At 39.2% G+C, this 57671-nt stretch carries 49 protein-coding genes, 1 tRNA gene, 3 pseudogenes and 1 other annotated feature (1 of these 54 running past the window's edge); of the genes and pseudogenes, 25 read left to right on the plus strand and 28 right to left on the minus strand.

The genetic code is table 11. The annotated features are described in order from the left end of the window. Window positions 1-175: 175 nt before the first annotated feature. From sodC to topA, 4 genes and pseudogenes are all read right to left on the minus strand, one after another. Window positions 176-700 (minus strand): superoxide dismutase family protein, encoded by a 525-nt coding sequence (gene sodC / locus PSF67_RS09015; RefSeq protein WP_166264933.1) that lies wholly within the window; start codon window positions 698-700, stop codon window positions 176-178. A gap of 220 nt (window positions 701-920) precedes the next feature. After that, window positions 921-1401: pseudogene (locus tag PSF67_RS09020) on the minus strand (type II toxin-antitoxin system death-on-curing family toxin). Window positions 1402-1406: 5 nt separating this feature from the next. Continuing rightward, on the minus strand, window positions 1407-1586 hold the full coding sequence (locus PSF67_RS09025) for a hypothetical protein (protein ID WP_272676801.1): 180 nt from the start codon (window positions 1584-1586) through the stop codon (window positions 1407-1409). Window positions 1587-1760: 174 nt separating this feature from the next. Continuing rightward, window positions 1761-4367 carry a type I DNA topoisomerase gene (topA, locus tag PSF67_RS09030; RefSeq protein WP_210844260.1) on the minus strand — a complete coding sequence of 869 codons (2607 nt, stop codon included), beginning with the start codon at window positions 4365-4367 and terminating at the stop codon, window positions 1761-1763. A gap of 290 nt (window positions 4368-4657) precedes the next feature. On the opposite strand from topA, the gene PSF67_RS09035 reads away from it, so the two are divergent. Further along, entirely contained in the window at window positions 4658-4915 is a 258-nt protein-coding gene (locus PSF67_RS09035) for a DUF2498 family protein (RefSeq protein WP_102138622.1), read from the plus strand. A gap of 96 nt (window positions 4916-5011) precedes the next feature. Here the strand turns inward: PSF67_RS09035 and sohB are convergent, their stop codons facing one another. Then, window positions 5012-6058: a protease SohB gene (gene sohB / locus PSF67_RS09040; RefSeq protein WP_102138623.1), complete on the minus strand. Its 1047-nt coding sequence runs from the start codon at window positions 6056-6058 to the stop codon at window positions 5012-5014. A gap of 179 nt (window positions 6059-6237) precedes the next feature. Between sohB and PSF67_RS09045 the strand changes: the two genes are divergently transcribed. From PSF67_RS09045 to PSF67_RS09065, 5 genes are all read left to right on the plus strand, one after another. Next, window positions 6238-7002 (plus strand): YciK family oxidoreductase, encoded by a 765-nt coding sequence (locus PSF67_RS09045; protein WP_272676802.1) that lies wholly within the window; start codon window positions 6238-6240, stop codon window positions 7000-7002. A 5-nt stretch (window positions 7003-7007) separates the two neighbouring features. After that, window positions 7008-7598, plus strand: a complete 591-nt coding sequence (cobO, locus tag PSF67_RS09050; RefSeq protein ID WP_102138625.1) for a cob(I)yrinic acid a,c-diamide adenosyltransferase — start codon at window positions 7008-7010, stop codon at window positions 7596-7598. A gap of 488 nt (window positions 7599-8086) precedes the next feature. Beyond that, window positions 8087-8260 carry a hypothetical protein gene (locus PSF67_RS09055; RefSeq protein WP_272676803.1) on the plus strand — a complete coding sequence of 58 codons (174 nt, stop codon included), beginning with the start codon at window positions 8087-8089 and terminating at the stop codon, window positions 8258-8260. Beyond that, window positions 8235-8708, plus strand: coding sequence for a two-partner secretion domain-containing protein (locus PSF67_RS09060; RefSeq protein WP_272676804.1), 474 nt, complete (start codon window positions 8235-8237; stop codon window positions 8706-8708). The genes PSF67_RS09055 and PSF67_RS09060 overlap by 26 nt, the downstream gene beginning before the upstream one ends. Further along, on the plus strand, window positions 8698-9123 hold the full coding sequence (locus PSF67_RS09065) for a hypothetical protein (protein WP_272676805.1): 426 nt from the start codon (window positions 8698-8700) through the stop codon (window positions 9121-9123). The genes PSF67_RS09060 and PSF67_RS09065 overlap by 11 nt, the downstream gene beginning before the upstream one ends. A gap of 59 nt (window positions 9124-9182) precedes the next feature. Here the strand turns inward: PSF67_RS09065 and aphA are convergent, their stop codons facing one another. The 4 genes from aphA to rnm form a co-directional block, all read right to left on the minus strand. Next, window positions 9183-9896, minus strand: coding sequence for an acid phosphatase AphA (gene aphA / locus PSF67_RS09070; protein WP_102138627.1), 714 nt, complete (start codon window positions 9894-9896; stop codon window positions 9183-9185). Between the two features lie 399 nt (window positions 9897-10295). Next, on the minus strand, window positions 10296-11213 hold the full coding sequence (gene rluB / locus PSF67_RS09075) for a 23S rRNA pseudouridine(2605) synthase RluB (protein ID WP_168222841.1): 918 nt from the start codon (window positions 11211-11213) through the stop codon (window positions 10296-10298). Window positions 11214-11413: 200 nt separating this feature from the next. Further along, entirely contained in the window at window positions 11414-12034 is a 621-nt protein-coding gene (locus tag PSF67_RS09080) for an L-threonylcarbamoyladenylate synthase (protein WP_036957701.1), read from the minus strand. Window positions 12035-12183: 149 nt separating this feature from the next. Beyond that, window positions 12184-13056, minus strand: coding sequence for an RNase RNM (gene rnm / locus PSF67_RS09085; RefSeq protein ID WP_166265040.1), 873 nt, complete (start codon window positions 13054-13056; stop codon window positions 12184-12186). A gap of 163 nt (window positions 13057-13219) precedes the next feature. Next, window positions 13220-13321 (plus strand) — a sequence feature (Trp leader region). Window positions 13322-13347: 26 nt separating this feature from the next. Between rnm and PSF67_RS09090 the strand changes: the two genes are divergently transcribed. The 7 genes and pseudogenes from PSF67_RS09090 to PSF67_RS09120 all read left to right on the plus strand — a co-directional run bounded on the left by PSF67_RS09090 (window position 13348) and on the right by PSF67_RS09120 (window position 22827). Then, window positions 13348-14922, plus strand: a complete 1575-nt coding sequence (locus tag PSF67_RS09090) for an anthranilate synthase component 1 (RefSeq protein ID WP_272676806.1) — start codon at window positions 13348-13350, stop codon at window positions 14920-14922. Further along, a pseudogene (trpD, locus tag PSF67_RS09095) lies at window positions 14922-16556 on the plus strand (bifunctional anthranilate synthase glutamate amidotransferase component TrpG/anthranilate phosphoribosyltransferase TrpD). Before PSF67_RS09090 ends, trpD begins: the two are co-directional and overlap by 1 nt. 1 nt (window position 16557) lies before the next feature. Then, on the plus strand, window positions 16558-17934 hold the full coding sequence (gene trpCF, locus PSF67_RS09100) for a bifunctional indole-3-glycerol-phosphate synthase TrpC/phosphoribosylanthranilate isomerase TrpF (protein ID WP_272676807.1): 1377 nt from the start codon (window positions 16558-16560) through the stop codon (window positions 17932-17934). A 62-nt stretch (window positions 17935-17996) separates the two neighbouring features. Next, window positions 17997-19187: a tryptophan synthase subunit beta gene (trpB, locus tag PSF67_RS09105; protein ID WP_195697159.1), complete on the plus strand. Its 1191-nt coding sequence runs from the start codon at window positions 17997-17999 to the stop codon at window positions 19185-19187. Then, window positions 19187-19993 (plus strand): tryptophan synthase subunit alpha, encoded by an 807-nt coding sequence (trpA, locus tag PSF67_RS09110; protein ID WP_181489773.1) that lies wholly within the window; start codon window positions 19187-19189, stop codon window positions 19991-19993. The genes trpB and trpA overlap by 1 nt, the downstream gene beginning before the upstream one ends. Before the next feature lie 500 nt (window positions 19994-20493). Then, window positions 20494-21210, plus strand: coding sequence for a two-partner secretion domain-containing protein (locus PSF67_RS09115; RefSeq protein ID WP_272676808.1), 717 nt, complete (start codon window positions 20494-20496; stop codon window positions 21208-21210). A 199-nt stretch (window positions 21211-21409) separates the two neighbouring features. Beyond that, window positions 21410-22827 (plus strand): annotated as a pseudogene (locus tag PSF67_RS09120) (ShlB/FhaC/HecB family hemolysin secretion/activation protein). Between the two features lie 344 nt (window positions 22828-23171). Here PSF67_RS09120 and ompW read toward each other — a convergent pair. Then, window positions 23172-23810, minus strand: coding sequence for an outer membrane protein OmpW (gene ompW / locus PSF67_RS09125; RefSeq protein WP_195697161.1), 639 nt, complete (start codon window positions 23808-23810; stop codon window positions 23172-23174). 404 nt (window positions 23811-24214) lie between these two features. Between ompW and PSF67_RS09130 the strand changes: the two genes are divergently transcribed. Continuing rightward, the gene (locus PSF67_RS09130) at window positions 24215-24967 is read left to right on the plus strand and encodes a YciC family protein (protein WP_102138636.1); all 753 of its coding nucleotides are present in this window, start codon (window positions 24215-24217) and stop codon (window positions 24965-24967) included. 55 nt (window positions 24968-25022) lie between these two features. On the opposite strand, the gene PSF67_RS09135 is transcribed toward PSF67_RS09130, so the two are convergent. After that, window positions 25023-26825, minus strand: coding sequence for a SulP family inorganic anion transporter (locus PSF67_RS09135; protein WP_166264900.1), 1803 nt, complete (start codon window positions 26823-26825; stop codon window positions 25023-25025). 225 nt (window positions 26826-27050) lie between these two features. On the opposite strand from PSF67_RS09135, the gene PSF67_RS09140 reads away from it, so the two are divergent. After that, on the plus strand, window positions 27051-27608 hold the full coding sequence (locus PSF67_RS09140) for a septation protein A (RefSeq protein WP_102138638.1): 558 nt from the start codon (window positions 27051-27053) through the stop codon (window positions 27606-27608). 58 nt (window positions 27609-27666) lie between these two features. Here PSF67_RS09140 and PSF67_RS09145 read toward each other — a convergent pair whose 3' ends face one another. Continuing rightward, a complete protein-coding gene (locus PSF67_RS09145) occupies window positions 27667-27864 on the minus strand; it encodes a YqaE/Pmp3 family membrane protein (RefSeq protein ID WP_004911118.1) in 198 nt (65 codons plus the stop codon). 289 nt (window positions 27865-28153) lie between these two features. Between PSF67_RS09145 and yciA the strand changes: the two genes are divergently transcribed. Beyond that, entirely contained in the window at window positions 28154-28588 is a 435-nt protein-coding gene (gene yciA / locus PSF67_RS09150; RefSeq protein ID WP_102138639.1) for an acyl-CoA thioester hydrolase YciA, read from the plus strand. An 82-nt stretch (window positions 28589-28670) separates the two neighbouring features. Here yciA and PSF67_RS09155 read toward each other — a convergent pair whose 3' ends face one another. After that, window positions 28671-29390 (minus strand): TonB family protein, encoded by a 720-nt coding sequence (locus PSF67_RS09155; RefSeq protein WP_272676809.1) that lies wholly within the window; start codon window positions 29388-29390, stop codon window positions 28671-28673. Window positions 29391-29516: 126 nt separating this feature from the next. After that, window positions 29517-29690 (minus strand): YciY family protein, encoded by a 174-nt coding sequence (locus PSF67_RS09160; protein ID WP_004254127.1) that lies wholly within the window; start codon window positions 29688-29690, stop codon window positions 29517-29519. 286 nt (window positions 29691-29976) lie between these two features. Between PSF67_RS09160 and cls the strand changes: the two genes are divergently transcribed. Next, complete coding sequence (gene cls / locus PSF67_RS09165; protein WP_102138641.1) at window positions 29977-31437, plus strand: cardiolipin synthase; 1461 nt, start codon at window positions 29977-29979, stop codon at window positions 31435-31437. Window positions 31438-31459: 22 nt separating this feature from the next. Beyond that, window positions 31460-31792 carry an HI1450 family dsDNA-mimic protein gene (locus PSF67_RS09170; protein WP_272676810.1) on the plus strand — a complete coding sequence of 111 codons (333 nt, stop codon included), beginning with the start codon at window positions 31460-31462 and terminating at the stop codon, window positions 31790-31792. Between the two features lie 76 nt (window positions 31793-31868). Here the strand turns inward: PSF67_RS09170 and oppF are convergent, their stop codons facing one another. The 7 genes from oppF to PSF67_RS09205 form a co-directional block, all read right to left on the minus strand. After that, complete coding sequence (oppF, locus tag PSF67_RS09175) at window positions 31869-32870, minus strand: murein tripeptide/oligopeptide ABC transporter ATP binding protein OppF (RefSeq protein ID WP_102138643.1); 1002 nt, start codon at window positions 32868-32870, stop codon at window positions 31869-31871. After that, a complete protein-coding gene (locus PSF67_RS09180; protein ID WP_102138644.1) occupies window positions 32867-33856 on the minus strand; it encodes an ABC transporter ATP-binding protein in 990 nt (329 codons plus the stop codon). The genes oppF and PSF67_RS09180 overlap by 4 nt, the downstream gene beginning before the upstream one ends. Window positions 33857-33866: 10 nt before the next feature. After that, window positions 33867-34775 (minus strand): oligopeptide ABC transporter permease OppC, encoded by a 909-nt coding sequence (gene oppC, locus PSF67_RS09185; protein ID WP_004911132.1) that lies wholly within the window; start codon window positions 34773-34775, stop codon window positions 33867-33869. A 14-nt stretch (window positions 34776-34789) separates the two neighbouring features. Beyond that, window positions 34790-35710, minus strand: coding sequence for an oligopeptide ABC transporter permease OppB (oppB, locus tag PSF67_RS09190; RefSeq protein ID WP_102138645.1), 921 nt, complete (start codon window positions 35708-35710; stop codon window positions 34790-34792). 71 nt (window positions 35711-35781) lie between these two features. Next, window positions 35782-37422 carry an oligopeptide ABC transporter substrate-binding protein OppA gene (gene oppA / locus PSF67_RS09195; protein WP_272676811.1) on the minus strand — a complete coding sequence of 547 codons (1641 nt, stop codon included), beginning with the start codon at window positions 37420-37422 and terminating at the stop codon, window positions 35782-35784. 93 nt (window positions 37423-37515) lie between these two features. After that, entirely contained in the window at window positions 37516-39117 is a 1602-nt protein-coding gene (locus PSF67_RS09200) for an ABC transporter substrate-binding protein (protein ID WP_272676812.1), read from the minus strand. A gap of 530 nt (window positions 39118-39647) precedes the next feature. Then, on the minus strand, window positions 39648-40292 hold the full coding sequence (locus PSF67_RS09205; RefSeq protein ID WP_004254112.1) for a YchE family NAAT transporter: 645 nt from the start codon (window positions 40290-40292) through the stop codon (window positions 39648-39650). 484 nt (window positions 40293-40776) lie between these two features. Here PSF67_RS09205 and adhE point away from each other — a divergent pair, with 484 nt between their 5' ends. Further along, window positions 40777-43446: a bifunctional acetaldehyde-CoA/alcohol dehydrogenase gene (gene adhE, locus PSF67_RS09210; protein ID WP_272676813.1), complete on the plus strand. Its 2670-nt coding sequence runs from the start codon at window positions 40777-40779 to the stop codon at window positions 43444-43446. A 233-nt stretch (window positions 43447-43679) separates the two neighbouring features. Here adhE and PSF67_RS09215 read toward each other — a convergent pair whose 3' ends face one another. Then, the gene (locus PSF67_RS09215; RefSeq protein WP_102138649.1) at window positions 43680-44309 is read right to left on the minus strand and encodes a thymidine kinase; all 630 of its coding nucleotides are present in this window, start codon (window positions 44307-44309) and stop codon (window positions 43680-43682) included. Window positions 44310-44839: 530 nt separating this feature from the next. Between PSF67_RS09215 and hns the strand changes: the two genes are divergently transcribed. Beyond that, window positions 44840-45250: a histone-like nucleoid-structuring protein H-NS gene (gene hns, locus PSF67_RS09220; protein WP_004254106.1), complete on the plus strand. Its 411-nt coding sequence runs from the start codon at window positions 44840-44842 to the stop codon at window positions 45248-45250. A gap of 467 nt (window positions 45251-45717) precedes the next feature. On the opposite strand, the gene galU is transcribed toward hns, so the two are convergent. Together galU and rssB are read right to left on the minus strand one after the other, a co-directional pair. Then, entirely contained in the window at window positions 45718-46638 is a 921-nt protein-coding gene (gene galU, locus PSF67_RS09225) for a UTP--glucose-1-phosphate uridylyltransferase GalU (protein WP_102138650.1), read from the minus strand. 159 nt (window positions 46639-46797) lie between these two features. After that, on the minus strand, window positions 46798-47808 hold the full coding sequence (gene rssB, locus PSF67_RS09230; protein ID WP_102138651.1) for a two-component system response regulator RssB: 1011 nt from the start codon (window positions 47806-47808) through the stop codon (window positions 46798-46800). A 125-nt stretch (window positions 47809-47933) separates the two neighbouring features. Between rssB and PSF67_RS09235 the strand changes: the two genes are divergently transcribed. The 3 genes from PSF67_RS09235 to PSF67_RS09245 all read left to right on the plus strand — a co-directional run bounded on the left by PSF67_RS09235 (window position 47934) and on the right by PSF67_RS09245 (window position 49605). Continuing rightward, window positions 47934-48413, plus strand: a complete 480-nt coding sequence (locus tag PSF67_RS09235; protein WP_102138652.1) for a YchJ family protein — start codon at window positions 47934-47936, stop codon at window positions 48411-48413. Between the two features lie 99 nt (window positions 48414-48512). Next, the gene (gene purU / locus PSF67_RS09240; protein ID WP_102138653.1) at window positions 48513-49361 is read left to right on the plus strand and encodes a formyltetrahydrofolate deformylase; all 849 of its coding nucleotides are present in this window, start codon (window positions 48513-48515) and stop codon (window positions 49359-49361) included. A 159-nt stretch (window positions 49362-49520) separates the two neighbouring features. Beyond that, window positions 49521-49605: transfer RNA gene (locus PSF67_RS09245), tRNA-Tyr, on the plus strand. 1 nt (window position 49606) lies between these two features. Here PSF67_RS09245 and PSF67_RS09250 read toward each other — a convergent pair. Continuing rightward, complete coding sequence (locus PSF67_RS09250; RefSeq protein WP_166264881.1) at window positions 49607-50482, minus strand: LysR family transcriptional regulator; 876 nt, start codon at window positions 50480-50482, stop codon at window positions 49607-49609. Between the two features lie 565 nt (window positions 50483-51047). Here PSF67_RS09250 and xthA point away from each other — a divergent pair. Continuing rightward, window positions 51048-51860 (plus strand): exodeoxyribonuclease III, encoded by an 813-nt coding sequence (xthA, locus tag PSF67_RS09255; protein WP_102138655.1) that lies wholly within the window; start codon window positions 51048-51050, stop codon window positions 51858-51860. Window positions 51861-51925: 65 nt separating this feature from the next. On the opposite strand, the gene PSF67_RS09260 is transcribed toward xthA, so the two are convergent. Genes PSF67_RS09260 through PSF67_RS09270 form a run of 3 tightly spaced genes read right to left on the minus strand, consistent with a single transcriptional unit; the run spans window position 51926 to window position 55461 of the window. Next, window positions 51926-53851, minus strand: a complete 1926-nt coding sequence (locus PSF67_RS09260; protein ID WP_272676814.1) for a DNA topoisomerase III — start codon at window positions 53849-53851, stop codon at window positions 51926-51928. Window positions 53852-53854: 3 nt separating this feature from the next. Then, window positions 53855-54898 (minus strand): selenide, water dikinase SelD, encoded by a 1044-nt coding sequence (gene selD, locus PSF67_RS09265; protein ID WP_272676815.1) that lies wholly within the window; start codon window positions 54896-54898, stop codon window positions 53855-53857. A gap of 11 nt (window positions 54899-54909) precedes the next feature. Continuing rightward, window positions 54910-55461 (minus strand): NAD(P)H nitroreductase, encoded by a 552-nt coding sequence (locus PSF67_RS09270; RefSeq protein ID WP_166264875.1) that lies wholly within the window; start codon window positions 55459-55461, stop codon window positions 54910-54912. Between the two features lie 451 nt (window positions 55462-55912). On the opposite strand from PSF67_RS09270, the gene sppA reads away from it, so the two are divergent. Next, window positions 55913-57671, plus strand: the 5' portion of a protein-coding gene (gene sppA, locus PSF67_RS09275; RefSeq protein ID WP_102138659.1) for a signal peptide peptidase SppA. 98 nt of this gene lie beyond the right edge of the window; only the first 1759 of its 1857 coding nucleotides appear in the window; the start codon lies at window positions 55913-55915; its stop codon lies beyond the right edge, outside the window.

The raw sequence follows: 57671 nt of genomic DNA on the forward strand, positions 1-57671 counted from the left end.
CCCCAGCCAATAGCACTATGACTTGAAATATTACTCAAATAAACGTTTTAATACGCTAAATAGTTCAAGTTGTGGCTAGGCAGCAAGCGGCGCTAAGCCCTAGGAGCATACATAAGTATGTGACTAGGGTTAGCAAGTGCAGCTAACAACGCCACAGCTTGAAATATGACGCGTATTATTTGATGACGCCGCAGGCCATTCTAGCCCCACCACCGCCTAACGCTTCTGGATTATCAGAATAGTTATCACCACCCACATGCACCATCAATGCACGATCTTGAACATCTTTGAGTGATTTTAAACGTGGTGCTAATACCGCATAATCAGCATTACCTTGGCTATCAGCAACAAGGCCAGGTAAATCGCCTAAATGCCCAGTATTATCATAAGGGCCTTTATGGACACCTGTTTTAGCTGTGTCTAGATGACCACCTGCTTTTAATGCTGGAACTGATTTACCGTCTTTTTCTCCGGGTTCACAGCTTGGGTTTTCATGAATATGAAACCCATGAATGCCAGCTTGCAGGCCCGTTAATTTGGGCGTGAACAGTAATCCATATTCCGTTTCTGAGATAACAACCTCACCTATTGTTTTACCATCACCTGTTGGGGTCGCTTCTTTTAATACAACAGTAGATTGAGCAGCGTATGCTGTCCCCGCTGTCAATAATGCAGCCAGTAAACACATTTTTAACTTCATTTTGCCTCCGGTGTATAACTTTTATCTATCATTCCATCGACTTACCTAAACACCTTAACAAGGTAAGAACTATTACTGTCAATTGATAACCACAACGACTTTATCTTAAGTTAACACAAATTAGTTATCACTTTGGTGCTACATTTGAGTTTAGTTAAAAATTGGAGGCTATATCACAATGAACGATAAGAAATGAAAGAAATGATGGTATAACAGTGAGTTACTCACCGGCAGGTATTGATATGAAATAGACAAGTTCGTTGGGGTGACACAGTTGCCTTGAATCAAACTCTCTAGACCAATAGCATAGCCAATTCTCAAGATCATTAAGTGAAAAATATTTCATCGCTAAACCCGAAGCCATGTTTACAATATCATCTTCTGGTGCGGTTAATTCATAACCATTTAATAATAGAAAAATATAACCCGCCATCATTGCTGCCCGTTTATTCGCATTTGCAAAAGAATGATTTTGGATAAGGCTTTCAATTAATACAGAAGTAAAACAAACATATCATCAGTTTGCTGATAGTACCTAACTTGGCTGGGTCTAGACAGGGAGGAATTGAGATTATTAAAATTGAGGACTTCTATAGGTTCATTAGGAGTTTGTAATTCTATCAATACCCTATTAATATTTACCAAATCATCAACAGATAAATATTAATACCTTCAACAAACTCCCCTTGGACGTGTATCACTCTCACTATACCTTAGCACGTTTTTCCATTGCTTTTTCATAGCGAGCGAAACCAAAATTAAAAGCATTTTTAACTTGGACTTCATGTGAACATTGCTCGCTAATTGCTGGTTTAGGTGCAGCAATTTTATTTTTGTCACGAGCAGGTATCAATGAGCGATTAGGCTTTTGTAATGCGTGCCCCATTTTATAACCTCTACTAAATCAATTCACTATAAAAAAAGATAATACTATCTGAACATAAAGTAAGGTAACTCATACTAAGTCAACTTATTTCATTACAGTGTATTTTACTATTTAACAAAAAAGCCAATCAAATTAAATTGATTGGCTTTTTTTCTTGAAAACAAAAGAGAACAATTATTTCTCTTTCACTTCCCATTTACCGTCAACGTAAAACGCACTCCACCCCGTTGCTTTGCCATTTTTTTCTGAAGAAACATATTGTTGCTTCGTTTTACGGCTAAAACGGACGACTGTTGGGTTACCTTCGCCATCTTCAGCTGGTGCTTCCGCCAAATAAGCAAGTTTTTCAGGTAAACGGTCTTTAAAGCGTTGTAATTCTGCAACTAATGGTGCACGTGTTTCTCGTGATTTAGGGAATGTATTTGCCGCAAGGAAAACCCCAGCAGCTCCATCACGTAACACAAAATACGCATCGGACTTTTCACATGGAAGTTCCGGTAATGGAACCGGATCTTCTTTCGGTGGTGCGACTTCACCACTTCGTAAAATTTTACGCGTATTTTTACACTCTTCGTTGGTACACCCCATGTACTTACCAAAACGCCCCATTTTCAGGTGCATTTCCGAACCGCACTTGTCACATTCAATGACTGGGCCATCGTAACCCTTAATACGGAATTCGCCTTCTTCGATTTCATAGCCTTCACATGCCGGGTTATTACCACAGACATGTAATTTACGGCCATTATCAATCAAATAGCTGTCCATCGCGGTGCCACATTTTGGACAACGACGTTTTGCTCTTAACGCATTAGTTTCCGCATCATCCCCTTCAAGCACATTTAAGACTTCATCTTCAGGGATAAGGTTGATTGTTTTTTTACAACGTTCTTTTGGTGGTAAAGCGTAACCAGAACAACCTAAAAATACCCCGGTTGACGCGGTACGAATACCCATATGGCGTTCACAATCAGGGCAAATGATTGAAGTGATCACCATTGGATTGGTGCGCATTCCACCTTCTTCCGGTTCTTTTTCAGCAACGTTTAGCTGCTTACTGAAGTCAGAGAAGAATTCATCTAACACCGCTTTCCATTCGGCATCATGATTAGCAACGTGGTCAAGCTGGTCTTCCATACGCGCAGTAAAATCGTAGTTCATCAGGTCGTTAAAGTTTTCCTCTAATCGATCGGTTACGATTTCACCCATTTTCTCTGCATAGAAACGACGATTTTCAACTTTGACATAACCTCTATCTTGGATCGTCGAAATAATCGCTGCATACGTTGAAGGACGACCAATACCGCGTTTTTCTAGCTCTTTAACCAAAGATGCTTCACTAAAACGTGCTGGTGGCTTGGTAAAGTGCTGGCTAGGCAATAACTCAGTTAATGACAATTCCACACCAACTTGTATTGGCGGTAATGTTTTATCTTCATCATTTTTACGCAATGCAGGCATGACTTTCGTCCAACCATCAAAGCGCAGAGTACGCCCTTTGGCTTTTAGTTCAAAATCCCCTGCTTTGACCGTTAAGGTTGTTGAATCATATTTCGCAGGTGTCATTTGACACGCCACAAATTGATTCCAAATCAATTGATACAACCTTTTCGCGTCGTTCTCCATGTCTTTTAGTGATTCAGGTAAAACATCGACACTCGAAGGACGAATGGCTTCGTGCGCCTCTTGCGAATTATCTTTACTACTATAAACATTCGCCTCTTTTGGCAGGTATTTCGCGCCAAAATTATCATTAATATAACCACGAACCATGTCGAGTGCATCTTGGCTCAAGTTTGTTGAGTCAGTACGCATATAGGTGATGTACCCAGCTTCATAAAGGCGCTGAGCCATCATCATGGTTTTTTTCACGCCAAAACCTAAACGGGTACTGGCGGCTTGTTGTAGCGTTGACGTGATATACGGTGCGCTCGGCTTGCTTGACGTCGGCCTATCTTCACGGTCAACAACCGAAAAACGCGCTTTCTCAAGGAGCTTAACCGCTGCTTCTGTTTGCGCTTTATTGACCGGTTTAAATGCCTTACCACCTTGTGAAGTAACTTCCATACGCAAGTTAGCGACATCTTTATCCGCTAAATCGGCATGCAGTTCCCAATATTCTTCAGGAACGAAGGCTTTAATTTCCCTTTCACGTTCAACAATGAGTTTCACTGCAACGGATTGGACACGACCAGCAGATAAGCCTCGAGCCACTTTTTTCCACAACAGTGGAGAAACCATGTAACCCACAACTCGGTCCATAAAACGACGCGCTTGTTGTGCGTTAACTCTATCTATGTTTAATTCCCCAGGACTATCAAATGCCTGAGTGATCGCATTCTTCGTAATTTCATTAAATACAACTCGACTAAAACGAGTATCATCTCCACCTATCACTTCGCGTAAATGCCACGCAATGGCTTCCCCTTCGCGGTCCAAGTCCGTTGCGAGGTAGATGTGATCAGCATCCTCCGCCAGTGATTTAAGTTCAGAAACTACTTTTTCTTTACCAGGTAGAATTTGATAATTCGCTTTCCAACCCTGGTAAGGGTCAATCCCCATACGCTTAACTAATGCGTCACGCGGATCTTTTTTTACTTTCTTTGTTTTGTCGGTAGATGAGCCTGTACTCTTTTGTGAGCCGGTTTGTGAACCAGAGCCGCTTTTCGGCAGATCACGAATGTGGCCAACGCTGCTTTTTACAACGTAGCCACTGCCAAGATACTTATTAATCGTTTTGGCCTTTGCCGGGGACTCCACTATAACAAGAGCTTTACCCATATTTACCTTTACCTAAATATCAATAATGGCGCATTTCTACATTAAAATGCGCAAAATGAGGATCTCTTTTTTATATTGCGACACAATCACAATATATCAATATATTTTTAAACAATTATTTGTGTTGAAACAAAACTTATAAATTCAATCACGTTATTCTAAAAAGCACAAAGTGTCTTCTAGTCGACTGATTTTAACCATATAAAGATGTTTAGCCATAATTGAAAACCACACACTCTACCTGATAAAATGCTAGAAGCAACCAATTATTTTTTCAAGGAAGCCAACTTATGCAAGACAGTTTACCATTCATCACAAAGAAAGAGTTACTTGAAAAAGCTAATGATATCATAAAGAAACATGATGATTACATTCATGGTATGTTTGTTGATACCGTTGAGCAACATCGAGGTACTCTGGTATTTAAAGGGGAGTTCTTCTTAGATGAGAACAATATTCCTACTTTAAAGAGTACAGCTGCTTTTAATATGTACAAGCACCTCGCTCATGTACTATCAGAACAATACCAATTGAGTGATAATAACTAGTTAACACGTTTGCTCTTTGTATAAAATTTACCGGCTAACAAGCCGGTAAATTAATAGTAGATTTAAAAACGCTTATTCGCTAGGCGAAATTCAAAATTACAAGAGTGGTTTTTGTCCGCGTTGCCACCAGCGCAATAATAAGTTATCCACGCTCTTTGCCGCGCTTCCCATAAACTTATCCATCATTTTTTTACTTAATACATAACGAATACTAACTATTTCCTTAGTATCAATTGCATTAATAATAAAATCATCACTAACACCGATATTATCCACTAACCCTTTATCAAGCGCCTGTGAACCATACCAATACTCCCCCGTTGCAACAGCGGAAATATCTAAAGATGGGCGATTTTGATGCACAAATTGTTTAAATAATTCATGTGTTGAATTTAAATCTTCGACAAACTTCTTACGGCCTTGCTCTGTATTCTCACCTAACATGGTCAATGTGCGTTTGTATTCACCCGCAGTATGAAGTTCTACATCAACATCATGTTTTTTTAGTAACCGATGAATATTCGGAATTTGAGCGACAACACCGATCGAACCAATAATGGCAAATGGCGCTGCAATGATTTTATCTGCAATGCAAGCCATCATGTATCCGCCACTCGCCGCAACTTTATCAACCGCAATAGTCAGCGGGATATTTTTTTCTTTGATCCTTAATAATTGCGAGGCTGCTAAACCATAACCATGAACCATCCCTCCTGGGCTTTCAAGTCTTAGTAAAACCTCGTCTTGTTGATCAGCAACTGCAAGAATAGCACTGATCTCTTCACGTAAAGAAGCGACTTCACGGGCATCCATGCTACCCTTGAAGTCTAATACATATAAACAAGGCTTTTTAACCCCTGTTTGGCCTAACTTAGCCCCTGTTTTCTCACTTTTTGATTTTGCTTTCTGCTGTTTTTTAAATGCTTTTAGCCACGCTTTATGTTCTGACTCATTCATTTTTATCTGTTGCATTTGGCGCTGACGCTCACGATAACTCTCACCTAAATCTGTGATTTTCAAAGCACCTTTTGCCCCTTGTCGACGCATGCCTACGCCAAACACAAAAACAGCTAGCAAAACCACCGCCACCAAAATTGTGACGATTTTTGCTAAAAATAGCCCATATAATGAGAAATACTCCACAATCTGATCCTTTTGATGTTTATCTTCAATACAAAAAATAATCTCACGATTACGCGCAAACAACCAGAAAAAAACAGAGTTAGCACGACAAACTTCGTTAATAACTATGTTAGATTAGCCAATTATCGCAATCAGTGCGATGATAACCATACATGCTAATCACTATAGTAGGAAAGAATATGCTCCAATATCAGCCTAGACAAGACCTATTGAAAGGTAAAACAATCCTTGTGACTGGTGCCGGTGATGGCATTGGCCGTGAAGCGGCACTCACTTATGCTCGCTATGGTGCATCCCTTATTCTTGTTGGTCGAACGCAGCATAAATTACAAGCCGTTAGTGATGAAATAGCGGCATTAGGTGGAAAGAATTCGCCGTGCTTTACGTTAGATTTATTAACAGCAACGATTGATGACTGCCATTCACTCGCCTCGCAAGTTGCCTCCATTGCACCTTATTTAGATGGCGTTTTGCACAATGCTGGAATACTTGGTGTGGTTGCCCCTATCACTGAGCAACCAAGCGACCTCTGGCATGATGTTATGCAAATAAATGTTAATGCCACATTTATGCTAACCCAAGCTTTACTCCCTCTATTGCTCAAAGCACCTAATGCCTCATTGATTTTTACCAGTTCAAGTGTAGGTAAACAGGGTCGCGCGGGTTGGGGAGCCTATGCTGTATCCAAATTTGCAACTGAAGGTTTTATGCAAGTGTTATCCGAAGAATATAAGCAGAGCAATCTTCGAGTAAACTGTATTAATCCAGGCGGTACTCGAACCGCAATGCGAGCAAGTGCATTCCCTGACGAAGATCCACTTAAATTAAAAACCCCTACCGATATCATGCCTATTTATATCTATTTGATGGGTGATGATAGCCTGCGTAAAACAGGGGGAAGCTATGATGCTCAACCAGGGCGAAAACCGGGAGCTGCGGAGTAAAAACAATGTCTCAAAGCCGACACGAAGAACGCCAACAACGTTTAAAAGAAAAAGTGGATGCCCGAATCGAAGCTGCACAAATTGAACGGGGTATCGTGATTGTCTTTACTGGAAATGGGAAAGGCAAAACAACTGCTGCTTTTGGTACTGTCTGCCGTGCGGTAGGTCATGGTAAAAAAGCGGCCGTTGTTCAGTTTATTAAAGGCGGCTGGGATAATGGTGAACGTGAATTACTAGAGCCTCAAGGGGTTCCCTTCTATGTTATGTCAACCGGGTTCACATGGGAAACTCAAAACAAAGAGACAGACACCCTTGCCTGTATGGAAACATGGCAGTACGCTAAGCAATTGTTAAGCGATCCACAATACGATTTAGTTATTTTAGATGAGCTAACCTACATGGTGAGTTATCATTACCTCCCATTAGCAGAAGTGATCCAGGCATTGCAAAGCCGTCCTGCCAATCAATCTGTCGTGATCACTGGTAGAGGTTGCCACCGAGACTTAATTGAGTTAGCCGATACAGTAACAGAAATGCGCCCTGTGAAACATGCGTTTGATGTTGGAATTAAAGCTCAAAAAGGGATTGATTGGTAATAATCCGATAATAAAGTGCAATAATACGATGTTTTTTACAGTTATTGCACTTTTAATCTAAAGTTATTTAACTGCTCCATCAATCAATCTATAAAAAATTATTTATTCTTATTCATTTATAACGCCAATTTGGTGTAAATCTTAAATAAATAAATGTTTCAGATAATTTAAATTACTTTCAATAAATTTAGAAAATGAAATACCACAATTAATTTATAGCAATAAAAAAACATAAAAATAATTAATGATATTCATTGTTATTTATCATTTTCATTAAACTGGATACGTATAACCACATCAGCAAACCCCCCTCATTAGACCAAAAGCACCAAAACACAACTATTTGATAAAAAAGAAATTATTTTAAAATAACTGATATTCATCCGCTTTTAATCAGCTTTGGTTATTTATCAATTAATAACGATATATTTATCCATGTTAACATTATTAATTTTATTTATTTTTCTATTTTATTTTAAGGGATATATATGAAAAACGCTTCAAGCTCTCATTTGAATTTCACTAAATTGAAATTTAACCCACTCTTTTTATGCGTTTCAATAATCATTGGAACCCCTACTATTGCCCAAGCTGCAATTATGCCAACTAATGGTGCTGGTATATTAAATCAAGGTAATGGGGCCAACTGTCGTTTATATTAATAAACCGAGTCAAGCTAGGGTTTCCCATAATACCTATAGCCAATTCGATGTTGATCAAAAAGGCGTTATTTTAAATAACAGTGCAAAAAATTCTAATACGACCATTGGCGGCAAAATTGGTGGCAATACCAATGTTGCTGGCGGGCGAGCTAAAGTCATTTTAAACGAAATAAATTCGAATTCAGCAACCACCTTAAATGGCATGATTGAAGTTGCAGGAGGAGAAGCACAAGTTATCGTTGCTAATGCATCGGGTATTACATGTAACAACTGTGGCTTTATCAATACGAACCGTACAACACTGACAACGGGTAAAGTAGAGCTAGCAAATGAGGGTTCTATTGCTAACTATAATGTGCAGCAAGGTAAAATTGCCATCAATGGGAGATTAGATACCAATTCTCCGACAGATTTAATTGCACGCTCGGTGGCCATTAATGGCATTTAATACCAAATTTGGGCTAACAGACCAAAATGGCGGCTTACAAACCAATAATGGTATCATTAAAGTTAAAGGTGATACGTTACATAATATCAATGGTTCTATTGTTGCAAATGTAAAAAATAATTCTGCAGTACGCAATGATGTTGATATTAATCTCAAAGCAGCACTCAATAATAATTATGGGAAAATTACAGCGGCTAATAACCAAAAGCTTAATATAGGTTCATTAGAAAACTACTCTGGAGAAGTGATAGCCGGTAAAAACCTAACTATTAATTCAAAAAACCGCATTAATAACCAATATGGGCCTTTACGTTCTACTAATACCACTAAAGTTACCAGCCCTATCGTCACGAATGGAACAACAGGAAATATTTCAGGTAATCGAGTGATTATTGATTCTGTATTAACTAACTAAAATAGTTCACGCTTAAAAGGGGGTCATTTGACCTCCTCTTCATTCTACTCATAACAGAACTAATATTCTGAATTAATCACAACCTCTTCACCAAAGCGCCCTGCTTTTGGCAATGGTTGGTAAGATGAGTTTGCTGCGCGTAAAATACGCACACCGCGAATACCTAACTCATGCGCTGCTGCGATATCGGCATCAGCATCACCATAATATATGGTAAGTTTGTGATCACGCATCCAGCTTACTTTATTATTTTGGCCTGGCTCATCACCCGCAAAAATGACAGGTTGCATTTTATCTGCCGGTATTGCTAAACCTTCCTGAACGTATTTAGTTACTGTTTCTGTTTTGGTTTTCGTACGGCCAGTAATGAAATAAACAGTGTCACCGCGCTCTAAGTGCATTTTGACTAAATCAATACCCACTTGTTTTGGCATACTGAATTTGTCCCACTCATTATTCATTTTTTCCCAAAATTGCTGATTTTTGAGATAGCTAAAATCGTTAGGTGAGAACTCTAATTTACCACGGTAAAAACCTGGGCTCGAAAATAACACTGTATCATCGATATCAAACCCAACAGCCATCGGGGCTTTTCCTTCTAGGCTTTGTTTAATTTGCTCGATGGAGACCCAATGGACAGGCTGTTGTTGAGCAAGTTCAACAACGGTAACGCCAGGGCTTACGGTTTCTGGCATTGGAATTTTTGCTTGAGACGTCGCGGTAAAACTTAATGCCAATGCAATCGCACTCAAAGTCAGTGTTATTTTTTTCATGTTTCGTCCTTATTCAGGTTTATCCACTTAAACCATTCTTTATTTATCTGGATAAACTGGGTAAGTAATAGGTTTATCTGTAATTTTGCCTTTATTATCAGTTAATAAACCAATGTTTGTGAGTCATATCTCACAAGAGAGGTCATACTAAGACTTTTAGTTACATTAAAATGAGACAAATGTCTCATAAATATTATCTATTATTGATAGGTTTCATAATAATGTGAACTAGACCATTAATTTTCTTATTATTAATAAGGTTATGTTCAATTCAATCATTACCCTAAGATAGGTAATTTCTCTCATATAAAAGCTAATATATTTTAATAGACAATAAATTAGACAAAAACACGCTGAGGGGATGGCCCCAGCGTGTTTAATATTCGATATGCAATCAGTCTAGATGCGAGTACGACGTTTCGCTGTTGGTCTTGATGATTGACGTTTTGATGCAGGACGTGATGCGACTTGTGTATGGCGTTTTACCGCACGGCGAATTTGGTTCGCTTTAATACGACGTTGGTCACGCTCAACAGCAACCTTACTTTCCGTTTCTACTGGCAATTCCACCAGCTCACGAAGATAGTTAGTTTGCTCTAAACCAAGCTCCGTCCATCCTCCACGAGGCAAGCCTTTTGGTAAATCAATATCACCATAACGCACACGGATTAAACGGCTGACTTGGACACCAACAGATTCCCAAAGGCGACGGACTTCGCGGTTACGCCCTTCAGTCAAGGTGACGTTAAACCACTGGTTCATTCCTTCTCCGCCACGGTAAGAAACCGTTTTAAAAGAAGCTGGACCATCTTCCAGTTGTACACCATTGATTAACTGGCGAATTTTTGCATCATTAATTTCGCCAAATACGCGTACTGCATATTCACGTTCAACTTCACGACTAGGGTGCATTAAACGATTAGCTAACTCACCATCTGTCGTGAATAGCAATAAGCCGCTTGTGTTAACATCTAAACGGCCAACAGCAATCCAGCGAGCTCCCGTTAACCGTGGTAAACGGTTAAAAACGGTTGGGCGCCCTTCAGGATCATGACGTGTGCATAATTCGCCCTCTGGCTTGTAGTAAGCCATTACACGGCAGATTTCCTTTTCAGCTTCTTTGATCGCTAATAAACGGCCATCTAAACGAATTTTTGTTGCGGGTGTGACTTCAACACGGTCTCCTAGTGTAGCAATTTTGCCATCAACACTAATACGACCCGCTTGCAGGAATGTTTCGATTTCTCGACGAGAACCATGCCCAGAACGAGCAAGGATTTTCTGTAATTTTTCAGTTTTTTGCGGTTTTACGCTCATGTAACCCTCTGCTGTCGCCTTCACAGGCGTCAAATACCTTTTTGGCACGTTATTTTTGCCGCACCAAAAAGCAATGAATTTGAAAACCCGCGCATTATACACAGGTTTGTCCTGAACCCCTATTACTTATCTGTATATCGCACTTTCAATACTATTTTATTTAATTCAGTACTGAACCTTAGACTTTCCAATAGTGATATTTACTCAAAAGGCGTTGGATCGCCAGTTCCGACTCGTGCTACAACCGGTGTATCATCAGTAAAGTCAATCACCGTTGTGGGTTTTTGCCCAATATAGCCACCGTGGATCACTAAATCGACTTGTTTATCAAGTAAATCGCGAATTTCTTCAGGGTCTGATTGCGTGAAATCATCACCGGGCATAATCAAACTCGTTGACATCAACGGTTCACCAACCGCTTCGAGTAAATCTCGCGCAATCGGGTTCGACGGCACACGCAAGCCTATGGTTTTACGTTTTTCATTCATTAAACGCCGCGGAACCTCTTTCGTTGCCCGTAAAATAAAGGTGTAATTACCCGGCGTATTATTTTTAATTAAACGAAAAACGGTATTATCAACATGTGCGTAATTCGATAGCTCAGAGAGATCCCGACACATTAATGTAAAATTATGGTTAGCATCCAGCTGACGGATACGACAGATGCGCTGTAGAGCATCTTTTTCTTCTAAACGACATCCAATGGCGTACCCTGAGTCGGTAGGGTAAACAATCACACCACCTTTATTTAAAATTTCAACACTCTGGCTAATAAGTCTTGCCTGAGGGTTGTCCGGATGGATATAAAAAAACTGGCTCATACATACCTCTAATTTTTGGGTATCGACAGCATCACCCGGCAAAAATACCTATAAATGCTACTATCTCTTAATTCCATGAGATGACCTACTCAGAATAAATCATCACTTATAATAATTATTTTACACCGCATTATTAATACATCAATTGATTAGCTGCTTTTTACTGCATTCCAAAGCGTCCAAACTGCATTATCATCATTAGGTAGCCATAAGTTTCGGCCAAGTTCTATCCAAGAACATGGTCGATGAAAATCTGAACCAACAGATGTATGTAAATTAGCATTGTTGGCTAATTCAGCTAAATATTGCTTTTCATTTGGTGGTTGCTGGCAATGAGAAACTTCCATGGCATCCCCTTCACACTGTTTAAAATGCGCAACCAACCGTTTTAACCATTTATTAGATAGTTGATATTTAGCAGGATGAGCCAATACCGCAACACCGCCTGCCGCATGGATTGCGTCAATGGAGGCTTGAATTGTGCACCACTTCGCAGGGACATATCCTGTTTTCCCTTTTGATAAATAGCGCTTAAACACGTTATTAATCGTTTTTTCTTTACCTATTTGCACTATATATTGTGCAAAATGTGCCCGCGTTACCTGCCCACCACCAGAAATGCGCTGTGCGTTCTCCCACGCATCATCAATGCCTGCTTTTTGTAATCGCCTGCCCATCTCAATACCGCGTTCGAAACGACGCTCAGATTGCTCTTCTAACAATTCAACCATAGCAGGGTGTGACGGAGAAAAATTTAACCCCACAATATGTATTTCAATATTTTCCCAAAGTGTCGAAATTTCAACACCATTGACTAGCTCAATTGGCCTTTCGTTTTCAGTAAGATAGCGGCGAGCCTCAAGTACCCCCTCACAAGTGTCGTGATCGGTAATTGCTAAAATATTAACCCCTTTTTCTATCGCACGTTCGATTAACGCGGCAGGAGTGAGTTCACCATCCGAGGCAGTCGTATGGCTATGCAAATCATAGCGAGTCACTAATGGCGTCGAGGCTGTCGACATATTGATATCTTCTCCAATTTCCATGAAAAACTATTTTTCCTAATAAATTAACAAAGCCCTTGACACAAACAATGCGATCTAGTTAACTAGTACGCAAGACAACCAAGACCAAAAATAATCAGTTTATCCAGTGAGGCATACAATGACTTTATTTAACTTATCAAATCGTTGGTGGCGTGACTTCCCAAATTGGGCGGAAGCCGCACGCGCATAGTTATTGTATGTTTCAGTGCCAAACCCGCCCTTCCTCGGCGGGTTTTTTAATGTCAAAAATTAATGTAAGGCAACAAAATGAACGAACAAAGCACCACATTAGCACATTTTACGTATCTGGATAGCCCAATTAATTATCAGCCTGATCCAACATTATTATTTAATCATCTGTGTCATCAAGTTCCATCAACAATGCTGTTGGAATCCGCTGAAATTAATAATAAAGCTAACTTACAAAGCTTGCTTGTTGTCAACAGCGCACTACGTATCCGTGCTTTTGGTCAAAAAGTTGAAATCGAAGCGTTAACGCCAAATGGCCAGGCTTTATTACCCAAACTATTAGCGCAATTAACAGATTTAATCATGCATCATAGCATGCAAGAAAATAGTTTAACGGTGACGTTCAGCCTACCGGCACAAGATTTAGACGAAGACAGCCGTCTAAAGGCGGCATCTTGTTTGGACGTTTTACGTGCGCTACCCGCTCTCGCGCAAACTTATTCGACAAAGCCTGAAAATCTGTTTGTTGGTGGGTTATTTGCTTATGATTTAGTCGCAAGTTTTGAAGATTTACCCAACGTTAATACTGTTAATCACTGCCCTGACTATTGTTTTTTTGTTGCTGAGCATTATTTAGTGATTGACCATCAAAATCAGGCTGCTCGGCTAAAAAGCAGCTTATTTAGCCAAAATGAGCAAGCTATCGAAACTGTTAAGCAGCGACACTCACAAATTATTGCTTCGTGTCGGCCATTCTTACCTGCGCTTCCTTTAGCAACTGCGCCCGATTTTGCCGTATCGATAAACAAAAATGACCAAGAATATGGGGATGTTGTTACTTCATTAAAAGAAGCCATATACCGTGGTGATATTTTTCAGGTTGTGCCTTCACGTAAATTTACGATGCCGTGCTCGCACCCGTTGATTGCATACCAAAAGCTCAAAGCACAAAACCCAAGCCCTTATATGTTCTACATGCAAGATGACGCATTCACACTTTTTGGCGCTTCGCCTGAAAGCGCACTCAAATATGCGACAGAAAATCGCAAGGTCGAAATTTACCCAATCGCTGGAACTCGCCCTCGAGGCCGTAACGCACAAGGTGAATTAGACCTTGATTTAGATAGCCGAATTGAGCTTTCCATGCGTTCAGATGAAAAAGAGCTTGCTGAACACATTATGTTAGTTGACTTAGCGCGCAACGATTTAGCACGTATCTGTGAAGCGGGTAGCCGCTATGTTGCCAACCTAACTAAAGTTGATCGCTACTCTTTCGTAATGCATTTAGTTTCTCATGTCGTGGGAACATTACGCCAAGATTTAGATGTTTTTCATGCATATCAAGCCTGTATGAATATGGGGACTTTAACGGGGGCACCAAAGGTAAAAGCAATGCAGCTGATTGCGCAATATGAACAAGAGCGCCGCGGGTCATACGGCGGAGCCGTAGGATATTTTCAAGGAAATGGTGATTTTGATACCTGCATCGTTATTCGCTCTGCGTACGTAGAAAATGGCATTGCCACTGTACAAGCGGGAGGGGGCGTCGTTCTAGACTCCATCCCTCAAGCCGAAGCCGATGAGACCCGTAATAAAGCACGTGCTGTGATCCGCGCAATTGCCCAAGCACACCAAGTTAAGGAGTTATTCTAATGGCGAATATTTTACTGCTCGATAACGTTGACTCCTTTACTTATAACCTAGTAGACCAACTGCGTGCAGGTGGCCATAACGTGGTTATTTACCGCAACACCGTCAATGTAGAACATATTTTATCTGTATTAGAACAAATGATTTCACCAATTTTAGTCTTATCGCCTGGCCCAGGAAAACCTAGCGAAGCAGGTTCAATGCCAGAAGTTTTAAGGCGAGTAAAAGGCAAAATTCCTGTTATCGGTATTTGTTTAGGCCACCAAGCTATCGTAGAAGCCTATGGTGGGACCGTCTCTGCCGCAGGTGAAATTTTGCATGGTAAGTCATCAATAGCCACACATGATGGTTTAGCCATGTTTAATCATCTTGAAAACCCAATATCAGTGGCTCGTTACCACTCTCTTGTTGGTAGCCAAATTCCTGAGAGCTTGACCATTTGTGCCCAGTCAAATGGCATGGTCATGGCTGTACGTAATGATAGCGATAGAGTTTGTGGATTCCAGTTTCATCCTGAATCCATTTTAACAACGCAAGGCAAACAGTTGTTAGAAAATACCGTGGCATGGGCTCTTTCTACTCCCAATGCAATCGAATCCTCTCATTCGCACTAACGGAATACTAAAGAGCCAATTATGCAAAATATTTATGATAAATTATTTAAAGCGCAACCGCTGACTCAACAAGAAAGCCAGTTCTTGTTTAATGCCATCATTCAAGGTGAATTGACAGAGCCTCAGTTAGCTGCTGTATTAATCAGCATGAAAATGCGTGGTGAACAACCACAAGAAATTGCTGGAGCCGCTCTAGCTTGTTTAGAAAATGCACAACCCTTTCCTCGTCCTGACTACTCATTCAGTGATATTGTTGGCACGGGTGGAGATGGTGCAAATAGTATCAATATTTCAACAGCGAGCGCATTCGTTGCTGCTGAATGTGGTATTAAAGTTGCCAAACACGGTAATCGTAGTGTTTCGAGCCGTTCAGGATCTTCAGATTTACTTGCAGCTTTTGGTATCCCTCTAGATCTCAGTGCACAAAGTGCTCGTGATGCATTAGATGATCTTGGAGTTTGTTTTTTATTTGCACCGCAATATCACAGTGGGTTTCGCCATGCAGCTCCTGTACGCACTCAGTTGAAAACCCGAACGTTATTCAATGTATTGGGCCCATTAATTAACCCTGCTCGCCCGCCAATTGCTCTTATCGGTGTTTACCAAGCGTCATTGGTAAAACCGGTGTCTGAAACATTACAGATGCTTGGTTTCACCCGTGCAGCTGTGGTACACAGTGGAGGAATGGATGAAGTTTCATTACATGCAGTCACTCAAGTCGCTGAACTAAAAGATGGTAAAGTACAACATTACCAATTAACTGCAGATGATTTTGGGTTAGAACCGTATCAATTACGTGACTTAGAAGGTGGTACACCAGATGAAAACCGCGTATTGCTTAGTCATTTACTTCAAGGCCATGGGCAAGCCGCTCACGAAGCGGCTGTAGCGGCCAATGTTGCCATGTTGATGCGTATTAATGGCCATGAAGACTTAAAACAGAACAGCGAACACGCACTCGCAATTATTCGTAGCGGTAAAGCATTTGACCGCGTTACAGCACTCGCGGCAAGGAAACAATAAAATGAAAGCGACAGTCTTACAAAAAATTGTTGATGATAAAGTTGACTATTTAATCGAACGCAAAGGCAAACAACCGTTAGAGAGCTTTATTGCTGATATTCAGCCTAGTCAGCGTAGTTTCTATCACGCACTAAGCGCAAAACGCCCTGTTTTTATTTTAGAGTGCAAAAAAGCCTCTCCTTCAAAAGGGTTGATTCGTGCTGACTTCGACCCTGCAATGATAGCTAAAACTTATGCACCCTACGCATCTGCGATTTCTGTTCTTACTGATGAAAAATATTTTCAAGGGAAAATGGATTACTTAACGATTGTCAGTAATACCGTAAAGCAACCCGTGTTATGCAAAGATTTTATCATTGACCCATACCAAATCTACCTTGCACGTTACTACCAAGCGGATGCTATCTTACTGATGTTATCTGTCTTAAATGATGATGAATATATAGCATTAGCTGAAGTTGCTCATCAACTTGGTATGGGAATATTAACGGAAGTCAGTAATGAGGAAGAATTAGAGAGAGCTATCCGGTTAAAAGCCAAGGTTGTTGGCATCAATAACCGCGATTTACGTGATCTTTCTATTGATTTAAATCGAACTCGTGAACTCGCCCCCCGCTTAGCGGAGGGTACCATTGTGATCAGTGAGTCAGGTATTCATCAGCATCAACATATTCAGTCGCTAAGACAATTTGCGAATGGTTTTTTAATTGGTAGTGCATTAATGGAGCAAGCTGACCTAGATAAAGCCATTCGAAGCTTGTTAGTAGGAGAACATAAAGTCTGTGGTTTAACCCGCGAACAAGACGCAAAAGCCGCATTTGAAGCAGGAGCACACTACGGCGGGTTGATTTTTGCTGAAACCTCCCCCCGAAAAGTGACGTTGTCACAGGCGCAAAATATCATCCATGCCGCGCCGTTAAAATATGTCGGTGTTTTCCGCAATCAATCTGCCGACTTTGTTGCCCATATCGCCAAACAGCTTGCTTTATCTGCTGTGCAATTACATGGTGAAGAAGATGCTTCTTATATCAATACGTTAAGAACATTTCTACCAAGCTACTGTGAAGTTTGGAAAGCACTCGATATGTCACGAACGACTTTAAATGACTACGACACACAAGGTATTGATGTGTTACTGCTGGATAATGGCTCCGGTGGAACTGGCAAAACCTTCGATTGGTCAGCAACCCCCTCGTTCACAACACAGAAATTAATGATAGCGGGCGGGCTTACCCCTGATAACTGCCTAGACGCGGCAAAGTTACTGTGCAACGGATTAGACTTTAATTCAGGGGTTGAAATTGAACCTGGTATAAAAAGCGAACAAAAAATAAATTTGGTGTTGTCAGCGTTGTTAGCCGAATCAACGGCTCACTAATACACAACAAAAGATAAAACTCCAACACCAATTAATGTAACTGATAAAATGGACAATCGATAATGAGCAAATTAGATCCGTATTTTGGCGAGTTTGGTGGACAATATGTCCCAGAAATTCTTATTCCCGCATTAAACCAATTAGAAGATGCGTTTATCGACGCACAAAATGATGCTGAATTTATTCGTGAGTTTCACGACTTGCTAAAAAACTATGCAGGTCGCCCGACTGCACTCACGTTGTGCCAAAATTTAACGGCAGGTACAAAAACAAAACTCTATTTAAAACGTGAAGATTTATTACATGGCGGCGCCCATAAGACAAACCAAGTATTAGGCCAAGCACTACTGGCTAAGCGAATGGGGAAAAGCGAAATTATTGCAGAAACTGGCGCTGGGCAACATGGGGTTGCAACAGCGCTTGCTTGTGCATTATTGAACATGAAATGCCGTATCTATATGGGCGCAAAAGATGTTGAACGCCAATCTCCCAACGTATTTCGTATGAAATTGATGGGCGCTGAAGTCATTCCTGTTCACAGTGGCTCAGCAACCTTGAAAGATGCCTGTAATGAAGCATTAAGGGACTGGTCTGGCAGCTATGATAAAGCACACTATTTATTAGGGACAGCAGCAGGGCCTCACCCATATCCAACAATTGTACGTGAATTCCAACGCATGATTGGTGACGAAGCAAAACAACAGATTCTCGAAAAAGAAGGCCGTTTACCCGATGCGGTAGTTGCATGCATCGGTGGCGGTTCAAACGCAATAGGCTTATTTGCCTCTTTTATTCCAGAAGAAAGTGTGAAATTAATTGGTGTTGAACCTGCAGGATTAGGGATTGAATCAGGGCAACATGGCGCTCCATTAAAACATGGTCGTGTCGGGATTTATTTTGGTATGAAATCACCGATGATGCAAACCAGTGAAGGTCAAATTGAAGAGTCGTATTCCATCTCTGCAGGATTAGATTTTCCTTCCGTTGGGCCTCAGCATGCCCATTTAAACAGTATTGGTCGCGCAGAATATGTTTCCATTACCGATGATGAAGCCTTAAATGCGTTTAAATTATTATCACGTAAGGAAGGGATTATTCCTGCGCTAGAATCATCTCATGCTCTCGCTTATGCATTAAAAATGGCGGAGAAAGAACCGAATAAAGAACAGTTATTAATCGTCAATTTGTCTGGCCGTGGTGATAAAGATATTTTTACAGTACATGATATTTTAGCCAGCAAAGGAGAAATCTAATGGAACGCTACACCCAACTTTTTGAACGTTTAGCTCAGAACCACCAAGGCGCATTTGTTCCATTTGTCACTTTAGGTGACCCGGATGCTGAATTATCATTAAAAATTGTCGATGCCTTGATTGCTGGTGGTGCTGATGCATTAGAGATTGGTATTCCTTTTTCCGATCCACTGGCAGATGGCCCAACTATCCAAAATGCGAATTTACGTGCATTTAAAAGTGAAATCACCCCGACAATTTGTTTCGAATTACTCAGCCGCATTAGAGAAAAACACCCTACTATTCCTATCGGGTTATTAGTATATGCAAATCTAGTATTTACCAATGGCATCGAAAATTTTTATATTCGCTGCGAAAAAGCAGGCGTTGACTCGGTATTAGTTGCAGATGTTCCTATGTCTGAATCACAGCCATTTCGTGAAGCTGCACGAGCTCACAACATTGCGCCTATTTTTATTTGTCCACCAAATGCTAGTGATGAGCTACTTCAACAAATTGGAAAATATAGCCAAGGTTATACATATTTAGTATCACGTGCAGGTGTGACCGGCACAGAAAAACGTGCTGAAACGCCATTGGCCCATTTATTGAGTGAATTAAACCAATATAGCGCAGCTCCCGCCCTACAAGGCTTTGGAATATCAGAGCCTGAACAGGTAAAAGAGGCGATTAAAAATGGTGCAGCTGGTGCAATATCAGGTTCTGCGGTAGTTAAAATTATTGAAAATAATCTTAGTCGCCCTGACATCATGCTTAATTTATTAACTGAGTTTGTTGTAAAAATGAAAGCAGCAACACAAAAATAGATAAAGAATAAATAGTAATCAAGCCATATTTAAAATTAATGGCTTGATTGCTTCAAAACATTTTTATAAAGAGATAAAATGACAAGTTCATTTTTCACACAATCACTTCTTAACTTAAATTCCCTTACATATATTTATATACTCTAAATAACCGTAATTTATTTTTCATTATAATTACTAGCTCACTCAATCATAAAAAAAACTTACCAAATCAAGATTTATTCAAAGTAGTGGCTACGCATTACTACTTTGATAATTACCCTTACCAAAACCATAGCAGAGTAAATATTACCCATTGATATCATTTATTATTTTATAATCAAACGTATAAATAGCTATATATATAGCAATATAGGAGCTTTACTCTTATTTTATTTACCCTTCTCAACTTTAACACAATTAAATTTTAATAATAATCAGTATATTGCATAATCACCAAGCTTTAATGGAATTTAAGTTAACTATTTTTATTTTATCTATAGTCTATTTTAGGGATATATATGAAACATTTCGCTAAGAACTCCAGCAGTCATCCAATGTTGAGAATTAAACCTATTTTTTTAAGTGTCTCTGTTATTTTAGGTTCAGCCTCTGTTGCCCACGCTTCAATTAATAACATTAATGGTGCTGGCGTCATTCATCAAAACAATGGCCCTACTATTGTTAATATTAATGGTGCGAGTAATAAAGGTGTTTCTCATAACATCTATAACCAATTTGACGTTAACCAAAAAGGCGTTATTTTAAATAACAGTGCGACCAGCAGTAATACGGTATTAGGTGGGCAAATAAATGGTAACCTTAACTTAAATAATGGTAATGGCCCTGCTACCGTTATTCTAAATGAAGTCAACTCAAATAAAGCTAGTACACTAAGCGGTATGATTGAAGTTGGTGGAAATAAAGCTCAAGTTATTGTTGCTAACCCATCGGGTATTACATGTAATAACTGTGGTTTTATTAATACAGATAGAGCAACCTTAACAACGGGCATTCCTATTGTTGCAGGTGGTGATATTCTTGGCTACAACGTTTCAAATGGCCAAATCACGATTAACAACCGTCTACAGTCAGACTCACCAACAGATATCATCGCTCGTTCGGCAGTTATTCGTGGAAATATTACAGCTAAAGAAATTAATGTTATTACTGGTAATAACTTTGTTGATGCAGATGCAACTAACTTTATTATCTTTTCCATTATACGTATCAGGTAATACTGCACAAATCATTGATCAACAGATCAATAATCAAGCAACACAAGATAGATCTCGTCAGCAACAAACACAATTAGAAACTAAAGACGTTTTAGGTAAAAACAGAGAACAAGCAAACAATATTTTAGTTTTTGATGATGAGAAAGACTGCTTTGAAATGAAACGAGTTATTTTGCTTTCCGAGCCAAAGCTCCCATCAATGCGACCTTTAGAGACATATGCAAATCAAGTCGTTGGTGTTTGTATTGGTATTAACGGTGTAGAAACACTCGCTAAAGGCCTACAGGATAAAATAATTAAGTCAGGCTATGTAACAACTCGGGTTAATATTCCTGAACAAAACATCAGTGAAGGAACTTTAACGCTCCAAATTATTCCAGGTAAAGTGGCGAATGTAAAACTTGCTGAAGGTAGCGATACTTATATTACTTTAGGGGCAATTATGCCTGCTAAAGAAGGAGACATTCTGAATATCCGTGACATCGAACAAGGTTTAGAGAACCTTGAACGGATACCGGGTGCTAAAGTGAATATAAAGCTAGCGCCGGGTAAAGAGCTTTCCACATCTGATATTTCCATACAAAGAGAGAAATCATCTCACTTTAACGTAGGTGGATATTACAACAACTCAGGAAGTCGCCAAACGGGTAAAGATCAAGTCGGGGTGACTCTGTATGCTAATAACCTAACGAGTTTAAACGATACCTTATATGTATCTGCAGGAAAAAATGCAAAAAACCAAGCGCGAAACAGCACCAGCAATGCTTCTATTTATTATGCTGTTCCCTATAATTATTGGCTTTTCTCATTGTACGCAAGTAAAAGTGACTATAAGCAAACTATTAATGACTCTGTACTCAGCTATAAGTACTATGGTGATAGTAAATATTATAATACGACAGCAAGTAATGTATTTTACGTGGACAAACTTATAAAGATACCGCATCTATTCAACTAATTAAGCGTAAATCAAAATATAAATTAGAAGATGTCACCTTACTTTCACAACAACGCGACTTAACCAGTCTGAAGCTTGGCGTTAACCACCGACAGAATATTGATAACTCAACTGTTGACGCTTCAATTTACTATCAACGTAACGTACCTTGGTTTGGAGCCGATGAAAGCTGGGATATGAAATACGGTGATGTCAGCACCATGGGGCGACTATTCACTCTCGATGTTTCAGGAATGCTCCCTTTTGCGTTCAATGATTTTGTGATGAGTTATAACCCACAATTATTTGTACAATATTCACGAGACCGTTTAACCATCCAAGATCAATTCTCGTTAGGTAACCGTTGGACTGTACGTGGTTTTGATGAAGAGTTTTCACTAATCGGAGATAAGGGGTTTTATTTACGAAATGAATTTAACTTTTATATCCCTGGCTTCTCCTTTTATCCCTACTACGCACTTGACTATGGCCGAATATTTGGAGGTGTTTATCCACTAGGCCTCTATTCTGATGACCAATTATTAGGTACGGCTATAGGCATGAGAGGTAATGCTAATATATTCAGTCATGACTTATTTCTAGGTGTACCACTTTATAAGCCGGATGAATATGAAACTAGCAGTGTCAATGCTGGGTTAAACGTGCAGTGGTTTTGGTAATTTAATATTGCAAATTTGAATAATATCTTAAAGCTGAATATGCTCCTGTATTCGGCTTTTTTATTTCAAGGTAGTTAGTCTCAATATTTTATTTAATCTTTATTAATCAACCTAAATAGTGACAACCAATAAATACCTTTACTTTATTATCACTCTATAACACTAATTAACATATTATAAATATCATCATCATAATTTGTTATTATTATGATGGCCATTTGTTAAGCGCATGTTCAAACTTAATAGTAATTGAAAAATCCGAGAATACGAATATTCTCGGATTTCCTACTTCTCTCTAATCCTTCAGAATTCAGGTAGTACCTGTATTGCGTCCAATCAAATTCTTAGAAACGGTAACCCGCACCAAACATAAATACAAATGGGTCTAGGCGAGTATCAATTTTTTGATTACCCAATGTTTCATGCTTAAACTTCACATCAGTTTCAATATTCATCCACCACACTGAAGCATTCAGCATCCAGTTATCAGTCAGCATGTAGTCCATACCTGCTTGTGCTGCAAAGCCCCAAGAGCTTGATAAATCAAGATCTGATAAACCGTTAGCTTTCCCTGTTGAGTTAAATTTCTCATCAAAGAAGAAGGTATAGTTAACACCGGCACCTAAATAAGGGCGTAATTTATCTTCTTTACTACCAAAATAATACTGCGCCATTAAAGTTGGTGGTAAATGTTTAACAGTTGCAATTGTACCTAACGGTCCTACGCCAACTTTGTGTTCAAACGGAGTTGCTGCTAATAATTCCACACCGATATTATCAGTAATCATATACCCAAATGTTAAACCTAATTGAGTATTGTTATTAACATCAAATGAACCTAAACCTAATACATTTTCAGAACCCGCATTTGGACGTACCGTTGCAGTACCTGTACGGAAAATAAAGTCGCCAGCTTCATGAGCAATAGAAACTGCTGGAGCTAAAGTTGCAGCAGCTAATACAAGCGCAGTGAGTTTTTTCATTATCAATCCCATTCCTATGTTTTTATTTTAGGAAAATATACCTTATTATTTAAATTGATGTTCAAATCAAGATCACATCTTTTACTAATTTATAGGTAAACCAATAAATATGGATTTATTATTCCATTTATTGTTTTTTTATTTTTGATTTAAATCAATTTTTATAAAGTAACTAACAAAATAAAAATTTGATTTCTAAATATAAATATTTATTTCAATATTTAAACATGCATAAAAAATACAATTTATATAGGCTCATTTTTTTAGTTAATTAAATTCGAGCATCATGAACAATATATTTTTCTTAACCTCCCGATTTTTATTATCTTTCTCTACCTCTAGGCGAGATACTCAGTTACAATTAGATTAAAATTTTGATCACGTTAGTAGATAGGAGCAGTGTCATGTCCATTTCGGCCAACTCACTCATTAGTGATAGTATCAATTTCTTTAAAAATCAATTGAGTGGCCTCCTCACCATTGTGCTCTTAGCCACCGTGGTAAGCCTTGTCATTTATGCGATGATGATCCCCAATGAACAGATGATAGGTGTTCTTGCACAAGCACAGAGTAAGATGATTGAGTCTGGTAATACGGGCTTACAAGACTGGATCCTAAGTCTATCTGAAGAAGATAAAAGCAGTATTTTGCGTGTTTCTTTTGGTTTGATTCTTTCCGTTACTCTTGGCAGCTTGCTCCTTATTTGTGGCACATTATCCTATATCTCAGGGATGTCACGTGGCGAAGATATGACAGGTCTTCAAGCGATAACATCATCACTGAACAAAGCACCTTCTATGTTTCTTCTGTTGGTCGTGTGCTCACTGCTGATCCAATTAGGCATCACAATTATGGTTCTACCCGGCATTGTACTCGCCATTGGGTTTTCCTTAGCGCCAGCAATTTTAATAACAGAAAGTACCAACTCCTTCAGTGCGATGGGAAAAAGCTGGAAATTGGCCTATGCAAACTGGCGTGTTGTCTTACCGATGATTTTAATTTGGATGGCAGCTCAAATGCTTATCAGTGTGCTATTGGGTAACCTTAATATGAATCATATCCTTATTAATGGCATCTCTTTTTTACTCAATAATGTTGTAGCCGCATTCGCTTTAATTTACTTTTATCGTTTATATATGTTGATCACTAAAAATTAATATAATTAAGTAAAATAGAAAGGTATCAAAAGATACCTTTCTATTTACGTTATTTTTAAGAGTTATCTGAGTAAGTATCCGTTGGTGTAATTCGATTCTCACAATCATGCTCTAATATACCTGAATCCCTTTGGCTCTCTTGTGCTTTTCTTTCTTCAACACATTTCATTTGGATCTGTTGCTTACTTTGAATTAAACGAATTGCAAAATAAATATCAGGTACCACTAATAGGTCATCATCTGAACGATTAATTTTATTTTGTTCTAACCAACGATTAAGCGAGGTTCTCCGACCCGCTAATACCAAAGTTACCCCTTTCGCCTTCAAAGATGTCACAATGTCATTCAATGTGGAAAATACGCTCACATCATTATGCGTAAAGCTGACGGCAGCATCCACAATCACCCAAGCCGGCCTCTTCCGTTGATTATCTAAATGTTTATTTAACCGCTCTTTAAAGTAATTCACATTGAAATAGGTGAGTGGAGAATTGAAACGATAAATAAGGACTCCATCAACTTCTTGAATATCATTTTCTGATGTCATCGAATGCAACATACCGTGTTCATCTACGCCTAATAGTTGGTCTGTCGGCCTAAATATGACCCGGACAAACTGCAATAAACCCAATAGAACCGCTAAGCCTACACCACTGATCAAGCCAACCACCAGCACTGCACATAATGTGAAAACACATAAGAAAAAAGCTTCTCTATTGCGTTTACGCATCGAAAAAATACTACGGAAACTGAGCAAGGAATAAGTAGATATAATTAAAACCATCCCTAAAGCAGGCATAGGGATATATTCCAATAAATTTATGGAGAAAAGTAAAACAGCTAAGATAGTTACCGCAGCAACGAGGGAAACTAATTGCGTTTTCCCCCCCATCATGTCATTAACCGCAGTGCGGCTACTCGCAGCACTAACCGCGAACCCCTGGCCAAAAGCAGAAGCAATATTTGCCATCCCTAACGCTCTTAATTCTTGATCTGCATCGACGGTATAACCATTTTTGCTCGCAAAACTGCGAGCCGTCATCATAAAACTGACAAAACTAATCACGGCTAAGTTTAATGATGGAATAACAAGGTCTCGGAGTAAACTTGGTGGAAAATCAGGCATTGGTATATGCGGGAGCCCTTCACCTAAATCCCCAACGGTGCTAATACCATATTGCTCAAGATTAAATAAAATACTCGCTGCTGTTGCCAAAACCATTGCAATTAACAAAGATGGCCACTTACTGCGCACTCGCTTAATCACTAAGGTAATTACCAATGTTACAATAGCAACTAATAATGTCGGAATATGTGTTTCCACTAACGCTAATGGAAAAGCTATTAATCGCTCAATAAACCCTGAAGGCAAGGTCGTAATACCAAATACTTTACTAATTTGACTAACGATGATCGTGAGGGCGACCCCATTTAGTAAGCCTTGCAATATTGGTCTAGATAAAAAATCTGCGAAAGTCCCCAAACGAAATCTTGCTGCAATCAAACACCAAACCCCGGTCATAAAGCTCATGACGATAATCAGCTGCCAACGAACAGTTTCATCCCCCATTGCGAGTGGAGCGACAGCGGCTGCAATCACCGCGCATGTTGCAGCATCAGGCCCAATAATTAATTGTTTCGACGTGCCAAATAACGCATAGAACAACATGGGTAAAATACATGAATACAATCCAACAATTGCATTCACCCCCATTAATTCGGCATAGGCAATAGCAACAGGTAAAGCAACCGCAGCGACAGACAACCCTGCTTTAACATCAGGGCCTAAGTCAGCACGTTGATAGTTAAACAGTGTTTTTAAACCTGGCATCCAGACAAATAGCCTTGCCTTTATCATGGGGGAAAAGTACCTATAAATTAGTAAGTTAAATTATTTTCTATACTATATATATCCGAACTAATAAAGTTTATCTAGAAGTAAGTCAAATTATCGTAAAATAGTGCAAATATGATTGGTAACAAAGCATGTTTATTGGTAAAAAGGTGCAAACTTTTAACAATTGATGCCAAAATCGGTTAAACTAGGCTATTACCTTTACGTTGAGGCGCTGCATTCACTGTTATGAAACAACTTATTGATTTTATTCCTTTGGTAATCTTCTTTATTGTCTATAAAAGATACGATATTTTCTATGCGAGTGGTGCATTAATGGTGACCACCCCTTTAGCATTATTAGCAACTTATCTTATCTATAAGAAAGTTGAAAAAGTTGCAAAAATTACCTGTGCAATCGTGATGGGCTTTGCTGCCTTAACGCTTATTTTCCATAGTGATGCATTTATTAAGTGGAAAGTCACTATTATCTATGGTGCATTCGCTGGCGCACTACTCTTCAGCCAATGGTTTACTGAGAAGCCTTTAATTCAGCGAATGTTAGGCAGTAACCAAGAAATAAAATTAGCCGATAGTTATTGGACCAAACTCAATAGTGCATGGGCTATTTTCTTTATTTTCTGCGCATTGCTGAATATTTACGTTGCTTTTTGGATGGCTCAAGATATCTGGGTCAATTTCAAAGTCTTTGGTCTGACAGCAGGAACACTAATATTTACAGTATTGAGTGTGGTCTATATTTTTAAAAATATGGTTAAAGAGCCTGCAGAAAATCACGAAGAATAATTTAAAATAGCGTCAAAAACCTGCTAATTGCATATCCATTAGCAGGTTTTTTTATATGTTAATAGCGTTTGTCACCAAATGCTTTTTCAATCTTTTTATCTGTATTGTACTGTGATAGCGCATATACCGACCAAATAGCGGCAGGTAACCAACCAATAAGCGTAATTTGTAAGATTAAGCAAATGATCCCAGCAAAAGGACGCCCTATCGTAAAAAATTGCAACCAAGGTAATAATATTGCCAATAACAATCTCATTTCATACCTCTAAGTAAATAAATAAATTTCATACTATTGAGTATAGCCAATTCAATCAATTGACTAAATATGAAAAACACTTCTTGCTGTTTCTTTGCAAAAATTGATTTTCTTTCCAAATTTAGACGTCGTTTATTAATAATGAGTATCATATTTATCTTATTTTTGCAGCAATTCAATTAAATAGCTATTATCAATCAATAACTGAGTGGTTCCAGTTTACTATTGCATATGTAATTTGTTATAAATGCAAAATCAAAAGTAATAACCCTTTTAATACGAGTCAGATATGCAATTGCCGAACGGTGAGTTAGTTTTACGTACATTAGCCATGCCTGCAGATACTAATGCAAATGGTGATATTTTTGGCGGCTGGTTGATGTCACAAATGGATATAGGTGGCGCTATCTTAGCAAAAGAAATTGCGCTAGGGCGTGTGGTCACTGTGGCGGTAAACGGCATTAAATTTCAAAAACCCGTTGCCGTAGGCGATGTTGTTTGTTGTTATGCACGCTGTCTAAAAACAGGGAAAAGCTCAATTACCATTAATATTGAGGTTTGGGTAAAAAAAGTCGCAACGGAGCCTGTTGGCCAACGTTATCGTGCAACTGATGCAGTATTCACCTATGTTGCCGTTAATGACGATAGCACCCCACGTTCATTACCCAAAGAAAAACAACATTTTCAGTTAGCAAGTTCAGATCAAAAAACTAACGAAGCATAAGTTTTCTACTCCACTCATTATGTAAAAAACAAAAAGCACCATCATCGCTGTGGTGCTTTTTTGTACAGCCCAATAATATCCATTAGACTTGACTAACAGTGCCATCCAATTTGAAATAAATTTCAGTCACGTAGCCTTTTGCGGGTTGCTTTTCAAAAGTCCAACGGTTCATTGCGCGTTTTACGTCTCGCTCAAATAGCCCTTTAGGTGTAGCTTCAACAAATTCAATATTTGTCACTCGGCCATCATCATTGATATCATAGCGAACTTTCACATACCCTTCTTTACCTAAACGACGCGCACGTTCTGAATAAGCAGGAGCTTGTTTATGCAGAGCCCTAGGGCCACTTTTCTTAGTCGATTGACTATTACTTGCCCCTGTATTGTTTGCAGTCTTTATTGGGCTATTATTCGTTTTCGGTGCAATGACGTCTGATTTAAGATTATTCATCGCCAATTGCTTCTCAACTGGCTTAACATCTTCTTTAATTTTTTTCTTTTCTTCCTGTTTTGGCTTAGGCTTTTTCTTCACCTCAGGCTTTTTCTTAGGTAATGCAATGACGGGTTCAACTACCGGTTCGGGTTCGGGCTCTATAACGGGCTCCGGTTCGGGCTCTACCGGTGTTTCAACCTGCTCAACGGGCTCAGAAGCAGGCTCAGGGGCGGCAAAAGCAACCATAGCAATCGTCAATGGTTCAGGGTCTCTGACCAAGTTAGGTTGATTAAAAATCCATGCCATTGCAAGACCCGCATGAATAGATAATGAAACGACGATAATTAAAGTCCAACGCATCCAACGCATATGCAATTTCTACCCTACACCTGTCAACCAAAAAGAATATGACTGATAGTTTAAATGCAAATAGCAATCATATTCAATAAGGTTTGTCATACAAAGTGAAAAATGTGAGTGTACACTGTAATAACCTTACTCAATCCATTGGGTAAAAAGTAGGGAATGTCGACGATGGTAAATGTCAATTTTACGCATTGCATAGATGCGCATGTTTCGCCTTGAGTGCCCTTCTAACCAGCGTCTACGGCGACGTAGGGATTGTCTTAACATACGCCAACGCCCTACTTCATGCCTACTACGTCTCATTTAATTGTGTCCTTTTATCGTCTAAAAATTATTAGAAAAAAATATTATATTCCTTTGAAAAAAAGAACCAAGAGGAACTTTTTATGCCATTTCAGTGCACCACTTTTAATTTCATGATGATAAGATCAACTAATAAAACTATTTTTCCTAACAAATTACGCTATTTCACGAAGCTTTTACTGCAGAATTTTGCTAAATTCTATTAAGTTGATATTTTGCTAACAGTTTTTTAGCTAAACTATCTTTTTTTGAACCTTTTTCTTATCAGTGAGGCATCTGACCCGTTATGGCAACCGTCTATACACTTATGAGTTGGCTTCTGTTCTTCCTATATTGGCTAATTATTGCAGCAATTACAGTTCGCATTTTAGTCAAAAGAAGGCCTGTCACCTCAGCCATGACATGGCTCCTGATTATTTATATCCTGCCATTGGTCGGAATTATTGCATATGTCGCCTTCGGTGAGCTTCATCTTGGTAAACGTCGAGTCGATAAAGCTCATGACATGTGGCCATCTGTAGCCACATGGTTAGAAAATCTGCGAAATTCAAAACATATCTTTGCCACTGATAACAGCCCTGTTGCTGAACCATTATTTCAGTTAATTGAAAAACGCCAAGGTATCGCGGGGGTTAAAGGTAACAGGATTCAACTTCTGACCACTTGTGAAGATTCATTGAAAGCAATTGTCAATGATATCAATAATGCTCAGCACTCAATTGAAATGGTATTCTATATTTGGCAGCCTGGTGGTTTAGTCGATGGGGTTACCGAAGCCTTACTTAATGCCGCTAAACGCGGTGTTAAGTGCCGAATTATGGTGGACTCCGCGGGAAGTTGGCATTTTTTCCGTAACGATTACCCTGAAAAAATGCGTGCTGCTGGTATTGAGTTTGTAGAGTCATTAAAAGTTAATTTGATGCGTTTCTTCTTGCGTCGTATGGATTTACGTCAACACCGTAAAATAGTCGTTATCGATAACTATATTTCATATACTGGCAGTATGAATATGGTTGACCCCCGTTATTTTAAGCAAGATTCAGGGGTTGGCGAATGGGTTGATATTTTAGTGCGTATGGAAGGCCCTGTGAGTACCACATTAGGCATTGTGTATGCTTTTGACTGGGAAATGGAAACTGGCCAACGCGTACTTCCACCACCGCCTGATAGTAATATTATGCCTTTTGAACAGGCTAATGGGCATACAACACAAATTATCGCCTCAGGCCCAGGTTTCCCTGATGAGTTGATTCAACAGTCGCTGATGACCGCGATGTTCTCTGCACGCAAACAACTGATCATGACTACCCCTTATTTTGTGCCTAGCGATGACCTTTTGCATGCAATTTGTACAGCAGCAATGCGGGGTGTAGATGTCAGCATTATTATGCCAAGGCAGAATGACTCATTCCTTGTCCGCTGGGCAAGCCGTTCATTTTACAGTGAATTATTAGCTGCTGGCGTTAAGATTTACCAATTTGAAGATGGCTTATTGCACACCAAGAGCGTATTAGTGGATGGCGAGCTCAGCCTTGTCGGTTCAGTCAATCTTGACATGCGAAGTTTATGGCTCAATTTTGAAATCACCGTGGTCATTGATGATAAAAGTTTTGGTAGCGATCTCACGCTAGTTCAGTATGATTATATTGCACGTTCAACGCGTTTAGAAATCGAAGAGTGGGAACAACGCCCGTTCTGGAACCGTGTCGTTGAGCGCATTTGTTATTTCTTTAGTCCATTGTTATAAATTAAGTTTATTAGGAAAGGTCATGACCAAAATACAAAATACACCTTTAATCGATGAAGACGACATCATTGAAATGGCTTATGACCTTTTTCTTGACGGGGCAATGGAGAATCTAGAGCCCGCTGACCAATTAATTTTTGCTTTGCAGTTTGAAGAGCTAGGCGCCGCAGAAATTGTGCCTTTTAGTCATAACTGGCAAGATATTATTAATGATAACATTGAATTAGAGCAACTAAGTGAAGTCGTTATCGGCTTAGCTCAAAGCCCGGATGCCGAATTAGACGATATTTTTGCTCGCATATTGATTAGCCGCCACCCTTCCAAACCGTTTCACCATATTTTGTGGAAGAAATAATCGATTAAAAGGGACATTTTGTCCCTTTTAGATTAATTAAAGTAAAAGCCCCCTTTTGGCCATCATGAGAAAACCATTACAGTGGATCAATTTTCAAACAAGACACCGCATGTTTGAAACTCCCTTCTAATAATGGCCTTGTTTTTGCACACTCTTCATCTGCTAATGGGCAACGGGTTCTAAATACGCAACCTGAAGGCGGGTTAATTGGCGATGGCAATTCACCTTCTAAAAGCTCTATCACCTTATTTTTTTCTTTATCGGGATCAGGAACTGGAACCGCAGACATCAATGCACGCGTATAAGGATGTAAGGGATTATTGTATACCTCATCATAGGTACCAAGCTCCACCGCATGCCCCAAATACATCACTAAGACACGGTCAGAAATATGCTTAACCACCGCCAAATCATGTGCGATAAATATCAGTGATAGCTTCATTTCACGTTGTAATTCTTGAAGTAAATTAACAACTTGCGCTTGAATTGACACGTCTAATGCAGAAACTGGCTCATCGCAAATCACAAGTTTTGGTTCTAAAATCAATGCTCTTGCGATACCAATGCGCTGGCATTGCCCTCCCGAAAACTCATGGGGGTAGCGGTTAATCAAGTTTGGTAATAACCCAACCCGCATCATCATTTTTTTCACTTTTTCTGTGATTTGTGATGGTGACATTTTAGGATGATAGGTTTTCAATGGCTCGGCAATAATATCGCCGATGGTCATTCGCGGGTTAAGTGAAGCCAAAGGATCTTGGAAAATCATTTGGATATCACTACGAATGCTACGCCATTCTTTGTCGGTTTTACCTAACAAGTTCTGCCCAAGCCAACTTACAGTGCCATCTGTCGCTTTGACTAACCCAATGAGTGCACGAGCAAAAGTGGATTTACCACACCCGGATTCCCCGACTACCCCTAATGTTTCGCCTTCATATAAACGCAGTGTTACGCCATCTACCGCTTTAAGACTTTTGTTTGGTTGCCAAAACCACTGTTTTTTATCTCGGATCTCAAAGTGGACTTTAAGGTCATTCACTTCGAGTAAAACTGGCCTATTTTCATGGGTACTCATACCAATTCCTCCAGTGGCTTAAAGCAGGCACGTAACCGCGTTTGACCAAATGTGGTTAATGCAGGTTCTTGGTCAACACATTGCTGAACTGCATATTGGCAACGAGGTGAAAATGGGCAGCCTTTGGGTAAACGTAATAAATTAGGCGGATTGCCTGGAATGGTTGCTAAACTCTCGTCATCACCATCAAGGCGTGGAACTGCAGCTAATAAGCCAAGTGAATATGGATGAGATGGATGATAAAAGATATCCTTCGCAGTACCGTACTCCATCGTACGTCCTGCATACATCACTAGGACTTTATCACATACCCCTGCGACGACCCCAAGGTCGTGGGTGATCAAAATAATTGCAGTATCAAACTCTTGTTTTAACTCATTGAGCAACGTCATAATTTGCGCTTGTACTGTCACATCAAGTGCGGTTGTGGGTTCGTCAGCAATTAACAGCTTTGGTTGGCATAACAGTGCCATTGCAATCATGACTCGTTGTCTCATTCCTCCTGAAAATTCATGTGGATACATATTCATCCGCTTACGTGCTTCCGGCATTTTAACGGCATCTAACATCCGAACTGATTCTTCGAAAGCCTCCCTTTTACTCATACCTTTATGTAGCATGAGAACTTCCGATAATTGAGTACCAATTTTCAAATAAGGATTCAATGATGTCATTGGGTCTTGGAAAATCATGGAAATCTCTTCCGCCCGCATACGGTTTAATTCTTTTTCTCTTAGATTCAAAATCTCACGGTCATTAAACATGGCAGAGCCATTAATTTTGCCATTTTTGGCAAGCAAGCCCATTAGTGCGAAAGCGGTTTGTGATTTTCCTGAACCTGATTCGCCTACTATTCCAAGCGTTTCCCCCGCACTTAATTCAAAGTTCAATTTATTTACAGCGGTAACATCACCATCTTGGGTCGCGAATGTCACACTGAGATCTTTCACAGATAACAGAGGGCTTTTCATTGGGTTATTTAACATATTATTCCCTCTAGCGATCTTTCGGGTCGAGCGCATCACGCAGCCCGTCACCGATAAAGTTAAAACAAAATAGCGTGATGACTAAAAAACCAGCTGGGATCAGTAGTAACCAAGGCGTCACTTCCATTGAGTTCGCCCCATCACTTAATAACGCCCCCCAACTACTTAACGGTTCTTGTGTCCCTAAACCTAAAAAGCTTAAGAATGATTCAAACAAAATCATACTTGGAACTAATAATGAGGCGTAAACGACTACTACACCTAAAACGTTAGGAACAATATGTCGTAGAATAATCTGCCGCGTACTCACACCACAAACAAGCGCTGCTTCAATAAATTCTTTACGTTTTAATCCAAGTGTTTGCCCGCGAACAATACGCGCCATATCCAACCATGACACCATTCCTATCGCCACAAAAATCAATAAGATATTGGTACCAAACAAGGTGACTAACAAGATCACAAAAAACATAAATGGAAAGGAGTTTAAAATTTCTAATATACGCATCATGATGGAATCCACTTTTCCACCTACGTAACCAGCTAATGAGCCGTACAGTGTGCCTACCACAACTGCGACTAACGCAGCGGCAACCCCCACCATTAAGGAAATTCGCCCACCGATCGCAACACGCACTAATAGATCTCGGCCTGAAGCATCTGTACCAAAATAATGTCCAGTTGCCATATCAGGTGGCATTGACATCATTTCCCAATCGGTATCGTCGTACAAAAAAGGCGACAACATGGGCGCAAAAATGACAAATAAAGTAATTAAGAACAACACACATAAGCTAAAAATTGCTGCACGGTTGTGCATAAAACGGCGCCTAGCATCTTGCCATAAACTGCGCCCTTCAATATCGAGCTGCTCTGAAAAGTTCGCCAGAGCTTCACTATTTTTTTGGTTCGATAGCATCGTGTTTCTCCGACTTAGTAACGAATTTTAGGGTCAATAACGGCATACAAAACATCGACAATCGCATTAAATGCAATTGTCAGTACCCCAACTAAAATTGTTAAGCTCAATACCAGCGAATAATCACGATTAAGTGCACCGTTAACAAAGAGTTGACCGATCCCCGGTAACCCAAAAATGGTTTCAATGACCATTGACCCAGTAATAATCCCTACAAAAGCAGGCCCCATATAGGAAAGCACAGGAAGCAACGCAGGTTTAAGGGCATGGCGTAAAATGATAGTTCTTAGTGGTAATCCTTTTGCACGGGCAGTACGAATGAAGTTTGAATGCATAATTTCAATCATCGAGCCGCGTGTAATACGGGAAATACTCGCGATATACGCTAATGAAAGCGCAACCATGGGCAGAACCATATGTTTTAGGTTCCCACCATCCCAGCCACCACCAGGGAACCATTTCAAGTGAATGGCAAAAATTAGCACCAATAACGGCGCTACAACAAAGCTTGGGATAACAACCCCCGTCATGGCAAACCCCATGACTGTAAAGTCCCATTTGGTATTTTGGTTGAGTGCGGCTATCACCCCTGCGGATACCCCAAATAACACAGCAACAATAAATGCAGTAGCCCCTAATTTTGCAGAGACAGGGAATGCTTTAGCCACTAAATCATTAACACTGTAGTCCTTGTATTTAAATGATGGGCCAAAGTCACCCTTGGAAAGCTGAATTAAATAATTAAAATACTGCTTATACATAGGGTCATTTAAATGATATTTCGCTTCAATATTTGCCATTACTTCCGGTGGCAATTTCCGCTCGCCAGTGAATGGGCTCCCTGGAGCTAATCGCATCATAAAAAATGAAATGGTAATCAGAACCAAAAGAGTCGGAATGGCTTCTAACAACCGACGAAAAATAAATTTCAACATCGCTCTTTCCTACTTCTATTGCCTAAATAGGCGAATATCTGGCTCCAATAAATGGAGCCAGAGCAACTATATTAGTGTTTAATAATATATAAATCTTTAGTATGCAGATTATCTAATGGGTCTTTGCCACTATAGCCACCCACATAAGGTTTCACTAAACGCGTATTAACATAGTAGTAAAGCGGAACAACCCCTGAGTCTTTATCGAGTAATTTTTCAGCTTGTTGATAGAGTTCTGCTCGTTCTTCATCTGTTTTGACTTGCAATGTTTTCTTCATCACCGCATCAAAATCTGTATTTTTATAGTGAACGGTATTATTACTGCTGTAGGAAAGTAACATATTGAGGAAGGATGAAGGCTCGTTATAGTCCGCACACCACCCCGCGCGTGCAACATCATAGTTGCCTTGATGTCGGCTATCTAAGAATGTTTTCCACTCTTGGTTTTCTAATTTCACTTCCGCACCAATATTTTTCTTCCACATAGAAGACGCTGCAATCGCGATACGCTTATGTAAGTCTGAGGTGTTATATAATAAATTGAATTTTAGAGGATTCCCTTTGTTATATCCCGCTTCTTCTAGCAACTGTTTCGCTTTTTCATTACGCTGCTCTTGGGTCATATTCGCGTACCAATCTGGTTTTTCTGTTTTCATTCCGCTGGTAAATGGTGGAGTGAAACCATACGCAGGAATATCCCCTTGAGCTTTAACTTTATACGTAATTGTGTCTCTATCCATAGATAGCTTTAACGCTTCACGTACACGAGGGTCGTTAAATGGGGGTTTTTCATTATTAATTTCATAATAATAAGTACACAAATATGGACTTACCCGTAACTCATTCGGCATATTTTTCTGCAAACTTTTGAACTGTTCGATAGGTAAGTTACTGTATGTCATATCAATTTCACCACTACGGTAGCGGTTAACATCTGTAACTTCTGAGGAAATCGGTAAAAAAGTCACTTGGTCAATAATGGTATTCGCATTATCCCAATAGCTTGGGCTTCGCTCTAATACAATGCGCTCATTGACTGTCCAATCCTTCAATTTATATGCCCCATTACCCACAAAATTCTGTGGCTGCGTCCACTTAGCACCATGTTGTTCAATAGTTTTTTTATTTACTGGGGACATAGATGAGTGAGCTAATAATTTAGGGATATAAGGAACAGCTTCACTCAGTGTAATAACTAGGGTTTTGTCATCGAGAGCTTTAATACCAAGTTCTTCAGGTTTTTTCTTTCCAGAGATAACATCGTCAATATTATTGATATGGGCATATTGTAAATAACTCGCATAAGGTGATGCAGTATCAGGATCAGCCAATCGTCGCCAGCTATACACAAAATCTTCGGCTGTGACAGGGTCACCATTAGACCATTTAGCACCTTCGCGAATTTTAAATGTCCATTCTGTAAAATCTTTATTTTCCCAGCTTGTTGCTGAACTAGGTAAAATTTCACCATCAGGCCCCACAATTGTGATCCCTTCAAAAAGGTCTCTCGCTAAAGCAGATTCCGGCACCCCTTCAATTTTATGTGGATCTAATGACTGAGGTTCTGAGCCATTATTACGAACCATTAACTGTTTTTCAGCCAGTTCAACACCTGCGGGAACCGTTGCTGCAAAACTTGTTGCTATAGAGCCCATTGCTAACCCAGCCGTTACGCTAAGCGCAATAATCGATTTATTGATTAATTTACTCATCTTATCGGTTACTCCCATACATAATTATTATGATTGTGTGTTGATATATGTTCACCCAGTAGATGAACACTTTTTATAATTATTTAGATATTATTAATTAGGTTCACTTATATATAACCGTTTAATATCCGTATAATCAAGGGGGTCATTACCTTTAAATCCGCGAACACTCGGTTTTATCATTCGAGCACTAACGCGATAATAAACAGGAACAATAGCCGAATCCTTGTCTAGCAAGGTTTCCGCTTGTTGATAAATTGCATGGCGAGATGAAGGATCTGGAGCTGTCAGCGCTTGCTCAAGCAAGGCATCAAAGTCCGAATTATTATAAAAAGCGGTATTATTACTATTTTGAGACAACATCATATTCAAAAATGCAGTTGGTTCATTGTAATCTGCGCACCACGTTGCCCTAGCAACATCGTAATTTCCTTCATGGCGGCTTTGTAATGATGTTTTCCATTCTTGGTTTTGCAACGTCACTTGCGCACCAATATTTTTCTGCCACATCGATGCTGCAACAATAGCTTGCTGTTTGTTTTGATCTGAAGTGTTATACAATAAGTCAAATTTCAATGGGTTTTCTTTGTTATAACCCGCTTGTGAAAGTAAATCTTTAGCGCGCTGATAACGTTGTTCTGCCGATAAATTAGCCCATTCAGGTAATGCAAAGTCACCATTATTGATAAAGCTTGGCGTAAAACCATAAGCGACTTTTTGCCCTTGAGCGATAATTTTATTGGTAATTATTTCTCTATCTAAACCCAATTTTATTGCTTCACGTACTCTTGGGTCATTAAACGGCGCTTTTTGATTATTTATTTCATAATAGAACGTACACAAATATGGCCTAACATATAATTCATTGGGCCTTTCTTGCTGCATTTTTTTATATAAAACAGGTGGGATTGCAGAATTTGAAATATCAATTTCACCACTACGGTAACGGTTAATATCACTCACTTCGGAGCTAATCGCTAGAAAGGTCGCTTGTTCAATACGGCTATTGGGATTATCCCAATAAAATGGGTTTCGTTTGATAACAATACGTTCATTTACCACCCACTTATCCAATATGTATGCCCCATTTCCAATAAAATTTTGGGGTTGAGTCCATTTATCACCATGCCGTTGAATTGCAGACTTATTCACAGGCTTCATAGACGTATGAGAAAGCATATCGACAAAATAAGGTACCGGATGGCTTAGCGTAACCTGTAGATGTTGCGGATCAAGTGCCTTCACCCCCAGCGCTGTTGCAGGCATTTTCCCTGCTAAAATCGCATCTGCATTTAAAATATACGCATTTTGTAGATAACTTGAGTAAGGAGAGCCTGTATTAGGGTCAGATAAACGTTGCCAACTATACACAAAATCTTCAGCGGTTACAGGTGAGCCATCACTCCACTTTGCATCTTCCCGCAAAGTAAAAACCCAAGAGGTGTAATTTTCATTGGTCCAATTTTTAGCAACGCCAGGAACTGCCTTACCGTCTATATCGGTATACACGAGGCCTTCTAATAAGTTTAATATCACATTGCTTTCTGGCACCCCTTCCACTTTATGGGGATCAAGAGATGTTACTTCTGAGCCATTATTAATTGTGATTACCTGTTTTACTTTTTCCGTGCCATTTGCTTGTAACGCAACAAATAATAACGAGAGCACACCATAACCAAGTGTTGATTTGAACATCCTATCCCTCACGATTCATTGATGGCGCTATAACCTCATTAGCAACCTTATTTACGCTGATATTTAAGCCCTAAGACTGTTATTTCCTTATGGGCAATCCACTTTATGACTCCAACATTCAAAACAATTAATTAACATTCGCTAGTTAAAAACTTTTGATAACTTTTAAAAATAACAACCAAAAATTATGTTTATCTTTAAATTACAATGCATTACAAAAGCATAATCATACAATACAAGATAGACCTCAAATTCGAATCCAAACATATCATTAACAAACGCCAATTAGAATAGTGAATAAATTTACGTAGCTCACAATTCCTTACTTTTTATCCCTGTTTTAGCAAAAAATGCCACATATAATTACAGGGAACATTTTTTTCATACGTGATTATTGATGACTAAAATTTTAATAAGCCAATTAAAACTACCTGAAGAGCAAAATTGATGTATGTAATACGATAGGAACTAACGATAGATATGGCTGCAAATAGGTTTAGTTTGCAGCCATAAAAAGAGAAGAAATTAGATTATAATAAGCCTGGGAATATGGCTTTAACCCCGGTCACAATAAACTCTATCCCCAGCGACATCAGTAATAGGCCCATGATACGCGTCACCACGTTGATCCCTGTTTGACCTAAGTAACGAACCAATAAAGACGCTGAACGAAATAATAACCAACAACAAAAAGCAAATGCGATACTCGTCAAGGCTAAACCTAAAAAGTTTTGCCAACCATGCCAACGAGATGACCAAACGATACAAGAACTGATTGCCCCAGGCCCTGCCATTAAGGGTAAAGCCAAAGGTACAACACCAATGCTATCCCTAACCGCAGTTTCTGTTTTTTCTTGCTTATTCTGTTTGTCTTCACCAATTTTACCGCTAATCATTGACATCGCTATTGTGACGATCAAGATCCCACCAGCAATACGGAAAGAATCAATTGAAATACCAAATAATTGCAGAATTGAGTCACCAATTAATAATGATGTACATAAAATGATAGCAACTGATGTATTTGCAATAGTATTGGTTTTATTTCTCCCGGCATTACTTTGATAGTTTGTCATACTAATAAACACAGGCAATATGCCAACTGGGTTCACAAGTGCAAACAAGCCAATAAAGAATTTTATATAACCCGATAAATCAAGTAATGCGCTACTCACCCATTCATTTCCTTAAGCAGTTCTCTTTAGAGATTCATTGATATCTTTTATGATTTTACCACCGATGTTATTAATTTCCTTGAGCAAAACAATATTTTCTTTAACTTGCTAAATTTGCTTAGCATTTAGTTAGGTATACATAAATTATCTGCACAAATTGTTTTGATAATATTAAATTAAGCAATAGATGAACAACATTTATTCAACTTGTGCATATATACACGTGCTGAAAGGAGTCAGCTTGGCGTTTTCGTGATATAGATCACTTTATTTAATTACCGTTTTGTTAATCTACTCTTAACTGATAGGCAGAGCTAATGAGGATATTAACTCAAAACTGAATAAGGTTTTTAAGCCAATAAGCGATCATGAGCAGCGTTATTATAGATAACATCTATACTTTCATCTTTAAGCATTTCCTAGTTCTATAGATGCATTTTGCTCATTGGCTTAAAAAGTTTAACATTTATCAGGAGTAATCTATATGTCCGTAACTAACGTTACCGAACTCAATGAACTCGTTGCTCGTGTCAAAAAAGCTCAACGCGAATTCGCAACTTTCTCCCAAGAGCAAGTTGATGAAATCTTTAGAGCCGCCGCCCTCGCTGCTGCTGACGCACGTATCCCCCTAGCAAAACTCGCTGTCGAAGAATCTGGAATGGGTATTATTGAAGATAAAGTGATCAAAAACCACTTTGCTTCAGAGTATATCTATAATGCGTATAAAGACGAAAAAACCTGCGGCACGCTATCTGAAGACCCAACATTTGGAACAATTACTATCGCTGAGCCGATTGGTATTATCTGTGGTATTGTTCCAACAACAAACCCAACTTCAACCGCGATTTTTAAATCACTGATTAGCTTAAAAACGCGCAACGCTATTATCTTTTCTCCGCACCCTCGCGCTAAAAATGCAACTAACCGCGCAGCACAAATCGTGCTTGATGCTGCCATTGCAGCGGGGGCACCGAAAGACATTATTGGCTGGATTGATTCCCCTTCTGTTGAGCTATCCAACGCTTTAATGCACCACCCTGATATTAACCTGATCCTAGCGACAGGTGGGCCAGGCATGGTCAAAGCAGCTTATAGCTCAGGTAAACCTGCAATTGGTGTTGGTGCTGGTAATACCCCTGTCGTTATTGATGAAACAGCGGACATTAAACGTGCCGTTGCGTCCATTTTGATGTCAAAAACATTCGACAACGGTGTTATTTGTGCTTCTGAACAATCCGTTGTGGTTGTGGATGAAATCTACAATCAAGTTCGCGAACGTTTTTCAAGCCATGGAGGCTACCTGCTACAAGGAAAAGAGCTTAAAGCGGTTCAGGATATCATCTTAAAAAATGGCAACCTAAACGCTGCTATTGTTGGTCAGCCTGCCTATAAAATTGCAGAAATGGCCGGCATTACCGTTCCAAAAACAACTAAAATCTTAATCGGTGAAGTCAAAACCATCGATGAGTCAGAACCGTTCGCACATGAAAAACTTTCACCATTATTAGCGATGTATCGTGGTAAGAATTTTGAAGATGCAGTTGCAAAAGCAGAACAATTAGTTGAAATGGGGGGGATTGGCCATACCTCTTGCTTATATACTGACCAAGATAACCAACATGATCGTGTTAACTATTTTGGCCAAAAAATGAAAACAGCGCGTATTTTAATCAATACGCCAGCGTCACAAGGTGGTATCGGTGACCTGTACAACTTTAAATTAGCCCCTTCTCTGACTCTAGGTTGTGGTTCTTGGGGTGGTAACTCCATCTCTGAAAACGTAGGTCCAAAACACCTAATCAATACCAAAACTGTGGCGAAGAGAGCTGAAAATATGTTGTGGCATAAACTTCCGAACTCAATCTACTTCCGCCGTGGTTGCCTCCCTATCGCCCTTGAAGAGATTGCAACTGACGGTGCTAAACGCGCTTTCATCGTAACTGATGGTTATCTATTCAATAATGGTTATGTTGATGAAGTGGTTAGCGTTCTCAAAAAACATCACATTGAAACAGACGTTTTCTTTGAAGTTGAGGCAGACCCAACATTAACGGTGGTTCGTAAAGGTGCAGCCCAAATGCAAGCATTCCAACCTGATGTGATCATTGCATTAGGTGGTGGTTCACCAATGGATGCGGCTAAAATCATGTGGGTTATGTACGAACACCCGGAAACTCATTTTGAAGAATTAGCATTACGTTTTATGGATATACGTAAACGTATCCACCGTTTCCCTAAAATGGGCGTTAAGGCTAAATTAGTTGCTATCACAACGACTTCGGGAACAGGTTCTGAAGTCACGCCATTTGCGGTAGTGACTGATGATAAAACAGGCCAAAAATATCCATTAGCAGACTATGCATTGACGCCAAATATGGCAATTGTTGATGCGAACTTAGTCATGAATATGCCTAAATCTTTAACGGCTTTTGGTGGTTTAGATGCGGTCACCCATGCGTTAGAAGCTTATGTTTCTGTTTTAGCTAACGAGTTTACTGATGGCCAAGCACTTAAGGCCCTGAGTCTATTAAAAGATTATTTACCAGCCAGTTACCATGAAGGGGCTAAAAACCCTGTAGCAAGAGAACGTGTCCATAACGGGGCGACACTTGCAGGTATTGCTTTTGCAAACGCATTCCTTGGTGTATGTCACTCTATGGCACATAAGCTTGGCTCAGAGTTCCACATCCCTCATGGGCTTGCTAATGCTTTGCTGATTTGTAACGTTATCCGTTTTAATGCGAATGATAACCCAACAAAACAAACTGCATTTAGCCAATACGACCGCCCTCATGCACGCCGCCAATACGCAGAAATTGCGGATCACTTAGGGCTCACTAAAGTCGGTGATCGTACTGCTGAGAAAATTGAAAAATTACTCGCATGGTTGGAGGAAATAAAAGCCGATTTAGGTATTCCTAAATCTATCCGTGAGACTGGTGTTACTGAAGCTGACTTCTTAGCTCGCGTGGATAAACTTTCTGAAGATGCATTTGATGACCAATGTACAGGTGCTAACCCTCGTTATCCTTTAATCTCTGAAATTAAACAATTATTACTGGATTCTTATTATGGTCGCGAGTTCGTTGAGCATCAAGACGCACCCGTGATTGAAAAAGAGGAAAAAAAAGCGCCTCAGAAAAAACAGCCGTAAAAAAAGAAGCTGAAAAGAAAAGCACTAAGAAATAATGTATTAAACATTATTTAAAATAAAGGCACTGCAATAATTGCAGTGCCTTTTGTTTAGCTATTAAAAATGAGTTACTGTAAAAATACATAAAATCGATATTATATAAAACGATTCAACTCGCTGAGTTTATCTCACAGTTGGTCATAATAGGTTGATATCAGAGAGCTATTTTATTTCCTACACCAAACGATTTCCATTCATCTAAAGTGGAGTGCCTGTTTAGGTATAACACCCTCATTCATCAACTGAGCTTGTTTTATTGCTTCTGAATAGTGTTTACGACAAACAGAAATATACTTTTCATTGCCACCTATATCGACTTGTAAGCCTTTATATACAGGTATCCCATCACTTCCTATACGTAAAACCTTACTTGCCTTACGGCCACAATAGCAGACTGTTTTTAGCTCGACTAATTTATCAGCCCAAGCAAGCAAATATTGGCTACCTTCAAATAATTGCCCCGCAAAATCAGTACGCAACCCATAACATAAAACTGGAATATCCTCGTTATCGACTATGTCACATAATTCTTCGACTTGTTTTTTTGTTAGGAACTGACACTCATCAATAAGAACACAATGCACTTTTTGTGTGCTATTTTCTTTTTTTATCAGCTCGGCCATATTTGTTGTCGCTGAGTAGAGTAACGCCTCTGCTGATAAACCGATGCGCGATGAGACTTTTCCTTGTTCAAAACGGTTATCTATCTCTGCAGTAAAAATAACCGTACGCATCCCTCTTTCATTATAGTTATACGATGATTGCAATAATGACGTTGATTTTCCCGCATTCATAGCTGAATAATAAAAGTAAAGCTGAGCCATTTGGCTGTTCCCTCAAAATTAATATACGTAATAATTTTACCATAAAACAGACTTTATGATTAACAATAATGGTCTGTATGTCCTTTACTTATTGAAAATTTAACTTTTTTTTCGACTATACTCGTTCCTTATTGCAAATATTGCTTAGCTTGTATGCAATAAAAACCAATTTGATATTAACTATAAACAGTTTCAATTAAAGCACATTCCGCTAAAAATCATCATCAAAAAAAGAAAATTTAAGGAATCCATCCCTTCAATTCATTCTGCGTAAAAGTAAAATGAGACTCTCCTCTTCTTTTTCGAATAATTTAATCACTACGATTTTAGCTTATTCCTATTTTTCGTTTAGTTCAGTTATTGATAATAGCTATATATATATCTACGAAAAGTTTATTTTTCTTTTGTAAAAAAATTGCAATCGCTAAAGATTACTTTTAAACTAAGGAAGTAATTTAGCTATTGCAGAATTTAAAATAGCATTCTATTATTACTGTACACATGCCAACTAATAATTTGAGACCAGGAAAATGAGCGAATCATTAAAAGCGTTAAATAACATCCGTACTCTTCGTGCTCAAGCTCGCGAAGTAACTTTAGAATCTTTAGAAGAAATGCTGGAAAAATTAACCGTCGTTGTTGAAGAACGTCGTGATGAAGAGAGCCAAGCTCGCGCGGAATTAGAAGAACGTAACCGTAAATTGGAAAAAGTTCGTGAAATGATCCTTGAGCAAGGCGTCGATTTAAATGACCTTCTGCAAACAATGGACTCAGGTAAAAGCACTAGCACCCGTGCTAAACGTGCTGCACGTCCAGCTAAATACAAATATGTTGATGAAAATGGCGAAACTAAAACTTGGACAGGCCAAGGCCGTACTCCAGCTGTAATCAAAGTTGCCATTGAAGAACAAGGCAAATCTTTAGATGATTTCTTAATCTAATCGCCTCAACATGTATTCTAAACACCCTTTTATAAGGGTGTTTTTATTTTAAAGCTTTATATATTATTTTATATTAACCTGTAATAAGAAAAGGTGCTTAGCTATTATAACTCCCCCCTTCAGCACGAAAGCCTCATAACTACTGCCCTCTGCTTCAATTAACTGCCCTGTTTAAGCTTTTGCGGCGTATTACGCTATCGACAAATAATCATGATAAATAAAAATATGTAGTAAAGATATGTAAGCTTAATTAGATAAATTTAAATATTGTTCAGTGATTTTATTTATGTAATGAGGTTGTTTGTTAATTTTTACACCCTATACACTTATAGGATGTACAGGCTAAAACAGCCGAAATCAGAGCGATACCCCTTAATATTTGATATCTATTGTTAGTAATTATTTTTTCACGCATAAAAAAGGCTAACAAATTAAGTTAGCCTTTAATAAAAATTCATTGTGGAATTTTATTTTGCTGAATTCAATGATACTGATAATTCTTTCAACCACTGGGTAAAATCATCTCCCAGCGCATCATGTTGCATTCCATATTCAACAAACGCTTTCATATAACCTAGCTTATTTCCGCAGTCATGACTTTTACCACATAAGTGGTAGGCTTCTACTGGTTCATTATTTTCCATCATTAATGCAATGGCATCAGTTAATTGTATTTCATCTCCAGCACCTGGTGCTGTTTTGGCTAATGCATCCCAAATCTTTTCAGATAAAACATAACGACCAACAATAGATAAATTAGATGGAGCCTCTTCACGTTTTGGTTTTTCAACCATACGGATAATTCTTTTACTATCCCCTGGCGCTAACATTTCACCATTACAATCCACAATACCATAGCTAGAGACATCTTCTTCTGGTACTGGCTCAACTAAAATCTGACTTGCTCCTGTAGACTCATATTGCTCTAGCATTTCACGCAAATTAAATTTGGTTAAGTCTGTACTGTAACGGTCTAAAATGACATCGGGTAAAATAACCGCAAAAGGTTCTTCACCGACTAACGGCTTAGCACACAAAATAGCATGCCCTAACCCTTTCGCTATTCCTTGGCGTGTTTGCATAATCGTTACGTGGCTTGGACAAATAGATTGAACCTCATCCAATAGCTGGCGTTTAACACGCGCTTCCAAAATAGCTTCTAATTCAAAGCTTGTGTCAAAGTGGTTTTCAATGGAATTTTTCGATGAATGGGTCACTAAAACAATTTCATTGATCCCAGCCGCAATACATTCGTTAACAACATATTGAATCAGAGGCTTATCGACTATTGGCAACATTTCTTTTGGAATAGCTTTTGTTGCAGGAAGCATACGAGTTCCTAAACCTGCAACAGGGATTACCGCTTTACGCACCTTGCGCTGTGTCATTTTTATCACTCCAGATATCATCTTAGCCTCTCTAATTTCACTAAAGTACCAAGAGGCGTTTTAAGTGCGCAGAAGTATATCAGGAAATATTCATGAATAAATAGCGACGAGTCCGAATAGGGGTATTTAGATTACAGGAGTATGCATTTTAGGCATTAATTATGTTTCGGGATTAAACATAAGTTTTATTTTCTGACTATTATTACGAATTAAACACTGCCAAGCATTTCCTTTTACCTCTAAGTGATTAGATTGATAAAATTTTAGCGTGCCTAAAGGAAGGCTTCTAGGTAACTTAACATGTGTATTTTCTGTCGTTATTTCCGCTTCTAAGCCCGCACTCGCCATAATAATCGATTTATTCTGTGTATTAAAATACCCTAATAATAGAGGAAATTGCCCACTAAACCCCGAATCCTCCAGTAAATAATTTATTTGATTAATGATCCTGTCAATATTCGGTAGTTTTTTTTCTGGGTAGCTTACCGCACTTTTTAAAAGGTCATTAAACACAACTCGAATCAAAAAAGCCGCCATAATACCTTCTTGGGGAGAACGTTCAGTGTCAATGCAGTAGAACCCTATTTGGCTATCTGAAATAGGCGCTAGGTCTAATAATAACCCAAATCGGCTAGCCTCATTAAGTTGACGATAGTTAATTCGATAATTATTTATAATTTGGTGTACTGGCGGTTGTAACTGTTTCAATACCGCTAACATATCTTGGGTATGATCTTGCATTAATGTAGAAATTTGATGAATTTCCTCGTCAATCAACTCTGTTAGGTTACTTTGCTCAGGGTACAGTGCTGAAAGGAGTGTCACTTTGACTTCATCTAAATTTTTTATTGGCTTTAATAAAGCATCCTTAGCCCCTAAACGAAACATTCTATCTAACTGAGTAAAATCTGTTGTTGCTGTGATCACAATGACTGGAATATCGATATTGCGAGAAACGAGCTCTCTCATAAATGCTTCACCATTCATGACCGGCATGCTTAAGTCACATAGAATGATATCAGGGTTGATACGGTCTATTGTTAACATCTCTATTGCTAATTGACCATTATCTGCGGTATAGATCTCAATACCCAGTGTTTCTAGGTAGTTTTTTAAAATTGTACAGAAGGTGATTTCGTCTTCTATTATGAGTACTTTTCTATTTTTCATAAGATACCTACTGCAAAAGCCTGGTTTAATTAACAATACAATTATTCATACGATAAAATCATTTATTCACCATCATTTAAGTATAGTGATTTTTCAATCTTATACTTATTTTTATAGGGAGTGTTATGAAATCTCAAGCAGAAGATAAGTGTTACTGTGGTAACGAAGCACAATTTGAACAATGTTGTGCCCCTTTTTTGCAAGAAAAATCGATCCCACAGACGCCAGAGCAGCTTATGCGCTCAAGATATAGCGCTTATGTACAGCAAAATGCCGATTATCTGATTAAAACATGGCACCCTGATTGCCATGCCCAAGAGTGGTATCAAGAAATTGTAAATAGTTTCTCGAAGACACAGTGGCTTGGCCTTCGTGTTATTAGTTCTTCTTATGCCAAAAATCCTAATGAAGCTTATGTCGAATTTTCGGCTTGCTTTATTGATGAAAAAGCTGATCATAAGCAGCTTATTCATGAACGTTCGCGTTTTATTAAGATGGATTCGTGTTGGTTTTATATAGACGGCATTACTCCCAAAGTTGGTCGTAATGATTTGTGTCCTTGTGGCTCTGGTCAAAAATATAAAAAGTGTGGGCATCCAAACTAATCACCCTTTATTTGATATCTGTCTAATAAGACACATGCAATACTCAATCCGTCATTTTCTTTTTTATATCGCTTTGTTAGTTAAGGATTAGGCTGTTTCATGCAACACAAAATTGTACAGAAGAAAATTCTCAGGACAATTTGCCCTGACGCGAAAGGATTAATCGCGAAAATCACCAATATTTGCTATAAGCACCAACTCAATATCGTACAAAATAATGAGTTTGTTGATCACCACACCGGCCGTTTCTTCATGAGAACTGAGCTAGAGGGTATTTTCAACGATGAGACATTATTAGCTGACCTTGATGATGCATTACCGGTTGGATCTCAACGCGAATTAAATACAGCAGGTCGACGTCGTATTGTCGTTATGGTGACAAAAGAAGCTCATTGTCTGGGCGATCTACTCATGAAAAGTGCTTATGATGGTTTGGATGTTGAAATTGCAGCGGTTATTGGAAACCACGACACCCTAAAAAACTTAGTCGAACAATTTGATATCCCATTCCACCATATTAGCCATGAAGGCCTAACTCGCGAACAACATGATGAAAAAATGACAGCGCAGATTGACCAATATCAGCCTGACTATGTTGTGTTAGCTAAATATATGCGCGTATTAACGCCTGCATTTGTGCAGCATTATCCAAACCAAATTATCAATATTCATCACTCATTTTTACCCGCGTTTATTGGTGCCCGCCCTTACCACCAAGCTTATGAGCGTGGCGTAAAAATTATTGGAGCGACCGCGCACTTTGTCAATGACAACCTCGATGAAGGACCAATCATTACGCAGAATGTAATTAATATAGACCATACATTCACAGCGGATGATATGATGCGTGCAGGGCGTGATGTCGAAAAAAATGTCCTCAGCCATGCACTCTATTGGGTTTTAGCTCAACGTGTATTTGTCTATGGTAATCGCACCATTATTTTATAAGCCAACGTAGTGGCTTATTTAACAACACTTTGTTGATTTAACATGCATTAAGAATAAAAAAACAGCAAACAACCATTTTATTGAAAATTAATGCTTTACAGCGGCGCGTCATTTGATATGATGCCGCCCGCTGTCAACGATTACAGCAATTCAAAATCTGGTGGGATACCCAAGCGGCCAAAGGGAGCAGACTGTAAATCTGCCGTCACAGACTTCGAAGGTTCGAATCCTTCTCCCACCACCATCTAATTGATTTCACCTCCTAGTTTGTCAACAACCCCCATAAAACGATTTAACACACTTGAGTGTGATTTTGATTTATAGATATAACACACACTTTTCCCCAAAATTTTGTTCAGTGATATATAAATCAATGACTTATCAATCAACTCTTCTTCTGGATAATGGTCTATAATGCCAATAAAATCACCCTCTTGAATGAAACTTTGGCAACAGCCGATATTATCCATTTGTCTTACACTTGTTTTATTATCAACCGTTTCAATTTTTGCCAATAAATCACTCATCAATGAACTTTTATAAAATGCAGGATCACATAGCCATGTACTTTTTTGTAATAATGTAACCAGGTCATAATGAAATTTTTCATACAGTTCTTTTCTGCAATAAATACCTAATGGTGAGTTTTCTATTATTTTTTGTAATGAAAATCGCTCACTAACTACCTGTTCTGAACTAAGTATAAGAGTATTCCCATCATAATCGACAATTTCATCTACTTCGTCATAATTAAACCTTAATATATTTACTTGTACATTATTTTGATGTGCTGATTGATATAAATTAATTAAATGATTTTCCTTCCCCCAGTCATAATAAATATTAGCCTCATTGATTATATAACCTGAAAAATGTTTTTTTGTTATTTCCTTCTCCTGTAAATAAAGATCTCTTAGATCGTTATAAAGTTCTTGGCCATCCTTAGTTAATGTCATTCCAAATTTTTCTCGTTTAAAAAGCCGTTTACCTAGGCTTGTCTCAAAGTCTTTGATTGACTTTGCGATGGGAGGTGTCGTACGGTTCATCACTCTTGCAGCCTTACTTAACGAGCCATTCTCAACAACCGCCATAAACGCCTCTAATTTTCTTGAAAAGAACATATCTATGACCCCATTCCGTTTATTAAAATGTTAATCAACATACTTAGTTTTCTCATTAATAATTATATTGATCACCCCAGAAATTAACTCATAAAATGAAAAATCAAACTTGATTTTTTATTGAATGATTAACAATATTTCATAAAAGTATTTTTATAATTTCCATCATTACAAAGCAATATATTATACTGTTTAGATTGATTATTTTTTATGCCTCCACTATTAAATCACATTAAAATATAAATAACCAATTGACTTTAAATGAAATTAAAACTAGTTAATATTGAAATTATTAATTTAATTTCAATATTAAATTATACCCTAGCATTCATAATAAATTTAATTAACAATAATATTTTTTGATTAACTAAAATTATTATTATATTTATATTGAGCGCTGAATTTTGATATTGTTCTAAGAGTGAGTTATGCCATGACCGTTTTTATCATAGCCATTACTAACTATAAAACAACCTAATCATTGAAACATGCTACGCGGGGTTACAGTACAGCTACCATCTGGTAGAATAAGCATAATAATCATAAAACTAGGTGATAAAAAACCATGAAATTCATATCGTTCAATATCAATGGCCTTCGAGCTCGCCCTCACCAACTCGCTGCAATCATCGAAAAACATCAACCTGAGGTTATTGGCTTACAAGAAACAAAAGTCCATGATGATATGTTTCCTTATGAAGAAGTTAGTCAGCTCGGCTATCATGTTTTTTATCACGGCCAAAAAGCGCATTATGGTGTCGCTCTTTTGACTAAAAATGAGCCTCTTGCTGTCCGTAAGGGCTTTCCAACTGACGATGATGACGCACAGCGTCGTATTATCATGGCTGACATCCAAACGGAGCGTGGCCCATTAACTGTTGTGAATGGTTATTTTCCTCAAGGGGAAAGCCGTGACCACCCAACAAAATTCCCAGCAAAAGAAAAATTTTATCAAGATTTACAAAATTATATTACATCAACACAAACTGCTGAGTCCCAATTGCTCATTATGGGTGACATGAATATCAGCCCAACGGATCTTGATATCGGTATTGGCGAGGTAAATCGCAAACGTTGGTTAAAAACCGGAAAATGTTCTTTTTTACCTGAAGAGCGTGAATGGTTAGCCAAATTATTAGGCTGGGGCTTAGTTGATACATACCGTGCGAAAAACCCTGATGTTGCTGATTGCTACTCATGGTTTGACTACCGTTCTAAAGGTTTTGATGATAATAGAGGCTTACGTATCGACTTACTGCTTGCATCAAATAAGTTAGCAGAGCGCTGTATAGCAACGGGTATTGATTATGATATTAGAGGAATGGAAAAACCGTCAGACCACGCACCTGTATGGTCTGAATTTGACCTAACAAAATAATTTTTATCTCGGGTTCTAATGCAAAAAGGCGCTCTAAGCGCCTTTTATTGTTTTACCAGACTCAACTAGTCTTCTTTCTTTTTCGTTTTTTTACCCGTTTTTGCTGGTTTTTTCCCCGTTTTTACTGATGGGGCCGGCAGCTCTCGAAATGCCCTCAAATTTGTAAACTGGCGCGCATGGTGAATTAATTGCATCAAAGTTTGACTTAGTGGATGCATAAAATCATCATAACGTGATTGTTTCTCACTAATTTGAGTTAACACTGATTCCCAATGGGCAGTCATGTCCGGTAAAGTCGCCATGTCAGGTAGAACATGAATTAGAGCCCTTCCCGCAGGCGAGGAATGAATATAACGCCCTTTCTTATAGAGGAATTGGCGCTTAAATAGTAAATCAATGATACCCGCCCTTGTCGCTTCGGTGCCAAGCCCATCCGTTTCTCGCAATACTTTTTTTAATGCTTTATCCTGCACAAAACGCGCGATCCCTGTCATTGCGGATAGCAACGTCGCATCCGTAAAAGGACGCGGGGGCTGTGTTTGCCGTTCAACCACTTCCCCTTTTTCACATAGCAACTCATCATTTTTACTCACAACGGGTAGCGGCATACCATCATTCTCAGCATCGCGCTCTTTATTACCCAAAACAACTCGCCAACCTGCTTCAGCAAGAAATCGAGCTTTTGCAATAAATTTACCTTTTTCAATTTCGAGGTCAATCGTACACTTACGGTAAACTGCATCAGGCATAAACTGGATAATATATTGACGTGCAATCAGTTGGTAAATTTTACTTTCATTCTCAGTTAGCTTTGCTGCTGCCGTTTTTGCTGTTGGAATTATTGCATGGTGAGCATCCACTTTTTTGTCGTCCCAACACCGGTTTTTTTTATCCAACTCTGTCAATTCAAATTCAGTAAGGTCTGGTTGATGTACCGCAATTGCATTCAATACACTGTGCCGCCCTGCAAAATGTTCATCAGGCAAATAGCGGCTATCTGAACGCGGGTACGTAATTAACTTGTGCGTTTCATATAAACGTTGGCAAATGTCCAATACTTCTTGCGCACTCAACGCATACTTTTTAGCAGCTTCAATTTGCAAAGACGATAAAGAAAAAGGCAACGGTGCAATTTCAGATTCGCGTTTGTCTTGATATTGCGTCACTATGGCAGGTTTGCCCTCGATACGCGATACCACATGTTCTGCAAGCGGTCGGTGAAACAAACGCCCTTCTTCGTCTTGGTAATCAATACAGGAGTCACTTGGCTGCCATATCGCCACAAAACGCTCATCCTTTGGCGTAACAATATGGGCTTTAACCTCGAAATAGTCTTTAGGAACAAAGTTCTCTATTTCTTCGTCACGCCTAACGACTAGCCCCAAAACTGGCGTTTGTACCCGCCCAACAGAAAGAACACCTTGATACCCACCCCGTTGTCCTAATAACGTATAAGCACGAGTCATATTGATGCCATACAACCAATCTGCTCGTGCTCTTGCTAAAGCAGAGACACAAAGAGGAATAAATTCGCGATTTTCTCTTAAACGGTCAATTGCCCGCTCAACCGCTTGAGGGTTAAGGTCATTAATTAAACAACGCTTTACTTCTTTGCGTTTTTCAGGGGCGAGCTTTAAAAAATCAAGCACTTCGTCCACCAGCAATTGACCTTCTCTATCAGGGTCTCCTGCATGAACGACAATTGAGGCTTGCTTCAGCAATGTTTCAATAGTTTTTAATTGTTTAGTTACTGCGGGACGGGGCTTCAACTGCCACTTATCAGGGATAATTGGCAGATCCTGAAGATTCCAACGTGCGTACCGAGGCTCATAGGCATCCGGCTCAGCCTGCTCTAAAAGGTGGCCAATACACCATGTTACGGTTTGGCCATCACCACATTGAATAAAACCATCACCTCGTTTATGAGGTTTGGGTAATACATCTGCAATGGCCCTTGCAAGGCTCGGTTTTTCCGCAATAAACAAACGCATAAATTAATCTATCACTTCAACTAAAGGAACATTATCCTGATGGGGTAATAATTTGCCGATAGACTGTAACAAAACACCTTGCTGCTGTGCAATCTCTTTAATTTTAGAGACTTCGGAAGGTTTTACTGCAATGAGTAGGCCACCAGAGGTTTGCGGGTCACACAGTAGCTGGCGCTGCATATCATTCATAGGGCCAATAAGATGACCATAACTGTCGAAGTTACGAGTTGTTCCACCGGGAACACAGCCTGCTTCAATATACTTTTCGACATCCGCTAATTTAGGAACTTTACTAAAGGAAATTTCAGCGCGAACGTTAGAGCCTTCACAAATCTCACTTAAATGACCTAATAAACCGAAACCGGTCACGTCAGTCATCGCCGTCACACCATCTAAAGGCGCAATAACCGCCCCTAGTTTATTCATTTGGCACATGGTTTCTGCCGCTAAATGTTGATGTTCAGGTGCAAGTACCCCTTTTTTCTCTGCCGTTGTCAAAACGCCAATACCGAGCGGTTTAGTTAAGAACAGTTCGCAACCCGCTGTTGCAGCACTATTTTTCTTCACATATGCCGTATTGACAACACCAGTAACCGCCAGCCCAAAAATAGGCTCAGGTGCATCAATGGAATGCCCTCCTGCCAATGAAATACCTGCATCAGCACAAGCTGTACGGCCACCTTCAATCACTTCTCGAGCCACTTCAGGTGGTAGCTTAGCGATTGGCCAGCCTAAAATTGCGATTGCCATGATGGGCTTTCCGCCCATCGCAAAAATATCGCTAATCGCATTCGTCGCGGCAATACGGCCGAATTCAAACGGGGAGTCAACAATCGGCATGAAAAAGTCGGTTGTGCTGATGATGCCAATTCCATTACCTAAATCATAAACAGCGGCATCATCTTTCGTCTCATTACCAACTAACAAATGTGGATCATGGAATTTTGCTTGTTCTGTGTGTAAGATTTGCTCTAATACTTTCGGTGCAATTTTACAGCCACAGCCTGCGCCATGACTATATTGCGTTAATCTGATTTTTTCAGTCATTATTATTCTCTTTAGAAGTGAGATACAAAACCTGTCATGTCGGGCGCTTGTACTTTTGTTGGTGCTTTAAGCTCTGGTGTTCCTAAATAAAGAAATCCAACAATACGGTCGTTATCTCCACAACCTAGTCCTGCACGAACCACGGCATCTTCTGTCCATGCCCCTGAGCGCCATATACCGCCAAAACCCTGAGCTACAGCGGCCATTTGCATCGCCTGCACAGTACAACTCGCAGCAACTAATTGTTCCCATTGTGGTACTTTCGGGTGGTCTTTTAATTTCGCAATCACAGTAATAATTAATGGGGCACGAAAAGGTGCATTGCGTGCTTTTTCTTCTACCTCAGCACCTAACTGTCCTTCAATTGCCGCTTTTTCTAATAACTGACTGAAGCGTTTAATCCCCTCATTTTGCATAACAACAAAATGCCACGGTTTTAACGCACCGTGATCAGGTGCTCTCATCCCTGCTGCAAGTATGTTATTAAGTTCTTCGCCTTGCGGTGCTGGTGTTGTGAGTCTAGAAGCTGAACGGCGGTTCAACAAAAGGGTTAGAGCATCCATAATTGTCTCCGTTTAAGAGTAAACTGATGTAATAATCATTCAATTAGATAATTATACCCACGTTATCTATTGTTTAAGCTTAAAGGAAAATCGCTTACACTAATACAACAATAACAATGATTCGCTAGGTAAAATTACGTTATAAATTCATTGAATTGTATCATTTGTCATACGTGAAAAATATCATTGAAACATTGTACCTTGCGTATCTTAATTTTGTTATGCATAAAAATAGCCCGCAATTGCAACTAATTGTATTGATATAACTTTAATATCAAACATTCGAAGTGATGATCGGGTAACAGATTTGCTTTTGAGCATATTATTGTTAATTCGTGCTACAGACGGAAATAGCCCAGCTGTAGAAAGAAATATTTATGTGATATCCAAAAATAGTTTGTACCAGAAGCCAACACCCGTGTGGTGCAAAATATACAGGATAGGAGAAAACATGCGTCAACTATGGGACATCATCGCTACCATCTTTAGAATTAGCTGGCGAGCACTCAACTTTATTAGGGAATTCGTTTTCAACGCCATTTTCTTAGTATTATTTTTTGTCGTTATTGGGTCGATTGCCCTTTACCAAACAGATACTCAACCTGAAAAAAATTATTTTGGTGCTTTATATGTTGATTTGCAGGGCGTTATTGTAGACCAAGTTTCTGCTCCAGACCCATTTGGTCGTATGAGCCGTGAACTACTCGGTACTTCAAATAGCCGTATGCAAGAGAATTCACTATTCGACATCGTTGACACCATTCGCACCGCCGCAAATGATGACCGCATTACAGGAATGGTATTACGCCTAGATGATTTAGTTGGCGCTGATCAACCCTCTTTAGCTTATATCGGTAAAGCAATCAACGAATTTAAAAGCTCAGGGAAACAGGTTTACGCCATCGGTAACAGTTATAACCAGTCACAATACTATCTTGCTAGTTACGCTGATGATATCTACCTCACTCCTCAAGGGGCTGTTGGGGTGTATGGTTTTGCAACTAATGGTCTGTATTACAAGACACTATTAGAAAAACTCAAAGTCAGTAGCCATATTTTCCGTGTCGGTACTTATAAATCTGCAGTTGAGCCGTTAATGCGTGATGATATGTCCCCAGAGGCACGTTTAGCCAATAAACAGTGGTTAGATGCCCTTTGGAACAATTACCTCGCAGAAATCGCCAAGAACCGTAATACGACCAGTACACAAATTTTCCCTGGGGCTGATACTATTTTAGAACAATTACGATCAGTCAAAGGCGATAGCGCACAGTATGCTTTAAAACAAAAGTTGGTTGATAAACTTTATACAAACGAACAAGTTGAAGATTTACTCAGTAAACACTTTGGTTGGAATAAAGAAGATAAACAGTTTAATAATATTAGTATCTATGATTATTCTGCCAAAATAGCAGATATCAATACGGATCAAGGCGGCAATATCGCTGTGATTGTTGTTCAAGGTGCCATCATGGATGGCCCGCAAACAGCAGGAATTGCCGGGGGCGATACTATTGCAGCACAAATCCGCGATGCTCGCCTTGATGATAATATTAAAGCGATTGTCTTACGGGTTAACAGCCCGGGGGGAAGTGTCAGTGCTTCTGATTTGATCCGCAGTGAACTGGCTTCTGCCCATGCAGCGGGCAAACCTGTTGTGGTTTCTATGGGAGGCATGGCAGCATCGGGGGGTTATTGGGTATCAACTCCCGCGGACTATATTATTGCTAGTCCAAACACACTGACTGGCTCAATTGGTATATTTGGTGTGATCAATACCTTTGAAAAATCCTTAGATTCTATTGGGGTATATACTGATGGTGTATCAACATCACCATTAGCTGATATTTCTTTGACAAAAGGGATCAGCCCACAATTTGCTGACATGATGCAAATCACTATTGAAAATGGCTATGAAACATTTATTGGCTTAGTTGCTAAAGCTCGCCATAAAACGCCAGCAGAAATAGATAAAATTGCACAAGGCCGTGTGTGGATCGGGCAAGATGCACTTAAAAATGGCCTTGTCGACCAGCTAGGTGATTTTGATAATGCGGTAGATAAAGCCGCTGAGCTCGCTAAACTCACTGATGTTAAGTTAGATTGGATGAAGCCTGAGTTGACCTTTATGGATCAATTGCTACTTGAATTAACAACTAGCGTCCAAGCCGTAATGCCCGATGTACTACACGTATTTTTACCCCCAGCTG

It is taken from the genome of Providencia sp. PROV076 (genome assembly GCF_028483405.1).
Lineage (GTDB): Bacteria > Pseudomonadota > Gammaproteobacteria > Enterobacterales > Enterobacteriaceae > Providencia > Providencia huaxiensis.

Coding starts and splice junctions, on each gene's coding strand:
- adhE (WP_272676813.1), top strand. CDS start 40,777: ATGTCCGTAACTAACGTTACCGAACTCAATGAACTCGTTGCTCGTGTC.
- purU (WP_102138653.1), top strand. CDS start 48,513: ATGCAACACAAAATTGTACAGAAGAAAATTCTCAGGACAATTTGCCCT.
- PSF67_RS09035 (WP_102138622.1), top strand. CDS start 4,658: ATGCAAGACAGTTTACCATTCATCACAAAGAAAGAGTTACTTGAAAAA.
- trpA (WP_181489773.1), top strand. CDS start 19,187: ATGGAACGCTACACCCAACTTTTTGAACGTTTAGCTCAGAACCACCAA.
- selD (WP_272676815.1), bottom strand. CDS start 54,898: ATGACTGAAAAAATCAGATTAACGCAATATAGTCATGGCGCAGGCTGT.
- PSF67_RS09145 (WP_004911118.1), bottom strand. CDS start 27,864: ATGAGATTGTTATTGGCAATATTATTACCTTGGTTGCAATTTTTTACG.
- PSF67_RS09025 (WP_272676801.1), bottom strand. CDS start 1,586: ATGGGGCACGCATTACAAAAGCCTAATCGCTCATTGATACCTGCTCGT.
- PSF67_RS09060 (WP_272676804.1), top strand. CDS start 8,235: ATGGGGCCAACTGTCGTTTATATTAATAAACCGAGTCAAGCTAGGGTT.
- PSF67_RS09250 (WP_166264881.1), bottom strand. CDS start 50,482: ATGTTCTTTTCAAGAAAATTAGAGGCGTTTATGGCGGTTGTTGAGAAT.
- PSF67_RS09235 (WP_102138652.1), top strand. CDS start 47,934: ATGAAATCTCAAGCAGAAGATAAGTGTTACTGTGGTAACGAAGCACAA.
- topA (WP_210844260.1), bottom strand. CDS start 4,367: ATGGGTAAAGCTCTTGTTATAGTGGAGTCCCCGGCAAAGGCCAAAACG.
- aphA (WP_102138627.1), bottom strand. CDS start 9,896: ATGAAAAAAATAACACTGACTTTGAGTGCGATTGCATTGGCATTAAGT.
- rluB (WP_168222841.1), bottom strand. CDS start 11,213: ATGAGCGTAAAACCGCAAAAAACTGAAAAATTACAGAAAATCCTTGCT.
- PSF67_RS09045 (WP_272676802.1), top strand. CDS start 6,238: ATGCTCCAATATCAGCCTAGACAAGACCTATTGAAAGGTAAAACAATC.
- PSF67_RS09270 (WP_166264875.1), bottom strand. CDS start 55,461: ATGGATGCTCTAACCCTTTTGTTGAACCGCCGTTCAGCTTCTAGACTC.
- PSF67_RS09155 (WP_272676809.1), bottom strand. CDS start 29,390: ATGCGTTGGATGCGTTGGACTTTAATTATCGTCGTTTCATTATCTATT.
- PSF67_RS09065 (WP_272676805.1), top strand. CDS start 8,698: ATGGCATTTAATACCAAATTTGGGCTAACAGACCAAAATGGCGGCTTA.
- PSF67_RS09140 (WP_102138638.1), top strand. CDS start 27,051: ATGAAACAACTTATTGATTTTATTCCTTTGGTAATCTTCTTTATTGTC.
- cobO (WP_102138625.1), top strand. CDS start 7,008: ATGTCTCAAAGCCGACACGAAGAACGCCAACAACGTTTAAAAGAAAAA.
- PSF67_RS09200 (WP_272676812.1), bottom strand. CDS start 39,117: ATGTTCAAATCAACACTTGGTTATGGTGTGCTCTCGTTATTATTTGTT.
- PSF67_RS09130 (WP_102138636.1), top strand. CDS start 24,215: ATGTCCATTTCGGCCAACTCACTCATTAGTGATAGTATCAATTTCTTT.
- oppA (WP_272676811.1), bottom strand. CDS start 37,422: ATGAGTAAATTAATCAATAAATCGATTATTGCGCTTAGCGTAACGGCT.
- oppC (WP_004911132.1), bottom strand. CDS start 34,775: ATGCTATCGAACCAAAAAAATAGTGAAGCTCTGGCGAACTTTTCAGAG.
- PSF67_RS09180 (WP_102138644.1), bottom strand. CDS start 33,856: ATGTTAAATAACCCAATGAAAAGCCCTCTGTTATCTGTGAAAGATCTC.
- PSF67_RS09090 (WP_272676806.1), top strand. CDS start 13,348: ATGAACGAACAAAGCACCACATTAGCACATTTTACGTATCTGGATAGC.
- hns (WP_004254106.1), top strand. CDS start 44,840: ATGAGCGAATCATTAAAAGCGTTAAATAACATCCGTACTCTTCGTGCT.
- xthA (WP_102138655.1), top strand. CDS start 51,048: ATGAAATTCATATCGTTCAATATCAATGGCCTTCGAGCTCGCCCTCAC.
- cls (WP_102138641.1), top strand. CDS start 29,977: ATGGCAACCGTCTATACACTTATGAGTTGGCTTCTGTTCTTCCTATAT.
- PSF67_RS09055 (WP_272676803.1), top strand. CDS start 8,087: ATGAAAAACGCTTCAAGCTCTCATTTGAATTTCACTAAATTGAAATTT.
- rnm (WP_166265040.1), bottom strand. CDS start 13,056: ATGTCGACAGCCTCGACGCCATTAGTGACTCGCTATGATTTGCATAGC.
- ompW (WP_195697161.1), bottom strand. CDS start 23,810: ATGAAAAAACTCACTGCGCTTGTATTAGCTGCTGCAACTTTAGCTCCA.
- PSF67_RS09080 (WP_036957701.1), bottom strand. CDS start 12,034: ATGAGCCAGTTTTTTTATATCCATCCGGACAACCCTCAGGCAAGACTT.
- PSF67_RS09170 (WP_272676810.1), top strand. CDS start 31,460: ATGACCAAAATACAAAATACACCTTTAATCGATGAAGACGACATCATT.
- galU (WP_102138650.1), bottom strand. CDS start 46,638: ATGACACAGCGCAAGGTGCGTAAAGCGGTAATCCCTGTTGCAGGTTTA.
- trpB (WP_195697159.1), top strand. CDS start 17,997: ATGAGCAAATTAGATCCGTATTTTGGCGAGTTTGGTGGACAATATGTC.
- PSF67_RS09160 (WP_004254127.1), bottom strand. CDS start 29,690: ATGAGACGTAGTAGGCATGAAGTAGGGCGTTGGCGTATGTTAAGACAA.
- PSF67_RS09215 (WP_102138649.1), bottom strand. CDS start 44,309: ATGGCTCAGCTTTACTTTTATTATTCAGCTATGAATGCGGGAAAATCA.
- oppF (WP_102138643.1), bottom strand. CDS start 32,870: ATGAGTACCCATGAAAATAGGCCAGTTTTACTCGAAGTGAATGACCTT.
- yciA (WP_102138639.1), top strand. CDS start 28,154: ATGCAATTGCCGAACGGTGAGTTAGTTTTACGTACATTAGCCATGCCT.
- trpCF (WP_272676807.1), top strand. CDS start 16,558: ATGAAAGCGACAGTCTTACAAAAAATTGTTGATGATAAAGTTGACTAT.
- oppB (WP_102138645.1), bottom strand. CDS start 35,710: ATGTTGAAATTTATTTTTCGTCGGTTGTTAGAAGCCATTCCGACTCTT.
- PSF67_RS09260 (WP_272676814.1), bottom strand. CDS start 53,851: ATGCGTTTGTTTATTGCGGAAAAACCGAGCCTTGCAAGGGCCATTGCA.
- sodC (WP_166264933.1), bottom strand. CDS start 700: ATGAAGTTAAAAATGTGTTTACTGGCTGCATTATTGACAGCGGGGACA.
- rssB (WP_102138651.1), bottom strand. CDS start 47,808: ATGAAAAATAGAAAAGTACTCATAATAGAAGACGAAATCACCTTCTGT.
- PSF67_RS09115 (WP_272676808.1), top strand. CDS start 20,494: ATGAAACATTTCGCTAAGAACTCCAGCAGTCATCCAATGTTGAGAATT.
- PSF67_RS09135 (WP_166264900.1), bottom strand. CDS start 26,825: ATGATAAAGGCAAGGCTATTTGTCTGGATGCCAGGTTTAAAAACACTG.